This is a genomic window from Accumulibacter sp. (assembly GCF_023806635.1).
GTDB lineage: Bacteria > Pseudomonadota > Gammaproteobacteria > Burkholderiales > Rhodocyclaceae > Accumulibacter.
This window is the reverse complement of record NZ_JAMTDQ010000093.1, coordinates 1-56,092: the sequence shown is the minus strand read 5'-3', so window position 1 is coordinate 56,092 and position 56,092 is coordinate 1. Positions and strand designations below refer to the sequence as shown.

Sequence of the window (56,092 nt, the reverse complement as noted above, 5' to 3'; positions counted from 1 at the left end):
ATGGGGGCCGCGATCCGGCGCATGACTTCGGAGCCGGTGCCCGTGCCCCACATGATCGGCAGCAGACCGGCGATGATGGCCCACACGGTCATCATCTTCGGCCGCACGCGCTCGACGGCGCCCTCCATGACCGCGGCGTGGAGGTCGGCCATCGCCACGGGCTGCCCGGCGGACGCCCGCTGCGCGCGGCGTGCCTCGAACGCGTGGTCGAGGTAGATCAGCATCACCACTCCGGTTTCCGCGGCCACGCCCGCCAGCGCGATGAAGCCGACCGCGACGGCCACGCTCATGTTGTAGCCGAGCAGCCACATGAGCCACACCCCGCCGATCAGCGCGAAGGGCACCGAGAGCATCACGATGAGCGTCTCGGTGAGGCGGCGGAAGTTGAGGTAGAGCAGCAGGAAGATGATGCCGAGGGTGAACGGGACGACGAGCTTCATGCGCGCCTTGGCCCGCTCGAGGGACTCGAACTGGCCGGACCACGTCACGTAGTACCCGGGGGCGAACTTGACCTCCCCGCGCACCGCGCGCTGGGCGTCGGCGACGTAGCCGCCGATGTCGCGGCCGCGCATGTCGACGTAGATGTAGACCGAGAGCAGGCCGTTCTCGGTGCGGATCATCGGCGCGCCCTTGGCGAGCTCGACCTTCGCGACCTGTCCGAGGGGCACCTGCGCGCCGTCCATCGTCGGCACCAGCACCTGCGTGGCGATGCGACCCGGGTCGTCGCGCAGGTCGCGCGGGTAGCGCACGATCACCGCGTAGCGCTCCCGGCCTTCGACGGTCGTGGTGATGGGCTCCCCGCCCAGCGCGGTCGCCACGACCTCCAGCACGTCGTCCACCGTGAGGCCATAGCGGGCGATGCGCGCGCGGTCGGGGGCGATGTTGAGGTAATAGCCGCCGGTCACGCGCTCGGCGTAGGCACTCGTCGTCCCCGGCACGTTGCGCACGACCGCCTCGATCTCGCGCGCGAGCGTCTCCATCTCGGCGAGGTCCTTGCCGAAGACCTTGATGCCGATGGGCGTGCGGATGCCGGTCGAGAGCATGTCGATGCGCGCCTTGATGGGCATGGTCCACGAGTTGGCCACGCCGGGGAACTGCAGGGCGCGGTCCATCTCCGCGATCAGACTGTCGATGTCGATGCCCGGCCGCCACTCGGACTCGGGCTTGAGGTTGATCACGGTCTCGAACATCTCGATGGGCGCGGGGTCGGTTGCCGAATTGGCGCGGCCCGCCTTGCCGATCACCGACCCGACCTCGGGGAAGCCCTTGAGGATGCGATCCTGCGTCTGCAGGAGCTCGGTGGCCTTGGTGACCGACATCCCCGGCAGTGCCGTGGGCATGTAGAAGAGGGTGCCCTCGTTGAGCGTCGGCATGAACTCGGTGCCCAGTCGCGCCATCGGCCACGCGGTGAGCGCCAGCGCCGCCACGGCGAGCGCGATGGTCAGCGGGCACCAGCGCAGCACCGCCGTGATGACCGGGCGGTAGATCCAGATGAGGAAGCGGTTCACCGGGTTCTTCGACTCGGGCAGGATGCGGCCGCGGATGAAGAGCAGCATCAGCACGGGGACCAGCGTCACCGAGAGCAGCGCCGCGCCGGCCATGGCGAACGTCTTGGTGTAGGCGAGCGGCTGGAAGAGCCGCCCCTCCTGCGCCTCCAGGGTGAACACGGGCAGGAACGACACGGTGATGATGAGCAGGCTGAAGAACAGCGCCGGGCCCACCTCCTGGCAGGCGGTCACCATCGCGTCGAAGCGCGATCCCCCGGGCGGCAGGCGCTCGAGGTGCTTGTGCGCGTTCTCGATCATCACGATGGCGGCGTCCACCATCGCGCCGATGGCGATCGCGATGCCGCCCAGGCTCATGATGTTGGAGTTGATGCCCAGCGCGTGCATGCAGATGAAGGCGATGAGCACGCCCACCGGCAGCATCAGGATCGCCACCAGCGCGCTCCTCACGTGCAGCAGGAACACGATGCACACCAGCGCGACGATCACGGCTTCCTCGAGCAGCGTGTTCTTGAGCGTGTCGATCGCGCGGCGGATGAGCTCGGAGCGGTCGTAGACGGTCTTCAATTCGACGCCCGCGGGCAGGCCGCTCGCGACCTCGGCCATCTTGGCCTTGACGTTGTCGATGACCGCAAGGGCGTTCTGCCTGTAGCGCGCGACCGCGATGCCCGAGACGACCTCGCCGTGCCCGTCGAGCTCGGCAATGCCCCGGCGCTCGTCGGGGCCGAGCTCGATGCGCGCGACGTCGCGCAGCAGCACGGGCGTGCCGCCCTCGCTCTTGACGACGATCTCGGAGAGGTCGGTGATGCCGCGCAGGTAGCCCTGGCCGCGCACCATGTACTCGGTCTCGGCGAGTTCCACGGTGCGGCCGCCGACGTCGCGGTTGCTCGCGCGGATCGCGGCGACGACTTTCATCAGCGGGATGCCGTAGCTCTGCAGCCGGCGCGGGTCCACCGTCACCTGGTATTGCTGTACGAAGCCGCCGACGGTGGCGACCTCCGCCACGCCCGGCGCCTTGGCGATCTGATAGCGCAGGAACCAGTCCTGCAGGCTCCTCAACTCGGCGAGCGTACGCTCCTTGCCGACGACCGCGTACTGGTATACCCACCCCACCCCGGTCGCGTCGGGCCCCAGCGTCGGGGCGACCCCCGGCGGCAGGCGCCCCGCCACCGAGTTCAGGTACTCGAGCACCCGCGAGCGGGCCCAGTAGATGTCCGTGCCGTCCTCGAAAATGACGTAGACGAACGACGCGCCGAAAAACGAGAAGCCGCGGACCACGCGCGATTTCGGCACCGACAGCATGGCGGTGGCGAGCGGGTAGGTGACCTGGTCCTCGACGACCTGCGGCGCCTGCCCCGGGAAGTCCGTGTAGACGATCACCTGCACGTCCGAGAGGTCGGGCAGGGCGTCGAGCGGCGTGCGCGCCATCGCGTACAGGCCGGCGGCCACCGTGAACGCGGTGGCGATGAGAATCAGCAACGGGTTGCGGGCCGACCATTCGATCAGGCGGCTGAGCATCTCAGTGGCCCTTGTGTGCGGCCACCGCGCGCGGCGCGATGCGGGTGACGGTCCAGTTGCCCTGTCCCTCCTCGCGGAAGTCGAACTCGACCTCCTGGCCCGGCTTGAGCGCCTTCAGCGCGCCCTTGTCCTGCATCGCGAAGTCCATCGTCATGGCGGGCCAGCTGAGGCTCGGCACAGGATCGTGGCGCAGCGAGACGGTGCCAGCGGAGAGGTCGATCGACCGCACGGCGCCCGTGGCGGAGTGAGTGGCCCGCGGCGGCGCGGTGAAGCCGGCCAGCGCTGCGCGCAGGTTGCTCTCCGAGTCGATGAGGAAGTTGCCGCCGACCACCACGCGCTCGCCGTCCTTCACGCCCTTTACGATCTCGACGTAGTCGTCGCCGCGTGCGCCCAGCTCGACGTCGCGCGGCTCGAAGCGCCCCTCGCCCGACTGGACCAGCACCACGCGCCGGCTGCCGCTGTCGATCACCGCCGCGGCCGGCACCGCGAGCACGCGGCCGCGGCCGCCCGCGGCGAGCTCCACGCTCGAGTACATCGCCGGCTTCAGCACGCCGCCGGGGTTGGCGAGCTCGAGACGCACCTGCGCGGTGCGCGTCTGCGCGTTGAGGGTGGGGTAGACGAAGGCCACGGTGGCGTCGAAATCGCGGCCCGGGAGCGCGGTCACCTGCACGCGCGCCTTCTGGCCGACGCGGACCGCGCCGAGCTCGCGCTCGGGCACCTCGGCGATCACCCACACGGCGCCGAGATCGCCGACGCGGAAGAGCATTTCGCCGGGCATGAAGCGCATGCCCTGCACGGCGGGCTTCTCCAGCACCAGGCCGCCCACCGGCGAGCGCAGGGTGAGCGTGCGCCGCACCGTGCCCTCGCGGCGCAGCCGCTCGAGGTCCGCCTCGCTGATGTCCCAGTTCTTCAGCCGCGCGAGGGCGCCCTCCTGGAGGCGCTTCAGCGTGTCGCCGGTTTCGGCGCCCGCCGCGGCCGAACCGCGCAGCGCGATGAGGTACTCCTGCTGCGCGGTGACGAGGTCGGGGCTGTAGACCTCCATCAGCGGGTCGCCGGCGCGCACGCCCTGGCCGGTGGCGTTGACGTAGAGCTTCTCGATCCAGCCCTCGAACTTCGGCGTCACCGCGTACACGCGCCGCTCGTTCAACTCGACCCGGCCGGCCACGCGCAGCGTCTGGCCGAGCTCGCGCGGCGCAGCCGCCTCGGTGCGCACGCCGGTCATCTGGATCTTCTCGGGCGAGAGCCCCACGCCGCCGCCGGCCTTGTCCTCGCCCTCGTAGACGGGAATGTAATCCATGCCCATCGAGTCCTTCTTGGGCACGGGTGAGGTGTCGGGCAGCCCCATGGGGTTGCGGTAGTAGAGGACCTTGCGCTCGCCGGCGGCGGGGGCCGCCGCGGCCGCGTCGGTTTTGGCGGGAAGCATCGCCTGCTGGCGGGCGCCCCACCAGTAGCCGATCGCCGCAGCGACCAGGATGGCCAGCGCGACGGCGGCGATGCGTGCGCTCTTCACAGTTCTTTCCCCCTGTCGTGGTCGAGGCCCAGCGCGTCCGCGGCGAGCCGCCCGGTGAGGAAGTCGATCTCGGTCTGCGCCTTGTGGTAGCCGGCGAGCGCGGTGAGCCGGGCCAGCTCGTAGTTGAAGACGGCCATCTGGCTGTCGAGCAGCGTCATGAACTCGACTCGCCCGACCTGGTAGGCGGAGAGCGTGGATTCGAGGGTAAGGCGGGCCTGCGGCAGGATTTCCCGATCGTAAAGAGCGAGCGAGCGCGCGAGCTGGGTCGCCGTGGCGTGCTGATGGTGCAGCCGCATGCGGATCTCGTCCTGCTGGGCCTCCAGCATGGCCTGTGCCTGCTCGCGCAGGGCGCGCGCCTCGGCGATGCGCGGATCGACCTTGGTCTCGCGCCAGATCGGCAGGTTCATCGCGACCGTCAGCGTGATCATGTCGTCGCGCTTCATGCCGAGCGGGTCGGGATTGCGGGCGCCGTAGGCGACCTTCACGTCGAAGTCGGGCAGGCCGTCCCTGCGCGCCAGTTCGATGGCACGCTCGTTCTTCGCCAGCAGGCTGTGCAGCGCGCGCAGCTGCGGGCGCTGCGCGAAGGCGCGCTCGCGCAGCCCGGCGAGCGGGGGCGGCGCGGCGGCTGGCGGCGGAAGCTGCGCGCTGCGACCGAGCGGCGCGCCACGCAGCACGAGCACGCGCCCGACCTCGCCCTCGGCCATCGAACGGTCCCGCTGCATGCGCAGGAGCTCGTCCAGCATGCGGCTGAGCTGGGTCTGCGCCCGCAGGACGTCGGCCTGAGCCCCCTGGCCGACTCCGTAGCGGCCCTCGGCGCTCCTCACGAGTTTCACGAGGACGGCGCGGTTGCGCTCGATCAGCTGCTCGGACTGCGTGGCGAGCGCGAGGTCGTACCACGACACGAGCAGCTCCCGTACCACCCGGTTCACCGTTTCCTCGTAGCCGTGGTCCACCGCCTCGGCGTCGCGTGCGGCCACCTCCTGCCGCAGCCCGCGCTTGCCCCAGAACGGCAGCCGCTGCCCGAGACCGATCATCTTCATCGTCATGTCCTCCCGGCTGAGCGATAGCGACGGCAGAGGGACGTTGATGAAACCGGCCTCGAGCGTGGGGTCGTCGAAGGCGCCGGCCGGCGCCACCCGGTGCGCCGCAGCCTCCCGCTCGCGGCGGGCGGCCTGGATCTCCGGGTTGCGCTGCAGGGTCTCGGCGACGAGCGGATCGAGGGGCGCGAGCCAGGGTCGATCCGTGGCAGCTGCGGCGGCCGCCGATGCGGGGGCCGGGGCCGCCTGGGCGATCACCACCGGTGGCGCGGCCGGTGGCAGTCCGGGGTCGGCCCAGGCGCTGGGCGGCAGCCCGAGCAGGCCGCCGACGGCAATGATCAGGGACTTGCTCATGGGCAGATCCTTTCGGGACGCGCGACCCGGATGGCGGATCCTGCGCTCAGCGGGCAGGCTCCATCTCCGTGATGACGGTGTTGCCCGAGCGGTCCTCGGCGACGAACTTCGCCTTGTCGCCGACCTTTAGCTTGTCGAGGGCACCGTTGGGAATGACCGCGAAGGTCATCGTCATCGCCGGCATGCCAAGGTTCGCGATCGGGCCGTGCCCGCGTGTCACGGAGCCGGCGGCGCCGTCGATGCGGCGCACTTCGCCGTCCGCCATGGCGGAAACGGGCGCAGCCCTGTCGGACGGCGCGCCGTGGCCGGAGTGGTCGGCCGCGGCTGCGACGGCGGCGGCAGGGGCGGCGAACAGGGCAGCGGCGAGCAGCAGGGAGAGGCGGGTCTGGATGGGTCGTACTCCTTTCTCGATCGGTCAGGGGCGCCCGTGGAGAGGGTAGGCGTTGGTGCGGCGGTCCGCTGTCCGCTGCACTTCACTCTGGCGGACAAGGCATCCAACGGCAGCGACCCGAGTATAGGGTCCGTCAGCAAACAGCGTCAATGTCGAACCCGGCCCCGAAAACGTCGTCCATGGAGCGCCTCGCTCCTCAGCCCCGGCAACCCGCCAGCGGTCGCCCGCCTCTTCGGCGCCAACGGCTGATCCTTGCAGCCGCTTTCCGGCGTCGTCTCCCGACGCATGATCGTGCAGGATTCCCCGTCCCGCCACGCCAGGAATCCCAATCGGCTCTACCAGCCGCTCGCCGCATGCAGAACACGCACGCGGGTCACGCCGCCGGGAAGGCCAGACGACCATTTCCCTCATCGCAGCGGTCCCGCGCCGCCAGGCGAGTCATTCCCCAGCCGCCACGGCGCACCGCGCAATCGCCGGCGCCGCGCACGGCAGCGCCTTCAGTCGATGCCGGATTCCTCGTAGATTTCTTCGAAAGTCAATGCAAGCCGCACGCTGTCGAGATGGACGAGTTCATCCTGCGCCGGAATCTCGAGCACCATTTCGCCGTCTTCCTCCTGACGATAGATGTCGACCCGCCGGCTGGCGCTGTCCACCAGCACGTACTCGAGACGCCCCGGCAGTTGCGCGTACGCCAGCAGCTTCTCCCGACGGTCGATGGTTTCCGTGCTCGCCGAGAGAACTTCGACGATCAACGAAGGGGCCGTCAAATAGTCCCTCGGACTGGCCGGCGACAGGTCTGCCGCCTGGCACGTCACGACGACATCCGGATAGTAATAGCTGCGCGCGCCCTCGACGCGCACTTTCATGTCGGCTATGAACGCACGGCACGGGCGGCCGCGCAAGTGCGTTCGCAGGCGCGCCGCAATGTTCAGGGCAATCGTGTTGTGAGCCTTGCTGCCGCCGGCCATGGCGAAAAGCTGTCCGGCGACATACTCATGCCGCACCACCGCCTCGCGCTCGGCGCGCAGATAGTCGCTCTCGGTCCAACGGATCACTCTGCCGTGCTGCATCGCGAGATCCTCCCTGCGCCATGAAGGCTCCATACTGGCAGCGCACTCCGCCTTGTACAGAGATCCGCTCGCTGAGGCGCGCGAAGAACGGCGAACGCCGCGTAATCGCCCCGAGCCAGACTCAGCAGGCGCCGCGCTTCTTCAATGAAGGGCGTCATGCAGCACCTTGCCGTCGACGCGCGCCTCATGGAGGACCGTTCCCGGAACCTGGCTGCGTCGCTCGAATTCGGCCAGGGGATAGAGCAACAGATCGACGCCCACGCCGGGCGCGATCCGGCCCAGCGCGCCGCGCAGGCGCAGGTATTCTGCCGCCTTGTCCGGCAGTTCCTTCTCGATGACCATCAGGTCCAGGTCGGAATCCTCGGTGGCAATACCCCGCGCATGGGAGCCGAACAGGATGACCCGACTTGGCGAACTGGCGGCAGCGACCAATCGCCGGGCAGCCGCCAGGATGTCCTGCATGTCGATCATGGCGCCACTCTCTCCATCAACCGGGTACGTCGGTCCGGTGTCCGCTGCACTTCACCCGTGCGGACAGGGAATCCAACGGCAGCGGCCAGAGTATAGGGTTCGTCAGCAAACAGCGTCAATGTCGAACCTGGCCCCGAAAACGCGTCATTGACGCGGGTTGACGAAGGCTCATATACTCGTTCCGGTACCGTTGGATTTCTCGTCCTTCGCTTGGCGGTGGAACGTGCCGTGCGGCACAAAATCACCCCGAGCCTTGAAGGCTGTCGCTGCATTGAAGCTGGGGACCTGCCGGCACCACGGTTGAACTCAGAGAGCTGAACCACCGAAGGGAGCTTGGCGTGCGCAACGACAGGGGTTGGACCAGGTCATTCACCGCCGGCGGGGTGGCCGCGATGCTTCTCGTTCTTGCTTCCTGCAATCTGGTGGCATTGCACAGGGACCTGACGGCGGGCGCGGCGGCCGGGGGCGTTGCCGGCAAGGTGTTTCATGACGAGAGCGAAGACTCCGCCATTGTGGTTGTCGGATTGCGGGAAGATGGCGACACGTGGATCGCAGAGAACCATGTGCACCTAGCGACCCGGCATGACTTTCTCATGCGGCTCGTTGTCGGCAAGCGTTACGTCATCGTGGCCTTCGCGGACCGGAACCACAATCTCCGCTTGGACGATGACGAGCCTGCAGTGGCCTCGCCGAACACCGTCATCGTGGCGCGGGGGTGGACGGGGATAGCCAAGATCAACCTCACGCTCATGCGGACCGGCCGTGTCGATCACGCGATCGCCTCCGAGCTGCGGGCACTGGCAAAGATTGAACGCCAGGAGCTTCCGGTTTGGGTCGGCGAGGTGACGGACCTGGACGACGAACGGCTCTCGGCCACGAGTGGGCGCATGGGACTGTGGCAGCCATTCGAGTTTCTGACCAATGTCGGCATTGGCATCTTTATGCTCGCGCCGTATGACCCGAATCGGGTACCTGTGCTGTTTGTCAGCGGTGCTGGTGGCAACCCGTGGGAGTGGCGCGCCCTGATCGAAGCGCTTGACCATTCGCTCTACCAACCCTGGGTGTTCGTCTATCCGTCCGGACAGCGGCTCGCAAACTCCGTCGCGGTAATGGAGCGCTGCGTCACGGCAATGCAGCGGGAGTACGGCTTCGACCGCCTCTACGTGACCGCGCACAGCATGGGTGGCCTGCTCGCGCGCGACTTCATCCAGCGCTACGGTGGCCCGGTGCCGGTATTCGTGTCAATGGTCACTCCGTGGCGGGGCCACCGAGCGGCGGCCATGGGCGTCGCTCGCTCGCCTGTGGTCGTTCCGTCATGGGTCGATATGCAAACCGAGAGCGAGTTCCAGCGGGCGATGTTCGCCAGGCCGCTCCCTGCTGCAACCGCGCATTACCTGCTCTATGCTCAAACCGACCCCGCGCAGCCCTTCGAAAGGGCAACCGACGGCACCATCGCCGTGTCGAGCCAACTGCACGCCGACGCGGTTCGCGACGCGAGGGAGGTCCTCGGCTTCACCGAGACCCACACATCCATTCTCAACAGTCCTGTCGTGATTGCCACTTACCGGCGTATCCTGGAGATGCAGGCCAGTGCTCAGTGACTGCTGCACTGCTCACGATCGTGCTGCAGGTCGTGCCCCGGGTGCTTGCCACCGCGCTGAAACGCTGTTCGCGATGGCGTGAGATGCCCAATCATGTGGACGGCGATGCAGGCCCAAGTCATCCATGCCGGCCTGACCGTGGACATCTGCGCAATGGAACAACGCGTCCATACCGGCGCCATCCTTTCGGCGGATCTGCAACTCGTTGCTCGGACCCTGCCGTATGAAGCCGCGCTCGCTGAACCTGCCGCTGGTGGCGAACTGCCCGGGGGGGGGGGGGCGGCGGCGCCCAGCCGGGCCTCCATCGCTTTCGGCACGGGCTTCCTGCGCTCTGGTCGGGCGCCGCGGGCAACTCGAATGGCCGCCCCCCGGGAACCCTTCGACGCAGCGTTCAAGGTGCTAGGAAAGCCTCGCACGCGATCGCACCAGAGATCCTGAAAGCCGCGACAGCTTCTGCACGCACGGCACGTCAGCCGCCCACCCAGCGCTCACTGGCCGCCAGCCGGCCGCGATCTGACCGCGCCAACGGCGAAAGCGGAGGGTTGTCCGGCGAACGGGCCCGATTCGGCAGGGTCATGCGTCACGGCTGTCCTTGTTTCCTTGAAGAAGAGTCGCGTGAATCCTAAGATGTAGCATAGAATATTAGCCACGATCCGACCGGGGGGGTTGAAGAATGCAAGCGACAATTGTTCGAGTTCTTGCCATGATCGCTTTGCTGATCGTTCCTCTGTTCGCCCAGGCGCGTCAGTCCGTCCCGATCGTCGATTACCCCGACAACGCGGTGCTGACCAGTAGTGGAAAGGCTTTGACGGTCGAACAGGTCAGGCAGGCCATCACTGCGGCAGCACAGTCGCATAGCTGGCAGGTATCCGGCGCGCCAAACGGCGGTGGCCTGCAAGCCGTACTCAATGTGCGCGGCAAACACACTGTTGTCGTCGCCATCACCTATTCACCGCAGACATATTCGATCGTGTATCACGACAGCACGAACATGAACTATTCGCATGATCCGAACACGCACGTCCGTATCATCCACCCCTACTACAACCGCTGGGTCGCGGAGCTGCGCGATGCGATCCGGATGGAGCTGAACAGGCTCTAGGTCGTCTGCCACATTTTGGCAGCACCGCCGAGCGCAGCCATGATCTCTTGGGATGTTCCCATCGTACGCTGGGTCCAATGGCCAGGCATCGGGGCGGCTGAGCTCGGCTTCATCGAGCCGCTTCTGCGCCGCCGGCTGTCGTCACTGGCGCGCGGGGCGCTGCACGTGGCCAATGCGTGCGCGCAGGGCTGCCCCTCGGCAACCTTCGTCTTCGCCTCTCGCCACGGGGAACTGACGCGAACCGTCGAGCTGCTGCGCAGCCTGGCGCACGATGAGGAGCTGTCGCCAACCTTGTTCAGCCTTTCGGTGCTGAATGCGGCAGCCGGCATCTTCTCCATCGCCCGCGGCGACCGAGCGCCGGCTACGGCCATTGCGGCCGGAGTCGAGAGCTTCGGCTACGGCCTCCTCGAGGCGCACCTGCGTGCCCGGAAGAGCCCGGCGAAACCACTTGTCTACGTGTACGCCGACGCCCCAGCGCCCGACCCGATCGGCCCGCAGTCCGGTGATCCCCAAGCGGTCTTTGCCCTTGGCCTGCTGATCCAAGGGGATGCCAGCTCTCGTCTGCATACCGCGTTCCGTCCGGGCACCATGGTCGGAACTCCAGCGACCCTGCAGGCCAACGCCTGCCTGCGGGCGCTCGAACGAGGCTCGGCTGACTGGACCAGCGATCGGCACCACTGGTGCTGGAATCTGCGATGAAGGAGGCAGGGCGCCTCTGGCGCAGTCTCGTCGCCGTACTCTGCTTCGTTGCCTTCGCTGTCGGCGGCACGCTGATGTCGGCCCTGCTGATGCCGTTGCTGATGAGCTTGCCCGATCCGGCGGTCAAGTGTCGCACGCGGGCCCGCTGCGTAATTGGCTTCTGCTTTCGGTTATTGATAAGGGCGCTCGTCGGTAGCGGCTCCATGCGTCTGGTGACCCGGGAGTCCGGGCGCCTCGCCCTGGCGCGCGGCACGCTGGTAGTGGCCAATCACCCGACCTACTGCGACGTCGTCGTCCTCATTTCTCTCATGCCGCAGGCCAACTGCGTCGTCAAGGCTGCTCTCTGGCGAAACCCCTTCTGCTGGGGCATCGTCCGTGCCGCCGGTTACATCAGCAATGCCTCACCAGAGGGCGTGATCGAAGCCTGTGCGGAAGCACTGCGTCAGGGCGAGACACTGCTGCTTTTTCCCGAAGGCACACGCACGACGCCAGGCCAGGTGCCTCGCTTCCAGCGCGGAGCCGCTCATGTGGCCCTGAGAAGCGGTGCCACCATACTGCCGGTTCTGATCGGCTGTGATCCGCCCACATTGACCAAGCATTCCCCTTGGTGGCTTGCCCCGGAACACCCCTTCACGTTCTGCGTGGACGTTGGCGAACAGCTGGCAACGGTGAAGGAAGAAGCAGCAATGGCGGCAACGCCAGCCATCCGTGCGCGGCACTTGACCAACGCCCTTCAAGACCATTTTTCCCGTGAACTACGACGCCATGGATACGCTTGAACAGGACATCAAGATCCTCATCATCGAGGTACTGAACCTCGAGGACATAAGCGGGGAGGATATCGCTAGCGATATGCCCCTGTTCGGCGAAGGCCTGGGCCTTGATTCCATCGACGCGCTGGAACTCGGCATTGCAATGAAGAAGACGTACGGCATCGAACTCGAAGCCGGTGATGGCCGTATCCGTGAACACTTCCGCAACGTCCTATCGCTTGCCGCGCTCGTGCGGCACCAGGGAAAAGGCAGCCTGACCCACACACCTTGAGGAGAGAAACGCCATGAGCGACCAGGAAATCCTCGACAAGCTCCGGACCATCCTGCATGACGCCTTCGAAATCGAAGCGACCCGTGTCACACCGGAAACGCAGTTGTTTGCCGACTTGGATCTCGACAGCATCGACGCTGTCGACCTCGCGATCCAGTTGCAGAAGCTCACTGGCAAGCGTATTCAGCCACAGGACTTCAAGGACATCCGGTCGGTCGCCGACGTCGTTGCTGCCGTACGCCGCCTGATGGCGGCCTAGCCGGGCGGGATCGGACAGCGATGAAGAACCTGTCGAATGGATTGGCGGTGGGTTTCGCACTCACCTACCCATTGGCCGTCTATGTCGGCCTACAGCATTTCGAACCGAGGATCTTCGGTGCGCTGCTCGGCGCCTTGCTGCTGCTGCGGAGATGGCAATCGGTGCGCAGTTGCGCGGCCAGACTGAAGTCGAGCGAACGTCTCTCCGCCGCGCTCGTCGGCGCCTACACGCTCACAATCGTCGCCAGCAACAACGAACTCCTGCTCCTGCTGTACCCCGTCGTCGTCAGTCTCGCGCTGCTGTCGGTCTTTGGCCGCAGCCTGCTGAATCCACCAACGGTGATCGAACGTATTGCCCGCCTCTCCGAGCCCGACCTGCCTCCCTGGGGCGTGCTCCATACCCGCCGGGTCACGCAGGTGTGGTGTGCGTTCTTCGTCTTCAACGCCGCCGTTTCGCTCGCCACCACGTTCGCCTCGCGCGAGGTCTGGCTGCTATACAACGGTTTTGTCGCCTATCTGCTGATGGGGGTGCTCTTTGCCTGTGAATGGCTGGTACGCGTTCGTGTCCGCCGCCGGGCGGCCTGAGGAAAGATGAGCTTCTCACTTGATGCCCTCAATCCGTCGGACAGTCGGGTCGTCGCAGTTGACGGCGCGCGCCGTGTCAGCTGGCGTGAGTTACGCGCTGCCGTCGCGGCACAGCGTGGCGCGCAGAGTGTGCCGTCGGGAGGCCGCCGCCGCGTCCTGTTGCGGGGCGCCTCCCCGATAGATTTCACTTCGGAACTGCTCGCCGCACTGGCCGAAAACCACGTTGCAGTCATCCCGCCGAACTTCCAGCCACAAACGCTGGGCGCCCTCGCCGCACTGCCGTCGCCTGTTGATGTGCCACCGCGGACGATCGAGCTGTACACCTCGGGCAGCAGCGGCGAGCCGAAGTGCGTGCCGAAGGCGGTGTGCCAGCTCGAAGCCGAATGCCGCACGCTGGAAGGCTGCTGGGGCAAACTGGCCCAAGGCGTGACCGTCCTTGCCACAACGCCGCACCACCACATCTATGGCCTGCTGTTTCGCTTGCTCTGGCCGCTGCTCTCCGGCCGTCCCTTCGACAACGCGACGATTTCCGAGCCGACCGCTTTCGCCGAGCGGCTGCGCGCGACAGAGGCGGCCCTTCTCGTCTCGTCGCCGGCACAACTGTCACGGCTGCACCAACTGCTTGACCTCGCCGCGCTGCCGCACAAGCCCGCACTGGTGTTCTCCTCCGGTGGGCCGCTGGACGCCGAAACAGCCGATAGCTACCGGCGCGCTTGGGGCTCTGCGCCGACCGAGGTCTATGGCAGCACCGAAAGCGGCGGGATCGCCTGGCGCCGGCAGGACTACGGTCTGCACTGGACGCCGCTACCGCAAGTGCAGGTGGCAGTGGACGGGGATGGCGCCTTGCTTGTCCGTTCGCCCTTCCTCCCCGACGACGAGCCACTGCGCATGCAGGATACCGTCGAGCTCAAGGCAGACGGCACCTTCGTCTTGCGCGGTCGGCTCGACCGGATCGTCAAGATCGAGGAGAAGCGGTTGTCGCTTCCCGAGATGGAAGCATGGCTCACCGGACATCCGGGCGTGGCCGCCGCTGCGGTAGCCCCACTGGCGGTTTCCGGTCGCACAGTGGTCGGCGCGGTCATTGTCGCCACTGCCGCCGCAACGCAGCGCCGGGTGCTGATCGATGCTCTCCGCCAGCACTTGGGGCAGCGCTTTGAACCCGTACTGCTGCCTCGGCGATGGCGCTTCGTCGAAGCGCTACCCTACAGCGAGCGCGGCAAACTCGCGCTCAACGACGTCGCCAGATTGTTGGAGGCTGCGCCGTGTGCCTGATGCCGCATGTCCGGCAGGTGTGGATCGACGATACATCGGCGACGCTGCAACTGACGGTCGAGCCGTCACTGGACTATTTCCCCGGACACTTTCCTGACCACCCGATCCTGCCCGGCATCGTGCAGGTCGACTGGGTAATCCGGCTCGCGCGCCAGCATCTGGGCATTCGCTGCACCGGTTTCTCAGCACTGCGCGCGCTGAAGTTCTCCGCGCCCATCCTGCCGGGAACCAAGCTGTCACTGCAGATCGACTGGTTGCCGGAAAGGCAGCGCCTTGATTTCGCTTATCGGGAAGAAAGGCGCCCGATGTCGTCGGGCCAGATTTTTTTTGCCAGCGGAGCCGCAGCATGAGCTTCGTCCCTGGCATCGTCATTCCAATCTATAACCACAAGCAAACGATCGCCGCAGTGGTTGCCCGGTTGTCGGACTACGAGGTGCCGATCTTCATCGTCGATGATGGCTCGGACGAAGCGACGCAGGAGACTCTCGCCGCTGTCTCCGCCAGCCAACCACTCGCACGCCTCTCTCGTCTGCGGGAAAACGTTGGCAAGGGTGCTGCTGTCATGCACGGCCTGCGCGAAGCCTTTGCGGCAGGTTGTACGCATGCGTTGCAGGTGGATGCCGACGGCCAGCACGACCTCTCCGACGTGCCGCGCTTTCTCGAGCAGAGTCGCATCCGGCCCGACGCCGTCGTTGCTGGCTGCGCATGCTACGACGAGTCGGCACCGGCCAGCCGGCGCTACGGCCGCTGCGTGACCCATTTCTGGGTATGGGTGGAAACGCTCTCTTTCGCGATCGGCGACTCGATGTGCGGTTTCCGCGTTTACCCGCTTGCACCGACCGTTGCACTGATCGAACGTCATCGACTACCGACGCGCATGACGTTCGACACCGAGATCATCGTCCGTCTTTTCTGGATGGGACTGCCTGTCGTCAACCTGGCTACGCGGGTCGTCTACCCGCAGGGTGGCCTGTCGCACTTCCGCATGTGGCGAGACAATCTGGGCATCTCGTGGATGCACACCCGGCTTTGCGCCGGAATGGTGGGCCGCCTGCCCCTGCTGCTGTGGCGCAAGCGCTGCCCACCCCGCTTCAGCGCGCTGCATTGGTCGCGGCATCGCGAGCGCGGAAGTTCGGTCGGCCTGCGCTTGACTGTCGTCAGTTACCGCCTGTTCGGCGACCGGTTTGCACGCGCGCTGCTGCGCCCAATCGTCGCTTGGTTCCTTCTGAGTGGTGGAACGGCACGAGATGCCTCGCTCGATTATCTGCGCCGCCTGCAGGCGACCCGTTCCGATACCCCGGCGCCGACTTGGATCAACGCCTACCGCCACATGCTGGCCTTTGCCAATGCCAACCTCGACAAGCTGGCAGCGTGGACCGGGCATGTCGCGCCCGCCAGCATCTCCTTCGAAAACCAGGATGCCTTCGAGGAACTGCTCGCCTCGGGCCGTGGTGCGGTGCTGCTCGGTGCTCATTTCGGCAATCTCGAAATGATGCGCGCGCTGGCCCATCTCAATGGCATCGCCCGGGTCAACGCCGTCGTCTACACGGACCATGCCCGACGCTTCAACGCGGCACTGGCTTCGGTCGCCCCTGGCTTCGAGCTCAACCTTCTCCAAGTCAGCAGCCTCGGGCCGGAGACCGCCATCCTGTTGCGCGAGAAGATCGACCGTGGCGAGCTGTTGGTCATCGTCGGTGACCGCACGCCGTCCGCCGACAATGGACGTGTGGTCAGCGTCGAGTTTCTAGGCACGCCGGCCCGCTTCCCGCAGGGACCGTTCATCCTCGCTGCTCTGCTCGAATGCCCGGTATACCTGTTCGTCTGCTTTCGCGAGGCTGACGGCCACCGCGTTCACTTCGAGCCCTTCGCCGAACGTATCGACTTGCCGCGCGGCAAACGCGAGGCCGCGATCGCCACGCACGCGCAGCGCTATGCCGACCGTCTCGTCGAACTGTGCCGCCGAACGCCGTTCCAGTGGTTCAATTTTTTTGATTTCTGGGCCAACACGGAATCCGGCCCACGGCATTGACCAGGACATCAAGCATGCCATTCCGCCTCGCCCCCGTCGCGTTTGCCAGCCTGCTCGACGGCACCGCTGAGCGTCCACGCGACGACCACATCAAGTTGCGGAGCGGCGAGACAGAGCATACCGGCGCCGCAGCCGGGGTGAGGGCCCGCGTGGCATTCAGGGGCGCGGTCGTCAAGCTGCATTGATCGGGCTGTCGTCGTTTACTACCAACGAGGGAGAGTGTCATGATTCGAAGAAATCCAGTTCTGCTCGCGGCGACATTCGCCGTCATTGGCAGCCTACCGGCTGCCCAAGGCAGCGATTTCGCGGCGAGCATCGAGATGGTTCGTGTCCCGGAAGGCTGTTATGCGATGGGCAACACCGGCTACGAAACGCACGAGCTTCCCGTCCATGAGGTGTGTGTGGACAGTTTCGAAATCGGCAAGTACGAAATTACCCAGGCGCAATGGAAAGCCGTGATGGGCACGAATGCCTCGAAGTTCGACACCTGCGGCGCTACCTGCCCGGTCGATCAGGTGTCATGGTTGCAGGCACAGGAATTCATTCGAAAGCTCAACGCCCAAGGGCGCGGAGGATTTCGCCTGCCGACTGAGGCAGAGTGGGAATATGCCTGCAGGAGCGGCGGTAAGCAGGAAACCTGGCCGGGCGGGGTATCGGCGGATCAGGTTTTCGACATCGCCTGGTTCAACAAGGCAAGCGCCGGCGAGCGCACGCATCCGGTTGGCACGAAGAAGCCGAACGGGCTTGGCATCCACGACATGGCCGGCAATGTCTGGGAATGGGTGCAGGACAAGTTCGTCTCGCCCTATCCCGTCTCGCCGAAGCAGAATCCGCGGATCGAAACAGGCGGGGAGGAGAAGCGCGTCATGCGTGGCGGCTCCTGGGCCCAGAAGGTCAACTACGTCCGCTGTGGCATTCGCTCCCGTTACGAGCCAGAGTTCGTAGACGCTGTGGGCCGTGTCGGGTTCCGCGTCGTCCGCGACATGGAACGTTGATGCACGGAGTACGACGGGTGATGCTTCGTCGTCAGCACCGACTGCAGAGTGGGGCGTCGATGCCAGGAGTCTCTTGATTGATCGCTCCACCCTGCACATGAAGACAGGCCTGAATGCGTCGGCACAGTCGTGCCGTATCGTCGGTGACGACGCCCTTTCCGTACTCGACGTGGTTGATATCGCGGCCTGCCGTTCCACCGTCGCGCTCTCCGACGATGCCCGCTTCACGCGTCGCATCAATGCCGGCGCAGAATTTCTGGAACGTCTGCTCGCCGACGGTGGCACCGTTTACGGAGTCACCACCGGATATGGCGAATCCTGCACCGTCGTCGTTCCGGCGGATCTCGTCGCCGAACTGCCGCTCCATCTGACGCGCTATCACGGCTGCGGCCTTGGCGAGCATCTGCCGCCGGAGGCCGTGCGTGCCGTGCTCGTCGCCCGCCTCGTCTCGCTCGCGCGGGGCGCCTCGGGCGTTCGCCACGTCCTGCTGCAACGGCTGGTCGACCTGCTCAATCACGACCTGCTGCCGTGTATTCCGGCCGAAGGCTCGGTTGGTGCCAGTGGAGACCTGACACCACTTTCCTACTTGGCAGCCACACTGATCGGCGAACGCGCGGCACTGTACCGCGGGAAACTCACGACGGCGACCGAGGCTTGGGAAGATCTCGGTATCGCCCCGTTGAAGCTGGCGCCGAAGGAGGGGCTGGCGATCATGAACGGCACCTCCGTGATGACGGGCCTGGCCTGCCTCGCGGTCGCCCGCGCCGAGTACCTGACTCGACTCTGCTGCCGCATCACGGCACTCGCTTCGCAGGCGATCCGCGGCAACGCCGAGCACTTCGATCCACGGCTTTTTGCCGTCAAGCCGCACGCCGGCCAGATGGAGGCTGCGCGCTGGATTTGGGAAGACCTCGGCGGCACCTCGGCTACCAGTAATGCCGAAGGCGTGCGCCTGCAGGACCGCTATTCGATCCGCTGCGCGCCGCATGTCATCGGCGTGGCCCGAGACGCGCTGTCGTGGATACGTCGAGACGTCGAGAACGAGCTGAACAGCGCCAACGACAACCCGATCATCGATGGTGAGGCCGGTTGGGTGCTGCACGGAGGCCATTTCTATGGCGGTCACGTCGCCTTCGCGATGGACGCTCTCAAGACCGCTGTCGCAAACCTCGCCGACCTGATGGACCGCCAGCTCGCGCTGCTGGTCGACAACCGTTACAACCACGGCCTGCCACAGAACCTCTCCGGCACGGTTGGCCCGCGAGCGGCGATCAACCACGGTTTCAAGGCGGTGCAGATCGGCACTTCGGCGTGGACGGCAGAGGCGCTGAAGCTGACCATGCCGGCTTCGGTCTTCTCACGCTCGACCGAGTGCCACAATCAGGACAAGGTCAGCCTGGGCACCATCGCTGCTCGCGACTGCCTGCGCATCCTCGAGTTGACCGAGCAGGTCTTTGCCGCGCTGGTGCTGGCTACGGTACAGGCGGTGGAACTGCGCTTTCGCGGCGAGACGCCGGTGCTGACGGCAGCCTGCGCGGCTTTCGTCGAGGCTGTGCGTGTTCATAGCGAATTCCTCGACGAGGATCGCCCGCTGGACGGCGATTTGCTCTGCACTGTCGAACTGATCCGCAGCCAGTACTGGAGCCTTTATGCCTGAACTCGCCGCCGAGGTGACGATCGATGTGCCGTTTCACGATATTGACATTATGGAAGTCGCCTGGCACGGCCACTACGTCAAGTATTTCGAACTGGCGCGCTGCGCCCTGCTGCGGAAGATCGGCTATGACCACCCGCAGATGCGCGAGTCCGGTTACGTCTGGCCGGTGGTCGAGTGCTACCTGAAGTACGTGCGCCCGGCCCGCTACAACCAACGCCTGTCGATCCGCACCGTTTTGCGCGAATACGAGAACCGCCTGCGCTTCGACTACGAGATTCGCGATGCGGCAAGCGGCGTGCGGCTGACCAGGGGATACACGGTACAGGTCGCCGTGGACAGCAACAGCGGCGAACTGCAGTTCGCCTCGCCCGACTGCCTGATTGCCTGCGTGGAGACGACATGCACCGCCAGATGACGGCCTGTGTTGTCATGGTACTGACGCTGCCATTCGCTGCGCTGGCCGGGCCGACAACCGCCGAACTGGCGGCACGCATGGCACAACGGCTCGAACAGGCACCGGTGCTGCGCGCCGAGTTCATCCAGGAAAAGCGGATGGCGGCGTTCCGGAAGCCGCTACAGACGCGCGGCCAGCTGACGGTGGCGCGCGACCGCGGGGTCATCTGGCAGATCGACGCCCCGCTCAAGGTGGCCTACGTGCTTGCCGATGATCGCGTAGTCGAGATCGGCGAGGACGAAGTGGCACAAGTCCGAACGGCGCGCGACATTCCCGGTCTGGCGCAGGTTGGCACACTGTTCCGAGCGCTGCTCGGCGCGCGGATCGACATCCTTGCGGATCTGTTCGCCGTCACGCCGGAGGGAACGCTCGACGCCTGGCGCCTGACGCTTACCCCAAGACCTGGCCCGATCGCGCAGGCGATACGCGAGATCCGCATGAACGGCGGTCGTCACGTCGAGCACATCCGCATCGAGGAAACCAACGGCGACAGCGCGACTCTGGTTTTCCGCAACTTCCGAGAGGATCGCGAGCTGCTGCCAGCCGAGCGCGTGCGTTTCGGGCTGCACTGATGGGTTCGCGGCAACTGGTGGCGCTCGCCTGGCTGACGCTCGTGCTGGTCGCTGCCATCTACGTCGGACAGCGTTTCGCAGATGCGACACCACTCGAAACCGACCTGCTCGCCCTGTTGCCACCGACCGAGAAGAGCGACACCGCCGAAGCAGCAGTCAGGGCCTTGAGTGAACAGCTTGGCAACCGCGCGCTTTTCTTCGTCGGCCACGCCGACCCCGATCAGGCGCGTCGTGCGGCACGCGGCTTTGCCGCCCGACTGGAAGCCTCTGGCGCATTCAAGCGGGTGACCACCGCCGCACCCCCGGTTGACCAGCTTGCTCTGAGCAATACCTACCTGCCGCACCGTGCCGGGCTCCTCGCTCCGGGTGACCGCGATGCGCTTTCCGCTTCCTCGTTTGCCGCCGAGACCACGCTGCAGCGTCGTCTGCATCAGCCGTTCCAGACGGGCATTGCCACCGATCCGATGTACGATCCCTTCGGTCTCCTGCAGCGCTGGCTGACGCAGCTGCCGTTCGTGAGAACACAACTGATGCCCAGTGACGGGATGCTCACCGTGCGCGATGCGCAGGCGACCTGGGTGTTCGTCATGGCCGAACCCATTGGCAGCGCTTTCGCTGCCACTACACAGGCTTCGGTGATTGCCGCCGTCGCCAACGCAGAGGCGGCGCTTCGCGCCGAAACCGCAACGGCATCTCTGCTGCGTACTGGCGCGGTTTTCTACGGCGATGCCGCGCGCAGGAGTGCCCAGCGCGAGGTTGACATGATCGGTGGTGGTTCGCTCGTCGGCGCCCTCGTCATGATGTGGCTTCTCTTCCGCTCGCTACAGCCACTGGCTCTCAGCCTGGTTACCGTCGCCTGCGGTATCGTCTGCGCCACCGCCGCCGTACTTGCCACCCACGATCGGATTCATCTGATCACCCTCGTCTTCGGCGCCAGCCTGATCGGCGAAGCGGTCGACTACGCCATCCAGTTCTTTGCCGCCCGCCTCGACGCCGGCACCAGCTGGCAGGCGGAGCGGGGCCTCACCCGCCTGCTGCCGGGGCTTGCCGTGGCCCTCGCCACCAGCCTCATCGGCTACGGTGCGCTGACGCTGACGCCCTTCCCGGCGATCAGCCAGATCGGTCTGTTCGCGTTTGCCGGCTTGGCAGCCGCCTGGCTTTCGGTCGTTCTTCTGCTGCCACTGTTGGCACGGGCGCCGGGGACGCATGACGGCAGCGACGTTCGCCTGCCGCAGCGCCTGCTGCGCGCCTGGCAGGACCACGCCACGCCCGGCGGTGTCATCGCGCTCGTCGTCGCGCTGGTGTCCGCCTCCATACCCGGCTGGTTGCATCTCACCACGGACGATGACGTGCGCCAGCTCGTCGTCCGGCCCGCGAGTTTGGTCGAGCAGGAAGAGGGGATTCGCGTTCTCGTCGGCACTCCCGGCGGCAGCAGGTTCTTCCTCGTCGAGGGCGCCGACGACGAGGAGGCATTGCGCCGCGAGGAAGCGTTGACGGCTCGCCTGCGCACACGTGTCGGACAGGGGCTCGCCGGGTACACGGCGATATCCGGCTTCGTCCCCTCGGCTGCCACGCAGGCTGCCGGGCGGGCACTGCTGCAACGCGCCTTGCCTGCTGACAAGGTCGCACCGTTGTTCGACGAGGCGGGCCTGCAGAACAAGGCTGCAGAGGCGTGGCGCGATATGCTGGGTAGCGACGCCGCGCTGACACTGCGGGAATGGCTCGAAACGCCGCTGGCGCAACCGTTCAGGTCCCAGGTTGTCCCCACCACGAGCGGAACGGCATTGATCGTCATCCTGAGCGGTGACGATGCCAACCTCGATCTGGGGTCTCTCGCCGCGGATCTGCCGGGTGTCAGCGCGATCGACAAGGCAGCCAGCGTTTCCGCACTCCTTGCCGAGTATCGCCGTCTCGCCACACTCTGGTTGCCGTTCGCCGGACTGATCGTCTTCACGGTGCTGGCCTGGCGCTATGGTCTGTGCCAGGGCGCGGCGATCCTGCTGCCGACGTTGGCAGCAATCGGCATAGGTCTCGGCCTCTACGGTGCCGCCGGGGTATCGTTGACCCTCTTTTCTTTGATGGCGCTGATGCTGGTTCTTGGTTCCGGCGTAAACTACGCGATCTTCATCGTCGAGGCCGGCGTATGCGCCCCAGCCTCCTTTGCTGGCGTGCTGGTATCGGCGACAACGACGTTGCTGGCATTCGGCCTGCTGGGGCTGTCCAGCATGCCGGCACTTCATCAGTTTGGCCTGTTGCTGTTGGTCGGAATCAGTATCGCGGTGTTGTTCGCGCCAATGGCGCTGACGTTGGGCAGAGCGCGTCGGTGATCCCGAGCCCAGCCGCATCTTGCACACTCTGCGCCGCGCTGCTGGCCATCGCGTGCGCCCCTGCGAGCGAATCCTGCACACGTCTTCCGGGCAACGGCCGCTACTGCCTGCTCGCTGGCTCCTGGCCAGAATACGTGACCGAACAGGCAAGCATGGTGACACTGAAGGACAAGAAGCTGCGGATCATTTCGCGCATTTCATCGGGCGAGTCCGGCGTACGCTTCGCCGGGCTCAGCCCGCTTGGACAGACGCTGTTCCAGGTTTCCTGGGAAGATTCCGTCCTGCATCTGGAGCCGCCGACGATCTTCGAAGGCCGTCTCGATCCGGCACTGATACCAGCGCTGCTGCAGATCGCCACCTGGCCGGCGGAGCGTATCCGGGATGGGCTGTCGAACGGCCTCGTACTGCTGGAACAACCGGGTCGCCGGGTCATCCGCGGCAACAACGGCGATATACTGATCGTTTCCTGGGAGGGGAACGAATGGCCGTATCAACGGCTGTGCTTCGAAGCGCCTGCCCTGAATCTGACCATCGACAGTCGCCTTCTGGAGGACTTGCAATGAGCAGTCGGTTTGCCCTGTCGCGCCCCGGTCTGGTCAGCGCACTTGGTGCTGGTGCGGAGGCCGCGTGCGCGCGCCTGTTTGCCGGCGACACGTCGGGCATGATCGTGGAATCGGGTTGGCTTGGCGGTGCCGCGACCGCGCGCGTCGGCAAGTTTGGCGGCGCCTTGCGGCCCCTGCCGGATGACGACTGGCATCGTCGCCACGCCAGCCGCAACAACCAGTTGCTCCTCGCAGCATTCGCCCAGATCGAAGACGATTTCCGCGCCGTCTTCGAGTACTTCGCTGTCGATCGAATCGGTGTCGTACTCGGTACCAGCACCTCGGGCGTAGCCGAGGGCGAAGCGGCCTTCGCCACCCACACCCGCGACGGCTGTTTGCCCGACAGCTTTGCCTACGAGCAGATGGAGATCGGTGACCCCGCCGTCTTTCTTGCCCGACATCTGGGTATTGACGGTCCGGCCTACACCGTGTCGACGGCCTGCACCTCGGGCGGCAAGGCGCTCGCGTCGGCGCGTCTGCTGATTGAAGCCGGGTTCTGTGACGCCGTCGTTACCGGTGGCGTCGACAGCCTTTGCCGGCTGACGGTCGGCGGTTTCACGGCGCTCGAATCGACCACTACTGAAATCTGCCAGCCGCTGTCACGGAACCGGCGCGGCATCAACATCGGCGAAGGCGCGGCACTGTTTCTGATGACTGCGGGTACCGGCCCGGTCACACTTCTGGGTATCGGTGAGTCGAGTGATGCCCACCACATCTCGGCGCCTGAACCGGAAGGCCGGGGTGCCGAGGCGGCGATGCGCGCAGCGCTGGCCGACGCCGGCCTTGCGCCGACAGACATCGGCTACCTGAACCTACATGCCACAGCAACACCGAAGAACGATGCGATGGAAAGTCTGGCAGTCGCTCGCGTCTTTCCCGATGGCGTGCCCGTGAGCGGTACCAAGCCGATGACCGGCCACACCCTCGGTGCCGCCGGCGCGCTTGAGGCCGCCATCTGCTGGTTGGCGCTGACCGACCCCGCTGGCCGCCTGCCACCGCATGTCTGGGATGGCCATTCTGACCCCGATCTGCCGCGCCTCGATACGGTCGCCCCCGGTCGTTGCTTCGCGGCGGGGCGCCGCGTCGCCATGAGCAACTCGTTCGCCTTTGGCGGCAACAATCTGAGCCTGATTCTCGGGGTCTCCGGGTGAGCGCCCTCGTGCCTATCGAGGATCTGTTGCCGCACCGCGGCAGCATGCTGTTGCTGACGGGCATGCTGGAGGCCGACGCCGAGTCTGCGACCTGCGAGGCCATGCCCGATGCAAAGGCTTGGTACGCCGAAAGCGATGGGACGATGCCAGCATGGATCGGCATCGAACTGATGGCGCAGACGATCGCTGTGCACGTCGCGCTGATCGCGCGTCGTGCCGGCAGGCGGCCAAGGCCGGGCGTGCTGCTTGGTACGCGCGCCTACCGGGCCGGGGCCGACCGCTTTCCCGTCGGACAGCCGCTGCAGATCACAGCTCGCTCCACCCACCGCGACGCTACCGGTCTCGGCGCCTATGACTGCACGCTGGCCGATGACCGTGGCACGGTGCTCGCCATGGCGGCGATCACCGTCTACGAACCCGAGGACTTCGCACAATTCCTCGCCGGACAAGGACATGGGGAAGCACAGTAATGGAGATTCGACGCGTTCTGGTCACCGGTTCCAGCCGGGGCATCGGCAAGGCGATAGCACAGCGACTCGCGGCCTCCGGTTTCACCGTCGGCGTGCATTGCCGCAGCCGGCGCGACGAGGCCGAAGCGGTCGCCGAGTCGATCCGCATGGCGGGCGGCAAAGCCAGCGTGCTTCAGTTCGACGTGTGCAACCGTGCTGCGACGCGCGCTGCACTCGAAGCCGATCTCGCCACGAACGGAAGCTGCTGGGGGATCGTTGTCAATGCCGGTGTGACTCGCGACAACGCGTTTCCCGCGCTCAGCGACGAGGACTGGGACGTGGTCATCGATACCGGCCTGAACGGCTTCTACAATGTCGTTCATCCGCTTGTGATGCCGATGGTGCGCGCGAAGCGGGGCGGGCGCATCGTCACGCTGGCCTCGGTTTCGGGAGTCATCGGCAACCGTGGTCAGGTCAACTACAGTGCCGCGAAGGGCGGGCTGATTGCCGCCTCGAAGGCCTTGGCGCTCGAACTGGCCAGCCGGCGCATCACGGTCAATTGCGTCGCGCCGGGTTTGGTCGATAGCGAGATGCTGGCCGGCCTGCCGATGGATGGACTGTTGAAGCTGATTCCGCTTGGGCGCGTCGGCAAACCCGAGGAAATCGCCGCGACGGTGGACTTCCTGATGTCGGAAGGCGCAGCCTACATCACGCGGCAGGTGATCGGAGTGAACGGAGGCTTGGCGTGAACGGTGGGCTGAGACGTGTCGTCGTCACCGGTATGGCGGGTATCACCGGGCTCGGCGACAACTGGGAAACCATCGAAGCCAATCTGCGTACTGGCCGCAGCGCTGTGCGCCACATTCCCGAATGGGCTGAAATCGAAGGGCTGAACACGCACCTCGGAGCGCCTGTCGAGTTCGTGCCGCCGGCGCACTATCCACGCAAGGCGATCCGTTCGATGGGGCGTGTCTCGCTGTTGGCCGTGCGTGCGACAGAGATGGCGCTGGTGCACGCGGGTTTGCTGGGTGACCGTGTCGTTTCCAGCGGCGACATGGGTATCGCCTACGGTTCGTCGTTCGGCAGCATCGACCCGGTTCGGGGCTTTGGCAAGATGCTTGACCAGCACAGCATGGCCGATCTCAACGCCACCTCGTACATCCAGATGATGCCGCACACGACGGCGGTCAACGCCGCGCTGCACTTCGGTCTGCAAGGGCGAGTCATTCCGACCTCGAGCGCGTGCACCTCGGGCAGCCAGTCGATCGGTTACGCCTATGAGGCCATCCGCTTTGGCAAGCAAACGGTCATGCTCGCTGGCGGAGCCGAGGAGCTGTCGGCCGCCTCCGCCGCGGTCTTCGACCTGCTGTTTGCCACCAGCACGAAGAACCACGCACCTTCTCTCACACCGCGCCCCTTCGACAGGGATCGCGACGGCCTGGTGGTTGGCGAGGGCGCGGCGACGCTGGTGCTCGAGGAATACGAGCATGCCCGCGCCCGCGGTGCGAAGATTCTCATCGAGGTCATCGGGTTCGGCACCAATACGGATGGCTCACACGTCACGCAGCCCGAAGCTGAGACCATGGCGACGGCGATGCGTCTGGCGCTCGCCGATGCTGGCCTGCCCGCCGCAACCATCGGCTACGTCAGCGCCCACGGCACGGCCACCGACCGGGGTGACGTCGCCGAGAGTCGTGCGACGAACGAAGTGCTCGGCAACGCAGTACCAATCAGTTCGATGAAGAGCTACCTTGGACACACGCTCGGTGCCTGCGGCGCCATCGAAGCATGGTGGGCAATCGAGATGATGAACCGGCGCTGGTTCGCCCCCACGCTGAACCTCGACACCCCCGATCCGGCCTGCGCGCCACTGCGGCACGTCGTCGGCAGCGGATTGACGCTCGAGACGCAATACGTGATGAGCAACAATTTCGCCTTCGGGGGCATCAACACCTCTCTGATCTTCTCGATGCCTTGAAAGCCGCATCATGTACACACGTACGGTGTTCGCGTCAAGCTGGTGCCGATGCGACTGCAGGCCCGTGTAGGGACCGCACGGGCCATGCTGCTCGTTCTGACGGAAACACCCACGCCCGCACGCGCGCCTCGGGCACTGACGAATCCGGCGGCAGGGCTTTTGGTTGCTCCCGGCGTCCCGGAGACTGCTCCTGGGCTCAGCCGAGGGCGATGACGAAATGAAGCGTCGCGTCGTCGTCACCGGCCTTGGCATCGTCTCTTGCATCGGCAACGAACTCGACACCGTTGCCCATGCGTTGCGCCACTCGTGTAGCGGCATCCGGCACATGCCAGAGTATGCCGCGCTGGGTCTGGCCAGCCAAGTCGCGGGCATCCCCGATCTAGTTGGCGAAGCGGCCATCCCACGCAAGCTGAGACGCTATATGGCCGACGCCGGGGTATATGCCTGGCATGCCATGCGCAAGGCCATCGACGACGCAGGAATCCGCCCCGACGAGATTCGTGACCCGCGCACGGCGTTGATCGTCGGTTCCGGCGTCGGCTCGCCCTACCGCCATGACGAGGCGCTGGCCATCTTCCGTCAGCGCGGTTTGGAGAAGCTGCCGCCGTATTACGTGCCGCAGGTGATGGGCAGCACGACCTCGGGAACTCTGGTGCAGGCTTTCGGGGTCGGCGGGCCGAGCTACTCGGTCACCGCCGCCTGCGCCTCGTCGGCACACTGCATCGGCAACGGATACCAGATGGTCCGTCATGGCATCGTCGACCGAGCCTTCGTCGGCGGTGCCGAGGAAGTGTGTTGGACCTCGGCCGTGCTTTTTGACGCGATGGGCGCGCTTTCGACGCGACGCAACGATGACCCAGGAACGGCCTCGCGCCCGTTCGACCGTGACCGTGACGGTTTCGTCATCGCGGGCGGCGCAGCGGTGCTGTTGCTTGAAGCGGAGCAGTTCGCCCGTCGGCGAGGCGCTCGAGTTTACGGCGAGATCGCTGGTTACGGCGCAGCCAGCGACAGCGCCGACATGGTGCAACCGAACGCCGACGGTGTTGCACGCGCCATGCGTGCGGCACTCGCTGAAGCCGGCGGACTTTCCGTTGACTATATCAATCCGCACGCCACCTCGACACCGAGCGGTGATGCGGCTGAGCTTGATGCGATCCGTGCCGTATTCGGCGAGAGCATTCCGGTGCTTTCGGCGACCAAGGGTCTGACCGGCCACTCGATCGGTGCCATCAGCGCTCAGGAAGCAATCTTCTGCCTGCTGATGATGCGAGATGGTTTCGTCGCTGCCTCAGCCAACCTGAAGGCCCCCGACGATGGATACGATGCCTTGCCCATCGCCCGTCGGACTACCGTACAGCCGATCGACACCGCCCTTTCGTCCAGCATCGGTTTCGGTGGCAGCAACGCGGTGCTGATCTTCCGCAAGGTATAGAGGAGGCCTCGGGATTTCGGACAGCAGGATAAGTGGAAGCTTTGCCCCATCGAACGGCTGCGGTAGCGGCCCCAAGAAGAGCAAGAGCATGACGAGAAGGACGAGGCGGAACCACACGCCGGCATTCAAGGCGCAGGTGGCGCTGGCGGCGTTGAAGAGCGACAAGACGCTGGCCGAGCTGTCGCAGCAGCACGACATGCACCCGAATCAAATCACGGACTGGAAGCGGCCGATGGCGGAGCAGCTCAACGGGCTGTGGTCAAGATCCGGATAAGTGCCTGCTCGATGACGGCCATTCGGGAGACGGGCAGATGCACGCCGTGGTCGACGAGACGGCCGTCGATGCGCCGGTGCTCAGGGCCAGGAACCCCGCAACGACTGCTCATCAGGCGAAGGCGACGGACAGCCCGGCGGTGGCCAAGTCGCGGGAGCGAATGGCAGGCGGTCGCGCCAAGCGTCTCTACCGGGATCGAGATCGCGCCGGCCCTTCACCGCCTGCCGGAGTTTGCAGCGAGAACTCCTGGCTGATCCCCGCAGCCGCCTTGCAGGCGGCCGTTTCGACGTATAATCAGAGCCGTTTCGGGTGCCTTGCCTCGTGGTCACGGGGCGGGTGAAACGGGAAGCCGGTGCACGGCGGCGTCGCCAACGACGCCAGTCCATTCCGGCGCAGCCCCCGCTGCTGTAAGCCTGACGACTCCGCAATCCGCCACTGTGCCCAGGCACGGGAAGGCGCGGGGAAGGTCGACGGCGAGCCAGAAGACCGGCCCGAAACCGGATGGCAACATTCCCCGGGGTGGCGGGAAGGCGTCGCTGGTCGCGCGCAGTGCGAGTCCAGGCCACCTCCCACCGATCGGAACCCGTTGCCGCGCTTCGGCCAGCCGTCGCAGGGAGGAGCACGATGCACATCATGGAAGGATTTCTGCCGCTCGAGCACGCCGTCGGCTGGACACTGGCGTCGGCGCCGTTCGTCGTCCTCGGCGTGCGCTCGCTGCGCCGGCGACTGCACGAGCAACCGGAACAGCGGATGCTGCTCGGCGTCGCCGCTGCCTTCTCCTTCGTCCTCTCGGCGCTCAAGTTGCCCTCGGTGACCGGCAGTTGCTCGCACCCGACCGGCGTCGGCCTCGGCGCGCTGCTCTTCGGGCCGACGGCGATGGTGCCGGTCGGCCTCGTCGTCCTCGTCTTCCAGGCGCTGCTGCTGGCGCACGGCGGACTGACGACGCTCGGCGCCAACCTCTTCTCGATGGCGATCGTCGGTTCCTTCGTCGCCGCCGGGCTGTTCCGCGCCGGTCGCCGGCTGCACCTGCCGCTCGCCGCCTGCGTCTTCGTCGCCACCTGCTTTGCCGACCTCGCGACCTACGTCACGACCTCGCTGCAGCTCGCCTGGGCCTTTCCCGATCCGGTCGGCGGCTTCGCCGCCTCGTTCGCCAAGTTCGCCGGCATCTTCGCCATCACGCAGATTCCGCTGGCGATCAGCGAGGGCCTGCTGAGCGTGCTGGTGGTCAGGGCGCTGCTGCGCTTCAACGGCGACGAGCTGAAGGGCATGCCGCTGTTTGCCGGTCGCGAGGTGCGGGCATGAAGCGCACGAACTGGTTCTTGATCGCCGCCGTGCTGCTCCTGACGGTGGCGCCCCTGTGGCTCGTGCCGCGGCCGGCCGCCGGCCCGGACGGCCAGCCGGGCGAGATCTTTGCCGGTGCCGACAGCGTGGCGCAGAAGGCGATCGAGGAGATCGCCCCGGGTTACCAGCCGTGGTTCGCGCCGCTGCTCGAACCGGCGAGCGGCGAGATCGCCTCGCTGCTCTTCGCCCTGCAGGCCGCCATCGGCGCCGGCATCATCGGCTATTGGCTGGGGGCGTCGGTGACGCGCGAGAAGATGCGGCGGGCAGCCGGGCCGGAAGGCCGCGACCGTGCTGATTGAGCAGGCGGCCTACGGCAACCGCTGGCGACGCGTCAGCCCGACGGCGAAGGCCAGCCTGGCGCTGGCCGGCCTGCTGGCGGCATTCGTCGCCGCGACGCCGGCGACAGCGGCCGCAGTCGCCCTGCTGCTGGCTCTGGTGACGATCGTCGGCGCCGGTGTCGCGACCGGCCTCTACCTGCGGGTGGCAGCGCCGGCAGTCGCCTTTCTCGGCTTCGGCAGCCTGTCGCTGCTCGTCGCCGTCGGCACCGATGCCACCGGCCAACTCGCCTGGGGACTGGCGCCCGATGCGGCGCCACGCATCGCCGCCGTCGCCGGTCGCTCGCTGGCCTCGCTGGCGGCCTTGCTGCTGCTCGTGCTGACGACGCCCCTGCCCGACCTGATCGGCCTGCTGCGCCGCCTGCACGTGCCGGACGTGCTGCTCGACCTGATGGTGCTCTGCTACCGCATGCTCTTCGTCCTCGCGGCGGCCGTGCACGACACGCTGACCGCACAGTCCGCCCGCCTCGGCTACGCTTCACTGCGCCACGGCCGCCGCTCGCTCGGCCTGCTGGTCGGCAACCTCGCGCTGCAGATCTGGCAGCGCGCGCGGGCGCTGAACCAGGCGGCGCTGGCGCGCAATGGCGGTGGGTCGCTGCGCTTCCTGGCACCGGATTTCGCCAACGCCCGCCGCGACACGCTGCTCGCCGCCGGCGTGGGCAGCGCGCTGGTCCTGCTGGCTGGCCTCGCCTGATGGCCGGCGAACTGCTGCTCGAGGTGCACGCCGTCGGCCATGTCTATGCCGACGGCAGCCACGGGCTCGCCGACTGTTCGCTGGCCATCCGCCGCGGCAGCCGCAATGCGCTGCTCGGCGCCAACGGCTCCGGCAAGACGACGCTGCTGCTGCACCTCAACGGCCTGCTGCAACCTTCGACGGGCTGCATCCGCATCGACGGCAGGGCGCTCGACTACAGCCGTGGCGGGCTGGCGGCGCTGCGCCGGCGGGTCGGCCTGGTATTCCAGAACCCGGACCGCCAGCTCTTCTCGGCCAACGTCTTCGAGGACGTGTCGTTCGGGCCGCTCAACCTCGGCCTCGACGAAGCCGACGTACGCGAACGGGTGGCACAGGCCCTGGCGGCGGTCGGCATGGGCGGGCAGGCCGAACGACCGGTGCATCACCTGAGCTTCGGCCAGAAGAAGCGCGTCTGCATCGCCGGCGTGCTCGCCATGCAGCCCGATCTGCTGCTGCTCGACGAGCCGATGGCCGGCCTCGACCCAGGCATGCAGGCCGATCTGCTGCGCGTGCTCGATGACCTCTCGGCGCGCGGCATCAGCATCGTTCTCGCCACGCACGACGTCGATTTCGCCTACCGCTGGGCCGACGACATCCATCTCCTGGCCGCCGGCCGCTGCACCGCCTCGTTCGCTGCGGCGGAACTGCCGCAGCAGGCCGCTGCCCTGCACGCCGCCGGCCAGCCGCTGCCGGCGGTCGTCGCCCTGCACCGCCTGCTGGTCGCGCGCGGCGTGCTGCCGGCTGGCCCCGTCCCCTGTGGCATGCCGCAGTTGCTGGCGCTGCTCGCCGCGCCGCCGGCAGGGGAAGAGGGCATGGAAGACACGCCACGCGTCCGGCAATGGAGTGCCGCCTGATGGCCGGCAAGGTGTGGTTCGTCGGCGCCGGCCCGGGCGACCCCGACCTGATCACGGTCAAGGGCCGCAATCTGCTGGCGGCAGCCGGCGCCATCCTCTACGCCGGCTCGCTGGTCGACGAGGCGGCGACCCGCTTCGCCGCCGCCGGCTGCACGATCCGCGATTCGAAGGACATGACGCTCCCGGAGATGACCGACTGGCTGCTCGACCAGGTGGCGCGGCACGCCACCGTCGTCCGCCTGCAGACCGGCGACCCCGGCCTCTACGGCGCGCTGATCGAGATGACGCGGCCGCTGACCGCCGCCGGCATCGACTGGGCGGTCGTCCCCGGCGTCTCGTCGGCGCTGGCGGCGGCGGCCGCCGCCGGCGAGACGCTGACGCTGCCCGAAGTGACGCAGACCGTGATCCTGACGCGCGTCGCCGGGCGCACGCCGATGCCGGCCGGCGAAGAGCTCGCGGCACTCGCGGCGCACCGGACGACGCTCTGCATCTTCCTCTCGATCACCCTGCTGCACCGCGTGCAGGAGGCTCTGCGCGCCGCCGGCTGGGCCGAGGACGCGCCGATCCTGGTGGTGCAGAAGGCGAGCTGGCCGGGCGAGGAGAAGATCGTCCGCGGCACCCTCGCCGACATCAAGCGAAAATGCCAGGCGGAACGGATCGCCGCGCAGGCGATGATCATCGCCTCGCCGACGCTGGGTGCCGCCGACTGGCCCGAGCTCGCCCGCTCGAAGCTCTACGATCCATCCTTCTCCCACCGCTTCCGCAAAGCCAGCGAGGCCAAGCCATGATATCGGACACCAGCATCCTGCTCGTCGGCCACGGTTCGCGCAACCGCGACGGCAACCGGGAAACGCTGCATTTCGCCGCGCAGTGGCGCGAACAGCATCCCGACTGGCGGATCGAGGTGTGCTTCATCGAACACGCCGACGTGCTGCTCGACGAAGGGCTCGACCGCGCCGCCCGCGACACGCGGCGCGTCCTCCTCATCCCCTTCATCCTCAATGCCGCCGGCCACGTCAAGATGGAACTGCCGGCGGCGCTCGAGCGCGCCCGCTTGCGTCATCCAGCGGTCGAGTTCGCCGTCACGCCGCATCTCGGCATGGGGCGGCCGCTGTTCACGGTCCTGCAGGCGCAGCTCGAGCGGCTGATGAAGCAGCTGGCGGTGCCCGATCCACGCAGCACCGGCGTCATCCTGCTCGGCCGCGGCTCGTCGGACGCGGGCGCCAACGGCGAGCTGGCGAAGATGGCGCGCTGGATTTTCGAGGCCAACGAGCACGAGCTCGTCGACCTGGCCTTCACCGGCATCACCTGGCCGCGACTCGAGACCGCCGTGCAGCGCCAGGCGCGCCTTGGGATGATGCAGATCTGCATCGTCCCGGTCTACCTGTTCACCGGCGTGCTGATCGAGCGCATCAGGGAGCAGGTCGAACGCCTGCAGCGGCAGTACCCGCAGATCGCCTTCGCCCTCGGCACGCATTTCGGTTTCGACCGCGGCATCTTCGCGCTGCTCGACGCCCGCGTCGAGGACCAGGGAATGCCGGAATGCCGCATGCTCGAATGCGATGGCTGCAAGTATCGCGAGCTCGCCGAGGACGGCCACCTGCCCGACCACAGCCACACCGCGACCGGCGGCGGCCAGCACGAGCATGATCATGGACAGCCCGCGGCGCACGCGCATCATCACGGCTGTTCCCACAAACCCGCCTGAAGACCCGGAGACGCCATGACCAACGACGCCATCACCGAACAGCTCACCGCCGCCGGCCGCGCCATCGAGCACGATTCCTTCGCCATCATCGACGCCGAGGTCGGCCCGCACGGCTACAGCGCGGAGCAGTGGCCGCTGGTGCGGCGAATGATCCACGCCAGCGCCGACTTCGAGTTCAACGGCCTCGCCGCCTTCCATCCCGATGCCATGCGCGCCGGCCTCGACGCCATCCTCAACGGCCCGCGGGCGCTCGTCGCCGACGTCGAGATGATCTGTGTCGGCCTCTCGGCGCCCCGCCTGCAACACTTCGGACTGAGCCCGCGGCATTACATTTCCGACGCCGACGTCATCGAGCGGGCGCGGGCCGAGAACAGCACCCGCGCCGTGCAGGCGATGCGCAAGGCGTGGCGGCTCGGCGAACTCGACGGCGCCATCGTCGCCATCGGCAACGCGCCGACGGCGCTGATCGAGGTCGTGCGGCTGATTCGCGAGCACGACATGCGGCCGACTCTGGTCATCGGCATGCCGGTCGGTTTCGTCTCGGCGGCCGAGTCGAAGGATCTCCTGCGGACGCTGGACGAAGTGCCGTGGATCACGGTCAAGGGACGCAAGGGTGGGTCGACGCTGGTCGTCGCCGCCATCCATGCGCTGCTCTCGCTCGCCGAGGCGACGCAGCGACGACGGGCGGCATGAGCGAAAAGGTCCGCAAGGGCGACACCCGGCGCACGCGCGGCAACCGGACCGGCTTCACCACCGGCGCCTGCTCGGCGGCGGCGGCGCGCGCGGCGACCTGCGGACTGCTCACCGGCGAAGTGCCGGCGAGCATCGCCTGCCGGCTGCCGAACGGCCGCGAGGTGATCTTCGCCGTCATCGACGGTCGCGTCGAGGGTGAAGGCAACGCCCGCGTCGCCCATGCCGCGGTAGTCAAGGACGCCGGCGACGACCCGGACGCAACGCACGGCGCCCACCTCACCGCCGACGTCCGCCGGCTGCCGCGGCGCGCCGGCGAGATCACCCTGTGCGGCGGGCCCGGCGTCGGCGTCGTCACGCGCGAGGGGCTCGGCCTGGCGGTCGGCGGACCGGCGATCAACCCGGTACCGCAGCGCAACATCCGCGACAACGTGCGCGCCGTCGCTGCCGACCTCCTGGCGATCGATGGCATCGAGGTGCGCATCTCGGTGCCCGGCGGCGAGGAGATGGCGAAGAAGACGCTCAACGCCCGCCTGGGGATCCTCGACGGCGTCTCGATCCTCGGCACCACGGGCATCGTCCGGCCGTACTCGACCGCCGCCTTTCGCGCCAGCGTCGTGCAGGCGATCGATGTCGCCGCCGCGCAGGGGCAGAGCAGCGTCGTCCTCACCACCGGCGGCCGCAGCGAGAAGTTCGCCATGCGCCAGTTGCCCGGGCTCGACGAGGCCTGCTTCGTGCAGATGGGCGATTTCGTCAAGGCCGCCTTCGCCACCGCGATCAAGCGTCACATGCGCCAGGTGTATGTCGGCGCGATGGTCGGCAAGCTGACCAAGATGAGCCAGGGGCTGGCGGTCACCCACGCCTGGCGGGCCGAGGTGGACCGCGAGATCCTGGCCGATGCGGCACGCGCCGTCGCCGCGCCGGGCGAGCTGATCGCCGCCATCCGGGCCGCCGAAACGGCCCGTTTCGCCGCCGAGAAGCTCGCCGTCCTCGGACTGACGGTTCCCTTCCACCGTGAGCTGGCGGACCGCGCCATGCGGAGCCTCAAGCGGCAGTACCCGGGCGACTACCGGCTGTCGATCCTGGTCTGCGACTTCGAGGGCCGCTTCATCTGCCGTGTCGATGAACCCGCAACCCCCTGAGCCGGCGCCGCAGCCGACCTGCACCGTCGTCGGCATCCTCGACGACGGCTGGCACGGCCTCGCCGGCAGCGCGCGCGACTGCCTGCGCGCTGCCGCGCTGGTGATCGGCGTCGAGCGGACGCTGCAGCTCGTGCGATCGGAACTGGCAGCGAGCTGCGAGCTGCGCCCGCTCGACGGTGCGCTGGCGCTGTGCCCGGGCTGGATTCGCGACGCCCTTGCCGCCGGCCGCAGCGTCGCCGTGCTGGCGACCGGCGATCCGCTCTGCCACGGCATCGGCAGCAGCCTGATCGACCGTCTGTCCGGACTGCCGGTCGCCGTGCTGCCGGCGCCGTCGACGCTGCAGATCGCCTGCGCGCGCTTCGGCAAGGCCTGGCAGGACGTGACGATCGCTTCGTGCCACAGCCAGGATGCCGGCGAATGGACCGTCGGCGCGACCCCGGCGCATGGCCTCTACCCGGTGCTGCGGGCGATCGCCCTGCACCGCCGCGTCTTCGTCTTCACCAGCCCGGCCAACGACCCGGCGCGGCTGGCGCGCGCACTGCTCGCCGCCGGCCATGGCGACACCCTGCGCCTGTCGGTCGCCAGCCGCCTGCTGCTGCCGGACGAGAAGCTGCATCCGCGGCTTTCGGCGGCGACAGCGGCGACGATGCACTTCGCCGAGCCGAGCGTCGTCCTCGTCGAGCGCGACGAGCTGCCGGCAGAACCGGCGTTCGGCCGCGAGGACGACGAGTACCTGCAGCGGACACCGGCGAGCGGGCTGATCACCCGGCTCGAGGTGCGCGCCGTCTCGCTGGCCAAGCTGCGCCTGACGGCAGCGGCGACCGTCTGGGACATCGGCGCCGGCTCGGGCGCGGTCGGTCTCGAATGCGCGCGACTGGCGCCACACGGCCACGTCTGGGCGATCGAGAAGAATGCCGCCGACGCCGCCATCGCGCGCGCCAATGCCGCCCGCCTGGGCGTCGGCAACTACACGCTGATCGAGGGCCGGGCGCCCGCCGGCCTCGACGACTGGCCCGACCCCGACGCCGTCTTCATCGGCGGTTCCGGCGGCGAACTCGGCGAGCTGATCGACCTCGTCCTCGACCGCCTGCGAGCGGGCGGACGGCTGGTGATGAACTTCGTCACCCTCGAGAACCTGGCCACGGCGACCGGCAGGCTGCAGGCTGCCGGCGCCGACTGGCAGGTCGTCCAGCTGCAGGCGAACCGCAGCCAGCCGATCCTCGACCTGCACCGGCTGGCGGCGCAGAACCCGGTCTGGATCGTCACCACCCGCAAACCTGGAAAGGACACGACATGAGCGCGACACCCCGCTTCGGCAAGCTGATCGGCGCCTCGCTCGGCCCCGGCGACCCCGGGATGATCACCCGCCGCGCCTGGGCGGCGTTGCAGTCCGATGCCCGCTGGCTATACCCGGTGAAGAAGGCCGAGGAGTCTTCCTACGCGCTGGCGATCGTCGAGCGCGGCGGCCTCGCGATCCCGGCCGATGCCGAGCAGCTCGTCTTCCCGATGACGCGCGACCCGGAGATCCTTGGCAAGGCCTGGGCCCGCGCCGCCGTGCGCACCGTCGAACTGCTCGCCGAGGGCCGCGACCTCCTGTTCCTCGTCGAGGGCGACGCGTCGACCTTCTCGACCTTCGGCCACCTCGCGCGCGTCGTCCGCGAACTGGCGCCGCAGGTTGCGGTGGAGACGATTCCCGGCGTCTCGTCGTTCGCCGCCGCCGCCGCAGCGACCGGCACGACGCTCGCCGAGGAGGACGAGACCTTCGCCATCATTCCCGCCGCCTACGGCGTCGAGCTCATCGACCACCTGCTCGACGAGTTCGACACGCTGGCGCTGCTCAAGGTCAAGCCGCTGCTCGACGAGATCATCGAACTGCTCGCGCGGCGCGACCTGCTCGCCACCTCGTGCTTCATCGAGAAGGTCGGTTCGCCCGAAGAGCGCGTCGTCCGCGACCTCGCCAGCCTCCATGGCAGCAAGGCCAACTACCTGTCGCTGCTCCTGGTGCAGAACCCGAAACGCCAGCGCGGCGAACTGCGACGCGGCTGCCGCAGCCGCCGGGAGGCGGCCGAGGTGGCCGCCGGCGGCAACTGATGGCCGCCAGCCGGATCCCGTCGCGATGAGGATCGCCGTCGTCGCCATCACGCGCCACGGCATCGCGCTCGCCGGCCGCGTCGTCGCCGCCCTCCCCGGTGCTCAGCTCTTCGCCCCCGACAGGTTCCGCGCCGAGGCCGAGAACGCCGCCGCCGGCGCCGCGCACTGCTATGCGGGCAAGGTCGGCGACCAGGTGCCGGCGCTCTTCGCCGCGTTCGACGGCATCGTCGCCATCGTCTCGCTCGGCGCCGTCGTCCGCCTGATCGCGCCGCACCTCAAGGGCAAGGAGACCGACCCGGCGATCGTCGTCGTCGACGAGGCCGGCCGATTCGCGATTCCCGTCCTCTCCGGCCATCTCGGCGGCGCCAACGCGCTCGCCGGCCACCTCGCCACGGCGCTCGGCGCGACTGCCGTGCTGACCACCGCCTCGGACGCCCGCGCGACGATCGCCGTCGACCTGCTCGGCCGCGAACTGGGCTGGACGCTCGCGGCGAGCCACGGCGAACTGGTCCACTGCAGCGCGGCGATGGTCAACGACGAGCCGGTGGCGCTGGTCCAGGAAACGGGCAGCGCCGACTGGTGGGCCGGGCATGCCAATGGCCGCGACGGACCCCTGCCGGCCAACGTGCGGCGCTTCGCCCGGATCGAGGATGTCGCCATCGACGACTTCGCCGCCGTCCTCTGGATCAGCCGGCGCGCCATGCCGGCCGCGCTCGCCGCGCGCCTCGCCGGCCGCTGCGTCACCTACCGTCCGCCGGCATGACGACGATGCCGGCGAAGACGGCGCCGCGACTGGCGCTCGGCCTCGGTTGCGACCGCGGCACCCCGGCGGCGACCATCGCGCAGGCGATCGCCGAAGCCCTCGCCGCCTGCGGCGGCGCAGTCGCCGACGTGCGCGTCGTCGCCTCGATCGACCTCAAGGCCGACGAGGCCGGACTGGCGACGGTGGCGCGCGCCAACGGCTGGACGATCGTCTTCCACCCGGCGAGCGAACTCGCCGCCGTCGCCGTTCCCAACCCGTCGGAGACCGTCCGCCGCCACACCGGTACGCCATCGGTATCGGAAGCGGCGGCACTGCTCGCCGCCGGCGCCGACAGCCGCCACCTGCTCATCGAAAAGCACAAGCTGCGCGGCGCCGACGGACGCCACGCCACCGTCTCCATCGCCAGGATCCCCGCATGACGCCAGAACCCCTCCGCGAAACCACCGTCCAGACCGGCAAGATCATGCTCGTCGGCCTCGGCCCGGGCAGCCTCGACCACCTGACCGCGCGCGCGCGCGCGGCGATCGCCGAAGCCGACACGGTGATCGGCTACAGCACCTACATCCGCCTCGTCGCCGACCTGCTGGCGGGCAAGGAGGTGATCCGCAAATCGATGACCGAAGAACTCGATCGCGCCATCGAAGCGCTCGACCGCGCCCGCCAGGGCCGCAAGGTGGCGATCGTCTCGTCCGGCGACGCCGGCGTCTACGGCATGGCCGGCCCGACCTTCGAAGTGCTCTTCGACGCCGGCTGGACACCGGAGTCGGCGATCGAGGTCGAGATCGTCCCCGGCGCCTCGGCGCTCAACACCTGCGCCGCGCTCGTCGGCGCGCCGCTGACGCACGATTTCTGCGCCATCTCGCTCTCCGACCTGCTCACCCCCTGGCCGACGATCGCCCGCCGCCTCGACGCCGTCGCCGGCGCCGACTTCGTCGTCGCGCTGTACAACCCGAAGAGCGGGCGGCGGACGCGGCAGATCGCCGAGGCGCAGCGCATCTTCCTGCGTCACCGCGACCCGCGGACTCCGGTGGCGATCGTCAAGTCGGCCTACCGGCCGAAGCAGCGGGTCGAGTTCAGCACGCTCGAGCGGCTGGTCGATGCCGACATCGGCATGCTGACGACGGTGCTGATCGGCAACTCGAGCACCTTCGTCCGCGACGGGCTGATGGTGACGCCGCGCGGTTACGACAACAAGTACGCCGTCGCCGACGGCGAGCGCGCCACGCGCGGCGGCGAGCAGGCCGGCCGCTCGCTGTCGACCGGGCTCGACGGCTGGATCGCGACGATCCAGCAGAGCGGCCGCTCGGCCGCCGATCTGGCGCGCGAATACCGCCTGCCGGCCGATTACATCCAGTCGGTGCTCGACACGCCGCTGGAAACTGCGGAAGACTGAGAGGTTGTGAAGAAATCGTCGCGAGCAGGCCGAGATGCCAGGCGCGAGCGAGCGAACGACGAGACATATCAGATGGATGGGCGAGGAGTGAGCGAGTGAGCAACGCCGCAGATCGGTCGCGCAGCAGATTTATTCACCAATGGTCCAGGCATGATCCGTGGAATCCTCCTGTGCACCGTCGCCGGAATGGAGGCAAACCACGAGCGGAAATGCCGGGCAGGTGGAATTTCCGCCCATAGGGACAGCCGACAGCCAACCGCCCCTTTGGGCTTTGCGCAACGGAGTGCGCGACAGCATGGACAGACTTCATCACATGCAGGTACTGGTGGCCGTGGTTGATGCCAACGGCTTCGCCGGCGCGGCGCGCAAGCTGAACCTCTCACCATCGGCGGTGACGCGAGCCATCAACGAACTCGAACGGCAACTGGGCGTTCGTCTGCTGGCGCGCAGCACGCGCATTGTCCGGGTGACTGACGCCGGCGCACGCTATGCCGATGACTGTCGGCGCATTCTGGCCGAGGTCGCCGAAGCGGACGAATCGGTGGGCGGCACGCACAGGGCACTGCGCGGGCGCCTGACGCTGACGGCACCGGTACTGTTCGGTGCCCAGTTCGTCACCCCCATCGTCAGCGAATACCTGTTGCGTTATCCCGAGGTCAGCGCCGTCTGTCTGTTTCTCGATCGTGTGATCAACATGCTCGACGAAGGCGTCGATGTCGCGGTGCGCATCGGCGAACTGGCCGATTCCTCGCTGCAGGCCTTGCCGGTTGGACGCGTGCGCCGGGTCATTTGCGCGGCCCCGGCCTATCTTCACCAGTGCGGCGAGCCGCGTACGCCCGATGATCTGCTCGGCCACCGGATCGTCTCGGCGGCGGGCGTCACGCCGACGCCGGAATGGCGACTGATCGAGGACGGTTCGCCACGCGTGGTCAAGCTGCAGGCGCGGATGACCACCACCAGCAACGACTCGGCGGTGGCGGCCGCCTTGGGCGGTTTGGGCCTGACCCGTCTGCTCTCCTACCAGGTCGCTGAACACTTGCGCAGCGGCCGGCTGCAAGCCGTGCTCAGCGACTTCGAGCCACCCGCGCTGCCCGTGCACGTGCTGCACCGCGAGGGACGGCATGCCTCAAAGAGGGTACGCGCGTTTCTTGATCTGGCGGTCGAACGTTTGCGGGCGGATCCGGCGCTGAACTGAGAGGCTGTGAAAAAATACCTGAAACGGAGCAATATGCTAATAAACGTCTCAATAAAACAACCGGTTACGGCACCATCGGTGCCCGATCTTCTATCTTTTCACAACCTCTGCGTCGGCGCGCGCTTGCGGCCTGAACCCAGTCGGTGAGCCGACGGTTTGTGGCTGCCCGGGCGCCTTGGTTCTGTATTGGACGCTCTCCGGGCCATGGTTCACGCGCCGGGACCACAGTCCAGGCAATGCTCGACGGGCGGCGGCCCCATGCGCAGGGCGCGCTGCAGCCCGCGCAGCGCCGTTCGCAGACCCTCCTCGATGACCGGGTGGTAAAAGGGACTGTCGAGCATCTCCTGTACGCTGTCGCCTCGCTGCACCGACCAGGCGAGCATATGCCCCAGATGCTCCGCCGCCGGACCGAGCATTTCGGCACCCAGCAGTCGACCACTGCACCGCTCGGCGTAGAGATGCAGGGCCCCCCGATTCTTCAGCATGACGCGGCTGCGCCCTTGATCCTCGAACGAGACCGCACCGACGGCAAAGTCCACCCCCGAGCGCAGCAACTGCGCGTGGCTCCGCCCGGCGAGCATGATCTGCGGATCGGAGAACACCACCGACAGCGGGGCGCGACGCGGGCGCACGCGCACGTCGGGGAAGCGGCCGGCGTTGTCACCGGCGATACGGCCCTCGTCCGCCGCCTCGTGCAGGATCTCCCGCTCATGCGTCGCATCGCCGGCGATGAAGACGTGGCTGTCGGCAATCTGGCCGGTACTGGGATCGAAGAGGGGCACGCCGCGCGTGTCCAGCGGCAGTCCGCCATGCTGCAGGTCCAGTGCGTGCAGATTCGGACGGCGGCCGCTCGCCGCCAGTATCCACTCGTAACGCTGCTCAACGCCCGGATCCTCGTCACCGACGCGAACGGCGACCTCGTTGCCGACACGCCGCAGGTGCAAGTCGGACGCACCCAGGCGCAGCGGCAGTTCCTGCGCGAAGAGCTTGCGCGCCTCGGCCTGCAGGACGGGGTCGGTGAGCGGACCGACGCGCTCGCTGCGACCGTAGAGACCGACGCGCACGCCCAATCGATGCAAGGCCTGCGCCAACTCCAGGGCAATCACCCCGGTACCGAGCACGGCGACGGACTGCGGCAGCGATTGCCAGGCAAAGACGTCGTCGTTGACGATCAGCCGGTCGCCGGCGGCCTCGCGCCAATCTGCCGGCACGTTCGGGTGCGAGCCGGTGGCGATGACGATGCGTCCCGCCGTGACGCGCGTGTGCTCGCCCACCTGCAACGTGTGGCGGTCAAGAAAACGGGCGTGGCCGCGCAGGCGATGCTCGGCCGGCCAATGTTCCACCGCCTCGGTGACGAAGCCGACAAAGCGGTCGCGCTCGTCACGAACGCGCTGCATGACGGCGGCGCCATCGATGCGCAGCGAATCGACGACGACGCCGAAGGCATCGGCGTGCCTTGCCACATGTGCCGCCTCGGCGGCGGCAATCAGCAGTTTGCTGGGCATGCAACCGACCCGTGCGCAGGTCGTCCCGTACGGCCCTCCCTCGATCACCACGACGCTGCGGGTGTGCGCCAGCGCGGCGCGGTACGCGGACATTCCGGCAGTGCCGGCGCCGATGATGGCAACATCAACTTCCAGTGTATTCACGGACAAGCCCCTTTTCGTCGAATCAGTCCTTGCCGATGCCCGCCGCCGGCGATGGACGGGCAGCGACACGTTACAGGTCCAGCACCAGGCCCGCCGCATTGCCGGCACCCGCTGCCGGCACCGAGCAGCAAGTCAGAATCTCGTCGGTCCCCAGGGCGACGGCCGGCAGCGACGTGTAGCTGACCTGGCCGGCGAGTATCCGGGTCTTGCAGGTGCCGCACGAGCCGCCCCGGCAACTGAATTCCGGCGTCAGCCCGCGCGCTTCCGCCAGCTCGAGCAGGCTGCCGCCACCCGGTTGCCAGCGGGCCTCCTTGGCCGACCGCGCAAACACGACCGCGACGGAAGTTTCGGCTGCCGGCAGGGTGGGTCGGGGGTTTTCCGTGACTGCTTCCGTCACCCTTCGGCGCAGCGACGAGGGGCCAAACTGCTCGACGTGGATTCGCTCGTCGGCAATCTGCATCGCCCGCAAGCCGTCGTACAGGTCCTGGGCGAGCGCCGCCGGACCGCAGAGGTAGAAATCGAAATCGTCGAAGGGCAGGATGGCCTTCAGCAAGGGCAGGTCGATGCGGCCGTGAACGTCATGGTCGCTGCCGAGAACGGCAGCCGGTTCAGGCTGGCTCAGAATGCGCACTGCGTCAACCGCACCATCGGCACGCTCGACCAGTTCCTGCAGTTCGCCGTCGAAGGGCCGCTCGGCCAGGGTGCGCGACGCATGCACGAAGAATGTCCGGCGCACGCGGCGGGTACGCACGCCTTCGTACACCACCTCGCGCAGCATGGCAAGCATGGGGGTGATTCCCACCCCTGCCGAGAGGAGGACGAGCGGGCGGCGTTCATGCGCAGCCACGACGAAATCGCCCAGCGGCGCACGCGCCTCGATTTCATCGCCGACGGCGACGTGCTCATGCAGGAACCGCGAAACCCGTCCTGCGCGTTTGACGCTGATGCGGTAGTAGCCATCCGACGGCGCCACCGACAGGGTGTAGGTGCGAATGAGCGGGGCAGCTCCCGGAGCGACGGCCAGCCGGATGGGCAGGTGCTGCCCGGCCCTGAAGAGCGGCAATCCGGCGCCGTCGGCGGCTTCGAGATGGAAGGACTTGATGGTCGCGCTTTCGTTGATGATGCCTGCAATGCGAAAACGCCGCCACTGGTTGCGCAGCGCTTCTGCCTGCTGGCGAGCCAGAGCCTCTTCCCACGATCCAGTCATCAAGCAGTTGGGCGAGATTTCCTCAAGCCGCCAGCGCAGTTTCAGCACGCGGCGACGGCGCACCGCCTTGTCGACATGCAAACGCCAGAGCCGCTCGGCGCCCCGGAAACTGCCCACTTCGTCACCGGCCAGGACGAGTTCGGTACGACCGGCAAGCTGCAACAGATCGCCGGTGGCGAAGTCGATGAAGAGCAGGCCTGCCCGCGGATTGACCTGCAGATTGCCGAGCGTGTTGAAATGCAGGTTGCCGGCGAAATCGGGGATGGTCAGCACATCGGCGTCGACACGGACGAAGCCGGGCTTGCCACCGCGATGCGAGGCGTCGACCTGCCGCCTGCCTGCATCCCCATCCGGATCCACATAGCTGGCGACGAAAAAGGTATCGGCAGCCCGGATCATGGCGCTCGCCTCGGCGTCGAGTGTCGACAGGAGTTCGCTGCGACCACTGAAAGGCTCGGCGGGATCACCGGCAAAGCTGAAGTTCCTTGCCTGGATGTATTGTGGGCAGTTGCCGAAGGCATGCTCGACCTGCAGCGTCAGTTGGCGGTCGTCGCATGCGACCACCCTGCCATTGACGCGATTGCGGCGGCGCGTCTGCAGCTCGATGCCGAGCACGCCGATACCGTCGCCCGGCCGCAACGCGTCGCCTGCGGGATCCCCCTGGCCGGGAAGGGCGTTGATCTGCAGGTGCCGCGCGTCGGGTGACTGCGCCAGGCCGGCGCGCGCCTCGACGAGCGTCGCCCAGGGATCGCCCGCCTGGTCGACGGCGGCGATCACCAGGAACGGTAGCTGCCGGTAGAAGGTGCGATGCTGCTCCGGCATGAAGTCGCGGATGACCTGGCGACCAAAGACCTCCATGCGTTCGGCGACACCGACGCTCTGTTGCAACTCGCGCTCGCCGCGGTGCCAGGGGGAAGTGGTTGCAGCGCTCATTCTTGCCAGCTCCCGGTGCCGGTGATCACGCTGCCAGTCCGACGGCGGTCTTCTGCATGCCGACAAAGCCGGGCATGCCCTCGATTCTCGCCAGCCAGTCGCGCGCCTTCGGGTAGTCGTCCAGGGACACGTTGCCCTCGGGCGCATGCGCGAGGTAGGTATAGGCAGCGACATCGGCGATGGTCATCCCGTCACCGACGAGGAAGGGGTGCCGCGACAGCTCGCTCTCGATGACGCCCAGGACGGCGTGCGCAAGGGCAATCGCTGCGTCCGCATCCTTCTTCGCTCCGAAGACCGTCACCAGACGCGCCACCGCCGGCCCGAAGGCAATCTGACCGGCGGCCACGGACAGCCACCTTTGCACCGTGGCTTCGCCGACGGCGTCGCTCGGCAGCCAGTGTTCACCTCCGTACTGGCGTGCCAGGTAGACGAGAATCGCGTTGGAATCGGCAACGATCGTTCCGTTGTCGTCGATCACGGGGACCTGGCCGAACGGGTTCAGGGCCAGGAACTCGGGCTCCTTGTGCGCTCCCTTCATCAGGTCGACGTCGACGAGTTGCGTCGGCAGAGCGAGCAGTGACAGCATCAGTTGGACGCGATGGGCGTGGCCGGACAAGGGATGACGATACAGTTTGATGGCGGTGGCGGGGGTGGCCGACATGATGATTCTCCAGAGAGTGGGGGACGAGGTGACGACGCGGGGCAGTTTCCGGGAGGCCCATGCGAGCGCCGGTCACGGGTAGACATGGTCGGCGCGAAATCGTCTGAGGGGAATCGTCGTACGGCGCAAATCACCATTCCAGTTTCTGCAATGATCCGGCAAGCCGTGTACGCCTCGGCCCTTGGCGCGGTCGTCCCGAGCTGCGCGCCGGGCATGCGCCAGGCGGGGAGTGGCTGCCGCATGCCCTTGCTGCACGCCGGCGCACTTGCACAGCCCGCCATCGCCGAGCGTATCCGCCCTACTCCTCGCAAGCGTCGAGTCCTGACATCCCTGATGGAATGGCGCATTCAAACCGCATGGCATGGATACTCGATCGCTACCCCTGTCGGGAAACGCCCGCTTCCCAGCGGCGCCTCACAAGAGGCGCGCAGACTGCCCCTGCGCCGCCAGCAGCGCAACCGCCTTCCTGTCGAAGGAGATGAAGGTTTGTCCGCCAAGCCAGTTCCCTTCGTAGGCAATGACGCCATCGGCGAAATCGCCACCTGCTTCGAGCATCGACAGGCCTGCTTCCACGGCTGGCCTGTTCGTTTCGACGTTTGCCGTGGCCAGCAAGGCGCGGATTGCGGCGGCGGCATCCGACGGCTGGAAGCCATAGACCCGGCGCAGCACCCACACGAATTCGCACAAACACGGCAACGCGACGGCGATCAATTCGGCGTCGGTCAACAGCTTGGCGGCCATGCCTCCTTGCTCGGGATCGTCGCACACGACCGCTCGAACCAGGATGTTCGTATCGACAGTGACCTTCATTCCATGCCCGCCCAGCCTTGCGCCGCCGCCTCGCTGATTTCTTCGACGGTGGCGACTTTCCGCGTCCGACCCGCGAGCAATCCGACGAAGCCATCGATCGTTGCGGCAGGCCGGGCCGCCTTGAGGAGACCTCGACCATCCGGCAGCAAGTCCAGTTCGATCTTGTCTCCCGGCTTGATGCCGAGGTGTTGCAGCACCTCTTTCCGGAAAGTCACCTGCCCCCTTGCAGTAACAGTCAGCGTGGTCATGGTACAACCCTCTTGGCTCAACGATACCGCCAGAATAATGCAGGTCCGCATTATCAGCAACCGGCATCGCGAGATGGCGGCCCGTGGGGCGATTGACAACGGTGCAGCTGGCGAGCCCCCTGCCAGACTCCCCACCGACTGTTGCACGGCGCCATGCGCTCGCCGCGGCGCCCCGGCATGCGATAATCGCGCCCCGGCGGTCTGCGTTACCGCCATCGTTCGCGCCGGCGAGTCGTCGGCCAGCAGCAACACCGTAAGTCGCGAGGGCTTCCGCCTCGTGGCGGTTGATGAAATCGGGAGAGATCGATCGAAACTGCAGCGCCCCCGTCGCGCGGCACTGTCGTGTCGTCCGTACGGCACGGCGCCGCGCCCCGCCGCGGCTTGCTCGTGCTGTTCGCCTGTCTGCTCGTGGGGGCGGCCGGCGCCGCCGAGCTGAGCGCCGTCACCGCGCACCCACCACCGGCTGCCGCCGGGACGCCGCTCGACCGCATGCTCGCCGGGCTCGCCGGCCGCCCGGTGCTGATCAACTTCTGGGCCTCCTGGTGCGAACCGTGTCGCGAGGAGCTGCCGGCGCTGCAACAGCTCGGCAACCACTGGCGCGGGCAGCGGCTGGCGGTGGTCACGGTCGCCGTCGCCGACCAGCGGGCACGCGTCGACGAGTTCCTCGCCGCCCACGTCATCGAACTGCCGGTGATCGACGACCGCGAGCAACAGATCAGCCGTGCCTGGGGTGTCCGCCTGCTGCCGACGACCCTCGTCCTCGACCACCGCCACCGCATCCGCCTGCGCGGCCAGGGTGCCATCGACTGGGAATCGGCGGCCGTCGGCGAGCGGCTGCGCGGCGTCCTCGAGCGAACGCGGCGATGAAGCCACGCACGCGCGAACGGCAGCTGCGCAAACGCCACCTTCCCGAGCGCGGCCTCCCGCTTCGCCGCAACCTCCCCGCCGGCGGTCGCCGTCCGCCGGCACGGCCAATTTTCCGCTTGCCCACTCAGGAGCCCCACCATGGATCGACGTGATTTCCTCCGCAGCGCCACCCTCTTCGGCGTCGCCGGCGCCGCCGTCTGGCGCCCGGCGCGCGCCACCGCGACCGCCTTCTTCGACCCCAACCCGGCAAACGGCTGGCGCGTGTTCGAAGTCACCCTGCGCGTCGAGGTCGCCCGTCCCGGCAGCGCGACGCGCGTCTGGCTGCCGCTGCCCTCGCTCGACGAGGCGACCTGGATCACACCGATGGGCAATCTCTGGCAGGGCAACGCGGCGAGCATGCAGATCGAGCGCGATCCGGTCTACGGCGCGCAGATGCTCGTCGCCACCTGGAACGCCGACACCACCGCGCCCGTCGTCGAAGTCACCAGCCGCATCGCCGCCCGCGACCGGGCGACCGACTTCAGCCGCCCCGGCCCGGTACCGGCGCTCGACAAGGCAGCGCTGAAACGCTACACGGGGCCGACCGACCTGCTGCCAACCGACGGCATCGTCCGCCGGACGGCGAACGAGATCACCGGCGGCGCGCGCAGCGATCTGGACAAGGCTCGCGCCATCTACGAATGGGTCGTCGACCACACGGCGCGCAACCCGAAGACCCGCGGCTGCGGCGTCGGCGACATCCGCGCGATGCTCGAGAGCGGTGACCTCTCCGGCAAGTGCGCCGACCTCAACGCGCTCTACGTCGGCCTCGCGCGCGCCGCCGGGCTGCCGGCACGCGACGTCTACGGCATCCGGGTCGCCGATTCGCGCTTCGGTTACAGGAGCCTCGGCAAGTCGGGCGAGATCAGCAAGGCGCAGCACTGCCGGGCCGAGGTCTGGCTTGCCGGCTTCGGCTGGGTACCGGTCGATCCGGCCGACGTGCGCAAGGTGGTGCTCGAGGAAAAACCGGGGCTGAAGCTGCAGGACGACGTCGTCGTCGCCGTGCGCGACCGGCTGTTCGGCAGCTGGGAGATGAACTGGCTGGCGTACAACACCGCCCATGACCTCAGCCTGCCCGGTTCCAGCGGCCCGAAGATCCCGTTCCTGATGTATCCGCAGGGCGAGAACGCCGCCGGCCGCTTCGACAGCCTCGACCCGGAGAGCTTCCGCTACCGCATCAGCTCGCGCGAGGTGAGTGCCTGAAGCTCCGCCGGGCCGGCGTCGCCAACCGCGCGCGTCTGGCGAACGGCGCTGCGCTGCCAACGCCGGCGAAAACCTCCCGGGCGCTGCCGCGATGGGACGCGAGCAGCCCGCCCAGCGCCGGCAGCGCGAGGCGCGGTTCACTACTTGCCAGCGCGCGGAAGGCGATCACCTGCGCCTCCCCTGCCACAGGTCGTCGTGCGCGTCGCGCGCCACGCGGCGCAGGCAGCGCTCGCGCAGGCGGCAGACGCTGTAGCCCAGAGGATGGATGCGGCGGGCGGCGGCGTCCAGGCCGGTGCGCTGCAGGGTTGCGCCATAGGCCTCCCACTACGCCTGGGCAATGCGGCATGCGCGGCCGATCTCCTCCGGCAGCGTGAAGCCGCGGGGGACGTCGTAGCCCTTGGCCGCGTGGCCGCTCGCCTGGCCGTGTGCGGCCTTCTCCAGCAGGTCGGGCAGCAGCAGCGCGCCTTCGAGGCGCAGCGTGTCGAAGCCGAGCCAAGCCCCGCTCCTTGTGCTCACGACAGGTCAGCGGGCCACGGCACGAGCCCGCTCGCTCGGGCACCGCGCCAGAGTTCGCGATCATAGGTGGCGACGGTGACGGGGTCGCCGAGTGCCTCCTGCCAGCGCAGCGCGCTGGCCAGATGCACCGCGTCGTAGCCGCGCAGGCCCTGCTGCCAGGCGACCGAGGCTGCGCGCGCGACCACGGCCTCATTGACGTCGAGGCGGATCAGGTCGGGCCAGTCCGCCTCGAAATCCGCCAGTCCAGCGGCTGCGGCCCCAGGTGTCGCAAACCCGACGCGCACCGCCTTGGCCAGCGCGGCGGCGACCTCCGCCCGGCTGATGAGCGCGGTCGACACGCTGTGGGCGCCATCGATCAAGGCGGCGACCTCGGCCGAGCCCGCCTCAGCCACGTACCGCTTCACCAAGGCGCTCGCGTCGAGATAGAGGATCACTCGCGATCCTCGATGAGGAGCTCGGCGACGCTCTTGCCTGCCGGGATCAGGACTGTAGGCTTGCGGGGCATCAGCCGCCGACCGCTCCACTGGATCTGTTTGGCGGCGCGCAGCGCGGCGATCTGCCCTTCGTGGTCCTGCCCGATCGCCACCAGGCGTCCGACAGGTACCCCGCGGTCGGTGATGACCACCGACTCGCCACCGCGGGCGAGGCGCAGGTAATGGCTCAAGCGGCTCTTCAGCTCGCGGATGCTGACCACGGGTTGCGTCATGCCTGAATCTCCTGCGGGACGGGGGATGTAGTCACATCATACGCCTATGAGACTACTCGGCCCACAGCGCGTTGGGCAGCGGCACGTACGCGCCGAGCACGTCCACCGGCAGGCTGGCGCTGCCGTGATGGGTCGACGCCGGCGTGAAGCTCATGCTGCACTCGCCATCGCGCGGATACTCGCGAGGACGCGCACCAGCTCGTCGACCTGTCCCGAAGTGAACATCCCGTCTGGGCCGCACGGCGTCAGATCGGTAAACGGGGATTCGTAGAGCCGCGCCGCGTCCATCATGCCGTGTTCGGTGAGATGGTCCACGACCAGGTTTACGAATTCGATCTGGTTGGCGCCGAGAGACTTGCCGTCGAGAAACCCGGCCAGGGCCTCCTTTGCCGCCTGGCGATCGAGGCCGATCAGTGAGCGCACAAGGAGCCCGAGCCCTTCGGACTCCTCGGCGGCGCGCTGGATCTCCTCCGCGCCGCCGACGCCGCTCTCGGCAAGCATTCGCTGAAGCTCAGCGAGATCGGAGGTGGTCAACGGCCTGTTCATCCTCAACTTGTGAATCGCGATGTGGTCCTGGTGCGCGCGCAGGAAGGCCTGAGCCTTGGCGCGGAACTTCGCGTAGTCGGTGCCCTCGCCGAAACCGGGCAGCTCGACCGCAGTCTCGCCGCCCATCTCGTCCTCGAAGTCGGTGTAGATGGGCTTGCGCTTGCTCCGCTCGATAAGCTTGATCAGATCACGCAGGCGCCGGCGCATCGCCTCGAGCATCGGGACGGTCACGTCCTGCCACCACTCGTCGGTCTGCACGTCCTGGATCAGCGCCATCTGGTTGAGCACCATCGGAATCGCCGACTTCTCTTCCAGCAGACCGGCGAGCTCCTTGACCTGATCGCGCAGGCGGGCGAAGCCCGGCTCCGACCGCAGCATCGCGAGCTGCAGGTTGAGTACCAGCAGATCGAAACGCTTCGCCTCCTCGTTCTCCGGGTCGAGTTCCGATGGCAGGCCCGCGACCTGGTGCGACAGATCCAGGAGCGCCTCCGACGACAGCACTTTCCACGCCTCGGCCTTGGCATACTGCTCGACGATGCGCCGCCGCGGCCGTACGACGAAGTTGTCGAGGTTCATCGCGGCCACTTCCCTGTGCAGCAACGCTGCGACCTGCGCGCGCACCTCGCCCTCCGATGCCGGGTGCCCATGCGGAGGCGCCCGTGTCTCGCGCGCCGTCTGGCGGTCGGCTTCGGCCAACTTCTTGTCCAGCTCACCGACCAGCTCCAGCCGGGCATCGAACAGCCGCTTGCCCAGCGATTCACCCAGCGCTCCCTCGGTGGCGGGGATGTTCTGGCTGAAGTACTCCAGGTTCTGGCAGTAGTCGAAGACGCAGAAGTACTCCTTGTGATTGCCCGGCCCGAACAGGTCCGCGCAGAGGCGCGTGCCCCGACCGAGCATCTGCCAGAACTTGGTCTTCGAGCGCACGAGCTTGAAGAAGACCAGGTTCACGACCTCGGGAATGTCGATGCCGGTGTCGAGCATGTCCACCGAGATGGCGATGTGCGGCGCCTTGTCCTTGGCCGAGAAGTTGTCGATCAGGCTCTGTGCGTACTCGGTCCTGAACGTGATCACGCGCGCGAACTCGCCCTTGTAGTGCGGGTAGTTGGCGTTGAAGCGCTCCGCGATGAACTCGGCGTGGTGCTGGTTCCTGGCGAACAGGATGGTCTTGCCGAGCCGGTCGCCCCCGGCCACCGTCGAGCCCCGCGTCATCAGATGTTCCAGGACCTTGTCCACCGTGTCCTTGTTGAACAGCCACCTGTTGACCGCCTCGGCCTCCACGCGATTGGGAACGCTGCCGTCGTCGTCCCACTCCAGCGCGTCCCACTGGTCCTTGTCTTCTTCGGACAGCTCGTCGTACCTGATCCCCTCGCGCTGGAACTTCAGCGGCACCGAAACGGCCTTCGGCGGCACGAGGAAGCCGTCGCGTACCGCCTCGTCGAGTCCGTAGGCGTCGGTCGGCACGCCGTTCTCGAGGTCGAACAGGCTGTAGGTATTGCGGTCCACCTCGTCTGTCGGCGTGGCCGTGAGCCCGACCAGCAGCGAGTCGAAGTAGTCGAAGATGGCGCGGTACTTCTGGAACACCGAGCGGTGCGCCTCGTCGATGATCACCAGATCGAAGTGGCCGACCCCGAAGCGTCGCTGGCCATCGCGCGTCTCGTCGATCAGCCCCATCATCGTCGGATAGGTGGAGACGAAGACCCGTCCTTCCGCGTCCTTCTCGGTCACCAGGTTCACCGGCGAGGCATCGGGCAGGTGGTGCTTGAAGGCATTCACCGCCTGGTTCACCAGCGCCACGCGGTCGGCGAGGAACAGCACCCGCTTGACCCAATTGCAGCGCATCAGCAGATCGGCGAGCGCAATGACCGTCCGGGTCTTCCCGGCGCCGGTGGCCATCACCAGCAGCGCGTTGCGGTCGTGGTCGCGTTCGAATGCCTCGGCGATGCGCCGGATGCCGCGCGTCTGGTAATGGCGCTCGACGATGGCAGGATTGATCTCGCCCGCCGCCAGCGGCTTGCGCGTACTGCGCCGCTGGATCGCAAGCTCCAGCTCCGCCTTCTTGTAGAAGCCCTGCACCGCGCGCGGCGGATAACGCGTGTCGTCCCAGAGCCAGTGCTCGTAGCCGTTCGAGTAGAAGATCAGCGGCCGTTGGCCGAACTGGCGCTCCAGGCAGTCCGCGTACAGCCGGGCCTGCTGCTGGCCAACGCGCGCGTCGCGCCGGGTGCGCTTGGCTTCGACGAGCCCGAGCGGCTTGCCGTCGTCGCCCCAGAGCACGTAGTCGACGAAGCCGACGCCTTTCTCGTTGGGCATGCCGCCGACCTCGAACTCCCGCGCAGCTGCGTGACCTGGCGGCTGGTCGAGCGGCCAGCCAGCCTCCTTCAGCAGCAGGTCGATGAAGTACTCGCGGGTCTCGGCCTCGGAGTAGTCGTGCGTGTCGGGCTCCGCCGCCGCGGCCAGCTTGGCCGCCGCCACCTCGGCGCGCAGGCGCTGCAGCTCCTCGTCGAGCGTGCTCTTGTCGGCCAGCAAGGCGGCGAGCTTCTCGTCGCGCTCGCGCAGGCCCGCTTCGAGCTGCTGCAGCTGCTCGGCGGTCTGCCCGCGCACCGGTGTCGCCTTCGGGAGCGCGGACGCGTCGAAGGCCAGGCCAGGTGCCGGTCGCGCCGCGCGGCCGTAGGTCCGGGCGAGCCAGTACGTCACGTGGAACAGCTCGCGAACCGCGACCGTCGCGTCGTCGAGCGGAATCGCCCGATGCCCGTGCACCGCACGGTTGCCCAGCGTGTTGATGATCCGCGCCTTGCTGCACACCGCCTCGCCCGCGGCTTCCTTGAAGCTCGGCTCGTGGATCAGCGCCGACAGGTGGTCCTGGTACGGCAACTTCAGCGAGGCATCGTGCTTGTAGGCCCAGATCACCGCCAGTTCGAGCGCGCGCCGCGCGTAGAAGCAAGCCGTGCGTGGATCGGCGTGCGCGGCCGTCTCGGCCCGCACAGCAGACTCGAAGACTGCCGCCCACTCACCCTGCAGGAAGGCGAACTGGCTCACTGGACTACCCTCCGCGCTGACGCGCTGCGGGGCTGTTCGCCCTTGGGGCGGCCCTTCGGGCTCACGCGGGCTCCTCCAGTTCGGCAGCCAGTTCCTCGACGTACCTGCGATAGCTGAACACGCGGCCACGCTGCCGGTTGGTGACCTCAGCCACGACTCCGATGCGCTCCAGATGCGCCAGCGACTTGTTCACCGTCGCCGGCGTGAGCCGCGTGAACTTGACCAGCGCGGCCGAGGTGGCGATCGGCTGGCGCTGCAGCGCCTGGTGTACCGCCAGCGCCGATGTCGCCGCGCGACCCAGGCCGGCAATGCGGTCGCGATCCGCGTTGACCAGCGCGAGCAACGCATTCGCCGTCGACACGCCCTGCGTCGCGCTGGCCTCGATGCCTTCGGCGAAGAAGTCGAGCCAGCGCTCCCAGTCCCCGCGCAGGCGCACCTCGTTGAGCAGCTCGTAATACAGAGCCCGATGGGTCTTGAAGAACAGGCTGGGATACAGGATCGGCTCGCGCAGCACGCCGTCGGCCACCAGCTGCAGCACGATCAGCAGACGCCCGATGCGCCCGTTGCCGTCGAGAAACGGGTGGATGGTCTCGAACTGCACGTGCACGAGCGCCGCCTTGATCAGCGGCGGCACGGGCTCGGGCTCGTCGTTGAGGAAGCGCTCGAACGACGTCAGGCACTCCGGCAACGCATCGGCCGGCGGCGGAACGAAGGCCGCGTTGCCAGGCCGCGTGCCGCCGATCCAGACCTGCGAGCGGCGCACTTCACCCGGTGTCTTGCCCCGGCCGCGGGGATGCGTCAGCAACACCTCGTGCATCTCGCACAGCAAGCGCGTGCACAGCGGCAACCCGCCGCGCAGCTTCTCGAGGCCGCGTTCAAGCGCCGCCACGCAGCGGCTGACTTCGCGCGCATCCTCCACCGGCACGCCCGGCTGCTCGTCGATCTCGTACAGCAAGAGATCTGCCAGCGAGGACTGCGTGCCTTCGATTTGCGAGGACAGTACCGCCTCCTTGCGCACGAAGCTGTAGAGCAGCAGCGCCGCATTGGGCAACAGCGCGGTGACCGCGTCCAGCCGCCCGAGCGCCAGCAGCGCCGCGTCGAAGCGCCGCCGCAGTGCGGCCGACCACACGATCGGCGGCTCGGGCGGCAGCGGCACGGGCACGAAGGCCTGAAACGGCTCGCTGGCCGTCGTGACGGTGACGTAGCGGCCGGGAGCGGGTCGGTGCATCGGACGGGGAACCTATAACAAGACTCGGCATAATTTTAGGTTAGTATGCGAACGTAAATCAATGGTCAGGCTTGTTGTAGGGTGGAGCGCCCGACCGGGGTCGTCGAATCGGGGCGGAATTGCTCGGAGATTGCAACCAGCGACCCGTCGGTTGCAATCGCGCTGTCGAGAGACGCTTGCAGATCAGATAGTTGCATGGGTCGGGCCATTTGCCGATAGCGAGTGTCACGACAAAGACTCGTCGAGGTTGCAATTCGCCGGATCAGCACCCATTCGCCATGCCGGGCTCGTCGATCACCGGCGTGCAGCCACCAGCTGCGGAAACGCCCTGGCGAACGCGGCCCGCACTTGCGCAAACCGTGCTTCGTCCAACGGCTTGCGTGACACCACGCGGTTCATCACCTGGAGCCCCGACGAGGCAAGAAGTTCGGCGAGCGCTTTCTCCATCGCCGCGACCAGATCGCGCCGTTGGTCGTGCTCCCGCCGGCCCGGCGCCCTGGCCTCCTGCTCGATTGGCCCGAGCGCGATCAGCCGAAACGCACACGACTCGGGCACCGCACCGCGCTGCATGAGATGCCGCCGCAGCATGTTGCTGTTCCTGGCGAAGCCCAGATGCTGGCCCATGCGGTTGAACGGCGACTGTGCGTTTGTCGATGAGCTGTCGCCGGTGCGGCCTACGTAGTACAGCGGCGCCTGACCCGCTGGCATCACCTCCCACACATAGAGCCAGAACCCACGCTGAAGAATGCCGCCCTCGAAGCGAACCTCTTGAACGGCCAGCGGCGCCACATTCGCGATGTTTGATCCGCTCGCCATCTCATGCGCCTCGGTAGACGGAATCCGCGTTCAACTGCGCAGCGAGGTACGGCGTGAAACCCGCCAGCAGGATCGACATGGCCACCATGTCGCGCATATTGACGGCGCACAGGGCACCCGCGGGGTTTCCGCCGTGCCGAATCCCCGGGTAGTCGCAAGCGAACCCGTAGAGATTCTTCAACGACGCCTTGGTCGCACCGTGCGGCCAAGTGGTGACTTGGTTGCAGATACCGCTCAACTCGCCCTCGGTGATGCCAGGCGTCGTTCGCCCGATGGCTTCCAGCAGGCTCACCTGCTTCTGGATGCAGGTCTTGATGCGCCCGTCGGAGCCGTCGTGGCGCAGGTCGCGCACCGCGTTCTCGAAGTCCTTCATCAGCGCATCGAGGTGTGCATCCTGGCTGGCGAGCGCGCGCAGATCGCGCACCAGGCTCGCGAACACGCCGGGTAGCGTCGGGCACAAGGTGCAAGGGCGGCGCAGGTCGTAGCGCAGGCTGAACTTGTCGACGAAGCTCGCGAGCAAGTTGAAGTAGCGATTGGAAAGCTCGTCGCCGGCCAGCTCGTCGAGCGCGGAGTGAGCCGCTTCGAGGAACGCCACGAGAGCACGCTCACCGGCGAAGTCACTCGCGCCTGTCCTCTCGAACGCCTCGCGACTCTGCACCGGGTTGTCGATGATGTCCGCCAGGGCCTCGACCGACGGTTTGTCCTTCAGCGCCCGCGCCAGTTCGCGGCACAGCTCGCAGAAGATGTCCTCGGGGACGCCTTCATGGTCGATCAGCGGCAGCCAGATCTCGCGCCAGGTCTCGGACCACACGCCGATGAACTCGCCGCGCATGGCTACAGCTCTCCCCGGAAGGCACGGTGCTGGAGAGAGGCGAAGAGCTGATCCGAGGCCTGTAGGCAAGCGTCGTGCGTCCGCTTCCAGGCCTCTACTGCGGCAAACCGGTCCGCGAACTGGCGCTGTAACAGAAGGGGCGGCAGCGGGAGGCGAATCCGACTAACGGTCATTGCAGTTGCGGCCGCCCCGGATGATGAAAGAAGATGCGTGTTG

General features: G+C 67.5%; 56 protein-coding genes, 1 pseudogene and 1 riboswitch (1 of these 58 cut by a window edge). Of the genes and pseudogenes, 39 read left to right on the top strand and 18 right to left on the bottom strand.

Going from position 1 to position 56,092, the window contains the following annotated elements:
* The 6 genes from NFW30_RS16535 to NFW30_RS16510 form a co-directional block, all read right to left on the bottom strand.
* Positions 1–3,023: the 5' portion of an efflux RND transporter permease subunit gene (locus NFW30_RS16535; protein WP_295357831.1), read on the bottom strand. It extends 88 nt beyond the left edge of the window; only the first 3,023 of its 3,111 coding nucleotides appear in the window; its start codon is at positions 3,021–3,023; the stop codon falls past the left edge of the window.
* 1 nt (position 3,024) lies between these two features.
* Complete coding sequence (locus NFW30_RS16530; protein WP_295357834.1) at positions 3,025–4,533, bottom strand: efflux RND transporter periplasmic adaptor subunit; 1,509 nt, start codon at positions 4,531–4,533, stop codon at positions 3,025–3,027.
* Positions 4,530–5,924 carry a TolC family protein gene (locus NFW30_RS16525; protein WP_295357837.1) on the bottom strand — a complete coding sequence of 465 codons (1,395 nt, stop codon included), beginning with the start codon at positions 5,922–5,924 and terminating at the stop codon, positions 4,530–4,532. Before NFW30_RS16525 ends, NFW30_RS16530 begins: the two co-directional genes overlap by 4 nt.
* A gap of 46 nt (positions 5,925–5,970) precedes the next feature.
* On the bottom strand, positions 5,971–6,189 hold the full coding sequence (locus tag NFW30_RS16520) for a copper-binding protein (protein ID WP_295357840.1): 219 nt from the start codon (positions 6,187–6,189) through the stop codon (positions 5,971–5,973).
* 623 nt (positions 6,190–6,812) lie between these two features.
* On the bottom strand, positions 6,813–7,385 hold the full coding sequence (locus NFW30_RS16515; protein ID WP_295357842.1) for a Uma2 family endonuclease: 573 nt from the start codon (positions 7,383–7,385) through the stop codon (positions 6,813–6,815).
* A 141-nt stretch (positions 7,386–7,526) separates the two neighbouring features.
* Positions 7,527–7,847, bottom strand: a complete 321-nt coding sequence (locus NFW30_RS16510; RefSeq protein WP_295357846.1) for a nucleotidyltransferase domain-containing protein — start codon at positions 7,845–7,847, stop codon at positions 7,527–7,529.
* Positions 7,848–8,248: 401 nt separating this feature from the next.
* Between NFW30_RS16510 and NFW30_RS16505 the strand changes: the two genes are divergently transcribed.
* From NFW30_RS16505 to NFW30_RS16325, 37 genes and pseudogenes are all read left to right on the top strand, one after another.
* The gene (locus NFW30_RS16505) at positions 8,249–9,457 is read left to right on the top strand and encodes an alpha/beta fold hydrolase (RefSeq protein WP_295357847.1); all 1,209 of its coding nucleotides are present in this window, start codon (positions 8,249–8,251) and stop codon (positions 9,455–9,457) included.
* 703 nt (positions 9,458–10,160) lie between these two features.
* On the top strand, positions 10,161–10,559 hold the full coding sequence (locus NFW30_RS16500) for a hypothetical protein (RefSeq protein WP_295357849.1): 399 nt from the start codon (positions 10,161–10,163) through the stop codon (positions 10,557–10,559).
* A gap of 39 nt (positions 10,560–10,598) precedes the next feature.
* Positions 10,599–11,258, top strand: a complete 660-nt coding sequence (locus tag NFW30_RS16495; RefSeq protein WP_295357852.1) for a beta-ketoacyl synthase chain length factor — start codon at positions 10,599–10,601, stop codon at positions 11,256–11,258.
* Between the two features lie 74 nt (positions 11,259–11,332).
* Positions 11,333–12,037, top strand: a complete 705-nt coding sequence (locus NFW30_RS16490) for a lysophospholipid acyltransferase family protein (protein ID WP_295357854.1) — start codon at positions 11,333–11,335, stop codon at positions 12,035–12,037.
* Positions 12,024–12,302, top strand: a complete 279-nt coding sequence (locus NFW30_RS16485; protein ID WP_295357968.1) for a phosphopantetheine-binding protein — start codon at positions 12,024–12,026, stop codon at positions 12,300–12,302. Before NFW30_RS16490 ends, NFW30_RS16485 begins: the two co-directional genes overlap by 14 nt.
* Positions 12,303–12,315: 13 nt before the next feature.
* Positions 12,316–12,561, top strand: coding sequence for an acyl carrier protein (locus tag NFW30_RS16480; protein WP_295357856.1), 246 nt, complete (start codon positions 12,316–12,318; stop codon positions 12,559–12,561).
* Between the two features lie 20 nt (positions 12,562–12,581).
* On the top strand, positions 12,582–13,145 hold the full coding sequence (locus NFW30_RS16475) for a hypothetical protein (RefSeq protein ID WP_295357859.1): 564 nt from the start codon (positions 12,582–12,584) through the stop codon (positions 13,143–13,145).
* 6 nt (positions 13,146–13,151) lie between these two features.
* Positions 13,152–14,417: an AMP-binding protein gene (locus NFW30_RS16470; RefSeq protein WP_295357862.1), complete on the top strand. Its 1,266-nt coding sequence runs from the start codon at positions 13,152–13,154 to the stop codon at positions 14,415–14,417.
* Complete coding sequence (locus NFW30_RS16465) at positions 14,417–14,767, top strand: hydroxymyristoyl-ACP dehydratase (RefSeq protein ID WP_295357969.1); 351 nt, start codon at positions 14,417–14,419, stop codon at positions 14,765–14,767. Before NFW30_RS16470 ends, NFW30_RS16465 begins: the two co-directional genes overlap by 1 nt.
* Complete coding sequence (locus NFW30_RS16460) at positions 14,764–16,446, top strand: glycosyltransferase family 2 protein (protein WP_295357865.1); 1,683 nt, start codon at positions 14,764–14,766, stop codon at positions 16,444–16,446. Before NFW30_RS16465 ends, NFW30_RS16460 begins: the two co-directional genes overlap by 4 nt.
* A gap of 14 nt (positions 16,447–16,460) precedes the next feature.
* Complete coding sequence (locus NFW30_RS16455) at positions 16,461–16,631, top strand: hypothetical protein (RefSeq protein WP_295357866.1); 171 nt, start codon at positions 16,461–16,463, stop codon at positions 16,629–16,631.
* 39 nt (positions 16,632–16,670) lie between these two features.
* On the top strand, positions 16,671–17,441 hold the full coding sequence (locus tag NFW30_RS16450) for a formylglycine-generating enzyme family protein (RefSeq protein WP_295357869.1): 771 nt from the start codon (positions 16,671–16,673) through the stop codon (positions 17,439–17,441).
* A 97-nt stretch (positions 17,442–17,538) separates the two neighbouring features.
* The gene (locus tag NFW30_RS16445; RefSeq protein ID WP_295357971.1) at positions 17,539–19,098 is read left to right on the top strand and encodes an aromatic amino acid ammonia-lyase; all 1,560 of its coding nucleotides are present in this window, start codon (positions 17,539–17,541) and stop codon (positions 19,096–19,098) included.
* A complete protein-coding gene (locus NFW30_RS16440) occupies positions 19,091–19,513 on the top strand; it encodes a thioesterase family protein (RefSeq protein WP_295357872.1) in 423 nt (140 codons plus the stop codon). Before NFW30_RS16445 ends, NFW30_RS16440 begins: the two co-directional genes overlap by 8 nt.
* Complete coding sequence (locus NFW30_RS16435) at positions 19,498–20,124, top strand: outer membrane lipoprotein carrier protein LolA (protein WP_295357875.1); 627 nt, start codon at positions 19,498–19,500, stop codon at positions 20,122–20,124. Before NFW30_RS16440 ends, NFW30_RS16435 begins: the two co-directional genes overlap by 16 nt.
* On the top strand, positions 20,124–22,451 hold the full coding sequence (locus NFW30_RS16430; RefSeq protein ID WP_295357878.1) for an MMPL family transporter: 2,328 nt from the start codon (positions 20,124–20,126) through the stop codon (positions 22,449–22,451). Before NFW30_RS16435 ends, NFW30_RS16430 begins: the two co-directional genes overlap by 1 nt.
* Positions 22,452–22,603: 152 nt before the next feature.
* Positions 22,604–23,014 (top strand): DUF3261 domain-containing protein, encoded by a 411-nt coding sequence (locus NFW30_RS16425; protein WP_295357880.1) that lies wholly within the window; start codon positions 22,604–22,606, stop codon positions 23,012–23,014.
* On the top strand, positions 23,011–24,204 hold the full coding sequence (locus NFW30_RS16420; RefSeq protein WP_295357883.1) for a beta-ketoacyl-ACP synthase: 1,194 nt from the start codon (positions 23,011–23,013) through the stop codon (positions 24,202–24,204). Before NFW30_RS16425 ends, NFW30_RS16420 begins: the two co-directional genes overlap by 4 nt.
* Positions 24,205–24,212: 8 nt before the next feature.
* On the top strand, positions 24,213–24,674 hold the full coding sequence (locus NFW30_RS16415; RefSeq protein WP_295357886.1) for a beta-hydroxyacyl-ACP dehydratase: 462 nt from the start codon (positions 24,213–24,215) through the stop codon (positions 24,672–24,674).
* Positions 24,674–25,402: a 3-ketoacyl-ACP reductase FabG2 gene (locus NFW30_RS16410; protein ID WP_295357889.1), complete on the top strand. Its 729-nt coding sequence runs from the start codon at positions 24,674–24,676 to the stop codon at positions 25,400–25,402. The genes NFW30_RS16415 and NFW30_RS16410 overlap by 1 nt, the downstream gene beginning before the upstream one ends.
* Before the next feature lie 8 nt (positions 25,403–25,410).
* Complete coding sequence (locus NFW30_RS16405; protein WP_295357974.1) at positions 25,411–26,631, top strand: beta-ketoacyl-ACP synthase; 1,221 nt, start codon at positions 25,411–25,413, stop codon at positions 26,629–26,631.
* Positions 26,632–26,848: 217 nt separating this feature from the next.
* A complete protein-coding gene (locus NFW30_RS16400) occupies positions 26,849–28,063 on the top strand; it encodes a beta-ketoacyl synthase N-terminal-like domain-containing protein (protein ID WP_295357891.1) in 1,215 nt (404 codons plus the stop codon).
* Positions 28,064–28,151: 88 nt separating this feature from the next.
* A pseudogene (locus NFW30_RS16395) lies at positions 28,152–28,289 on the top strand (transposase); the annotation flags it as partial.
* A gap of 338 nt (positions 28,290–28,627) precedes the next feature.
* Positions 28,628–28,847, top strand: a riboswitch (cobalamin riboswitch).
* A gap of 114 nt (positions 28,848–28,961) precedes the next feature.
* On the top strand, positions 28,962–29,639 hold the full coding sequence (locus NFW30_RS16390; RefSeq protein WP_295357894.1) for an energy-coupling factor ABC transporter permease: 678 nt from the start codon (positions 28,962–28,964) through the stop codon (positions 29,637–29,639).
* The gene (locus NFW30_RS16385; protein ID WP_295357896.1) at positions 29,636–29,977 is read left to right on the top strand and encodes an energy-coupling factor ABC transporter substrate-binding protein; all 342 of its coding nucleotides are present in this window, start codon (positions 29,636–29,638) and stop codon (positions 29,975–29,977) included. The genes NFW30_RS16390 and NFW30_RS16385 overlap by 4 nt, the downstream gene beginning before the upstream one ends.
* Positions 29,967–30,707, top strand: coding sequence for a cobalt ECF transporter T component CbiQ (gene cbiQ, locus NFW30_RS16380; protein WP_295357899.1), 741 nt, complete (start codon positions 29,967–29,969; stop codon positions 30,705–30,707). The genes NFW30_RS16385 and cbiQ overlap by 11 nt, the downstream gene beginning before the upstream one ends.
* On the top strand, positions 30,707–31,600 hold the full coding sequence (locus NFW30_RS16375; RefSeq protein WP_295357901.1) for an ABC transporter ATP-binding protein: 894 nt from the start codon (positions 30,707–30,709) through the stop codon (positions 31,598–31,600). Before cbiQ ends, NFW30_RS16375 begins: the two co-directional genes overlap by 1 nt.
* Positions 31,600–32,388: a precorrin-4 C(11)-methyltransferase gene (gene cobM / locus NFW30_RS16370; RefSeq protein WP_295357904.1), complete on the top strand. Its 789-nt coding sequence runs from the start codon at positions 31,600–31,602 to the stop codon at positions 32,386–32,388. Before NFW30_RS16375 ends, cobM begins: the two co-directional genes overlap by 1 nt.
* Positions 32,385–33,308, top strand: a complete 924-nt coding sequence (locus NFW30_RS16365; protein WP_295357906.1) for a sirohydrochlorin chelatase — start codon at positions 32,385–32,387, stop codon at positions 33,306–33,308. The genes cobM and NFW30_RS16365 overlap by 4 nt, the downstream gene beginning before the upstream one ends.
* 15 nt (positions 33,309–33,323) lie before the next feature.
* Positions 33,324–34,001, top strand: coding sequence for a precorrin-8X methylmutase (locus NFW30_RS16360; protein ID WP_295372350.1), 678 nt, complete (start codon positions 33,324–33,326; stop codon positions 33,999–34,001).
* Positions 33,998–35,140 carry a cobalt-precorrin-5B (C(1))-methyltransferase gene (locus NFW30_RS16355; RefSeq protein WP_295357912.1) on the top strand — a complete coding sequence of 381 codons (1,143 nt, stop codon included), beginning with the start codon at positions 33,998–34,000 and terminating at the stop codon, positions 35,138–35,140. Before NFW30_RS16360 ends, NFW30_RS16355 begins: the two co-directional genes overlap by 4 nt.
* Entirely contained in the window at positions 35,121–36,437 is a 1,317-nt protein-coding gene (gene cbiE, locus NFW30_RS16350) for a precorrin-6y C5,15-methyltransferase (decarboxylating) subunit CbiE (protein WP_295357915.1), read from the top strand. Before NFW30_RS16355 ends, cbiE begins: the two co-directional genes overlap by 20 nt.
* On the top strand, positions 36,434–37,231 hold the full coding sequence (cobI, locus tag NFW30_RS16345) for a precorrin-2 C(20)-methyltransferase (protein ID WP_295357917.1): 798 nt from the start codon (positions 36,434–36,436) through the stop codon (positions 37,229–37,231). The genes cbiE and cobI overlap by 4 nt, the downstream gene beginning before the upstream one ends.
* Before the next feature lie 25 nt (positions 37,232–37,256).
* Complete coding sequence (locus NFW30_RS16340; RefSeq protein ID WP_295357921.1) at positions 37,257–37,994, top strand: cobalamin biosynthesis central domain-containing protein; 738 nt, start codon at positions 37,257–37,259, stop codon at positions 37,992–37,994.
* A 5-nt stretch (positions 37,995–37,999) separates the two neighbouring features.
* Positions 38,000–38,413: a cobalamin biosynthesis protein gene (locus NFW30_RS16335; protein ID WP_295357923.1), complete on the top strand. Its 414-nt coding sequence runs from the start codon at positions 38,000–38,002 to the stop codon at positions 38,411–38,413.
* Complete coding sequence (gene cobJ / locus NFW30_RS16330) at positions 38,410–39,387, top strand: precorrin-3B C(17)-methyltransferase (RefSeq protein WP_295357926.1); 978 nt, start codon at positions 38,410–38,412, stop codon at positions 39,385–39,387. Before NFW30_RS16335 ends, cobJ begins: the two co-directional genes overlap by 4 nt.
* A 295-nt stretch (positions 39,388–39,682) precedes the next feature.
* On the top strand, positions 39,683–40,582 hold the full coding sequence (locus NFW30_RS16325; RefSeq protein ID WP_295357929.1) for a LysR family transcriptional regulator: 900 nt from the start codon (positions 39,683–39,685) through the stop codon (positions 40,580–40,582).
* A gap of 209 nt (positions 40,583–40,791) precedes the next feature.
* Here NFW30_RS16325 and NFW30_RS16320 read toward each other — a convergent pair whose 3' ends face one another.
* The 5 genes from NFW30_RS16320 to NFW30_RS16300 form a co-directional block, all read right to left on the bottom strand.
* The gene (locus NFW30_RS16320) at positions 40,792–42,231 is read right to left on the bottom strand and encodes a dihydrolipoyl dehydrogenase (protein ID WP_295357932.1); all 1,440 of its coding nucleotides are present in this window, start codon (positions 42,229–42,231) and stop codon (positions 40,792–40,794) included.
* Positions 42,232–42,301: 70 nt separating this feature from the next.
* Positions 42,302–44,371 carry a pyridoxamine 5'-phosphate oxidase family protein gene (locus NFW30_RS16315; protein WP_295357935.1) on the bottom strand — a complete coding sequence of 690 codons (2,070 nt, stop codon included), beginning with the start codon at positions 44,369–44,371 and terminating at the stop codon, positions 42,302–42,304.
* A gap of 25 nt (positions 44,372–44,396) precedes the next feature.
* Entirely contained in the window at positions 44,397–45,032 is a 636-nt protein-coding gene (locus NFW30_RS16310; RefSeq protein ID WP_295357938.1) for a glutathione S-transferase family protein, read from the bottom strand.
* A gap of 414 nt (positions 45,033–45,446) precedes the next feature.
* Positions 45,447–45,842: a type II toxin-antitoxin system VapC family toxin gene (locus NFW30_RS16305; RefSeq protein ID WP_295357940.1), complete on the bottom strand. Its 396-nt coding sequence runs from the start codon at positions 45,840–45,842 to the stop codon at positions 45,447–45,449.
* A complete protein-coding gene (locus NFW30_RS16300) occupies positions 45,839–46,090 on the bottom strand; it encodes an AbrB/MazE/SpoVT family DNA-binding domain-containing protein (protein ID WP_295357943.1) in 252 nt (83 codons plus the stop codon). The genes NFW30_RS16305 and NFW30_RS16300 overlap by 4 nt, the downstream gene beginning before the upstream one ends.
* 342 nt (positions 46,091–46,432) lie before the next feature.
* Between NFW30_RS16300 and NFW30_RS16295 the strand changes: the two genes are divergently transcribed.
* Complete coding sequence (locus NFW30_RS16295; RefSeq protein WP_295357946.1) at positions 46,433–46,957, top strand: TlpA disulfide reductase family protein; 525 nt, start codon at positions 46,433–46,435, stop codon at positions 46,955–46,957.
* A 138-nt stretch (positions 46,958–47,095) separates the two neighbouring features.
* Positions 47,096–48,199 carry a transglutaminase domain-containing protein gene (locus NFW30_RS16290; RefSeq protein ID WP_295357948.1) on the top strand — a complete coding sequence of 368 codons (1,104 nt, stop codon included), beginning with the start codon at positions 47,096–47,098 and terminating at the stop codon, positions 48,197–48,199.
* A 324-nt stretch (positions 48,200–48,523) separates the two neighbouring features.
* Here the strand turns inward: NFW30_RS16290 and NFW30_RS16285 are convergent, their stop codons facing one another.
* The 7 genes from NFW30_RS16285 to NFW30_RS16255 form a co-directional block, all read right to left on the bottom strand.
* Complete coding sequence (locus tag NFW30_RS16285) at positions 48,524–48,715, bottom strand: hypothetical protein (RefSeq protein WP_295357951.1); 192 nt, start codon at positions 48,713–48,715, stop codon at positions 48,524–48,526.
* A complete protein-coding gene (locus NFW30_RS16280; protein WP_295357953.1) occupies positions 48,712–49,149 on the bottom strand; it encodes a type II toxin-antitoxin system VapC family toxin in 438 nt (145 codons plus the stop codon). Before NFW30_RS16280 ends, NFW30_RS16285 begins: the two co-directional genes overlap by 4 nt.
* Complete coding sequence (locus tag NFW30_RS16275; RefSeq protein ID WP_295357955.1) at positions 49,146–49,421, bottom strand: type II toxin-antitoxin system prevent-host-death family antitoxin; 276 nt, start codon at positions 49,419–49,421, stop codon at positions 49,146–49,148. Before NFW30_RS16275 ends, NFW30_RS16280 begins: the two co-directional genes overlap by 4 nt.
* A gap of 150 nt (positions 49,422–49,571) precedes the next feature.
* The gene (locus NFW30_RS16270) at positions 49,572–53,000 is read right to left on the bottom strand and encodes a DEAD/DEAH box helicase family protein (RefSeq protein ID WP_295357957.1); all 3,429 of its coding nucleotides are present in this window, start codon (positions 52,998–53,000) and stop codon (positions 49,572–49,574) included.
* Between the two features lie 61 nt (positions 53,001–53,061).
* On the bottom strand, positions 53,062–54,228 hold the full coding sequence (locus NFW30_RS16265) for a Fic family protein (RefSeq protein ID WP_295357959.1): 1,167 nt from the start codon (positions 54,226–54,228) through the stop codon (positions 53,062–53,064).
* A 294-nt stretch (positions 54,229–54,522) separates the two neighbouring features.
* The gene (locus tag NFW30_RS16260) at positions 54,523–55,044 is read right to left on the bottom strand and encodes a hypothetical protein (protein ID WP_295357962.1); all 522 of its coding nucleotides are present in this window, start codon (positions 55,042–55,044) and stop codon (positions 54,523–54,525) included.
* 1 nt (position 55,045) lies between these two features.
* A complete protein-coding gene (locus NFW30_RS16255) occupies positions 55,046–55,876 on the bottom strand; it encodes a hypothetical protein (protein WP_295357965.1) in 831 nt (276 codons plus the stop codon).
* Positions 55,877–56,092: the final 216 nt, after the last annotated feature.

Excerpts from the sequence above, each read along its gene's own strand:
- NFW30_RS16525 (WP_295357837.1), bottom strand. The coding sequence starts at position 5,924 with ATGAGCAAGTCCCTGATCATTGCCGTCGGCGGCCTGCTCGGGCTGCCG.
- NFW30_RS16520 (WP_295357840.1), bottom strand. The coding sequence starts at position 6,189 with ATGGCGGACGGCGAAGTGCGCCGCATCGACGGCGCCGCCGGCTCCGTG.
- NFW30_RS16515 (WP_295357842.1), bottom strand. The coding sequence starts at position 7,385 with ATGCAGCACGGCAGAGTGATCCGTTGGACCGAGAGCGACTATCTGCGC.
- NFW30_RS16510 (WP_295357846.1), bottom strand. The coding sequence starts at position 7,847 with ATGCAGGACATCCTGGCGGCTGCCCGGCGATTGGTCGCTGCCGCCAGT.
- NFW30_RS16505 (WP_295357847.1), top strand. The coding sequence starts at position 8,249 with ATGCTTCTCGTTCTTGCTTCCTGCAATCTGGTGGCATTGCACAGGGAC.
- NFW30_RS16500 (WP_295357849.1), top strand. The coding sequence starts at position 10,161 with ATGATCGCTTTGCTGATCGTTCCTCTGTTCGCCCAGGCGCGTCAGTCC.
- NFW30_RS16495 (WP_295357852.1), top strand. The coding sequence starts at position 10,599 with ATGATCTCTTGGGATGTTCCCATCGTACGCTGGGTCCAATGGCCAGGC.
- NFW30_RS16490 (WP_295357854.1), top strand. The coding sequence starts at position 11,333 with ATGTCGGCCCTGCTGATGCCGTTGCTGATGAGCTTGCCCGATCCGGCG.
- NFW30_RS16485 (WP_295357968.1), top strand. The coding sequence starts at position 12,024 with ATGGATACGCTTGAACAGGACATCAAGATCCTCATCATCGAGGTACTG.
- NFW30_RS16480 (WP_295357856.1), top strand. The coding sequence starts at position 12,316 with ATGAGCGACCAGGAAATCCTCGACAAGCTCCGGACCATCCTGCATGAC.
- NFW30_RS16475 (WP_295357859.1), top strand. The coding sequence starts at position 12,582 with ATGAAGAACCTGTCGAATGGATTGGCGGTGGGTTTCGCACTCACCTAC.
- NFW30_RS16470 (WP_295357862.1), top strand. The coding sequence starts at position 13,152 with ATGAGCTTCTCACTTGATGCCCTCAATCCGTCGGACAGTCGGGTCGTC.
- NFW30_RS16465 (WP_295357969.1), top strand. The coding sequence starts at position 14,417 with ATGCCGCATGTCCGGCAGGTGTGGATCGACGATACATCGGCGACGCTG.
- NFW30_RS16460 (WP_295357865.1), top strand. The coding sequence starts at position 14,764 with ATGAGCTTCGTCCCTGGCATCGTCATTCCAATCTATAACCACAAGCAA.
- NFW30_RS16455 (WP_295357866.1), top strand. The coding sequence starts at position 16,461 with ATGCCATTCCGCCTCGCCCCCGTCGCGTTTGCCAGCCTGCTCGACGGC.
- NFW30_RS16450 (WP_295357869.1), top strand. The coding sequence starts at position 16,671 with ATGATTCGAAGAAATCCAGTTCTGCTCGCGGCGACATTCGCCGTCATT.
- NFW30_RS16445 (WP_295357971.1), top strand. The coding sequence starts at position 17,539 with ATGAAGACAGGCCTGAATGCGTCGGCACAGTCGTGCCGTATCGTCGGT.
- NFW30_RS16440 (WP_295357872.1), top strand. The coding sequence starts at position 19,091 with ATGCCTGAACTCGCCGCCGAGGTGACGATCGATGTGCCGTTTCACGAT.
- NFW30_RS16435 (WP_295357875.1), top strand. The coding sequence starts at position 19,498 with ATGCACCGCCAGATGACGGCCTGTGTTGTCATGGTACTGACGCTGCCA.
- NFW30_RS16430 (WP_295357878.1), top strand. The coding sequence starts at position 20,124 with ATGGGTTCGCGGCAACTGGTGGCGCTCGCCTGGCTGACGCTCGTGCTG.
- NFW30_RS16425 (WP_295357880.1), top strand. The coding sequence starts at position 22,604 with ATGGTGACACTGAAGGACAAGAAGCTGCGGATCATTTCGCGCATTTCA.
- NFW30_RS16420 (WP_295357883.1), top strand. The coding sequence starts at position 23,011 with ATGAGCAGTCGGTTTGCCCTGTCGCGCCCCGGTCTGGTCAGCGCACTT.
- NFW30_RS16410 (WP_295357889.1), top strand. The coding sequence starts at position 24,674 with ATGGAGATTCGACGCGTTCTGGTCACCGGTTCCAGCCGGGGCATCGGC.
- NFW30_RS16400 (WP_295357891.1), top strand. The coding sequence starts at position 26,849 with ATGAAGCGTCGCGTCGTCGTCACCGGCCTTGGCATCGTCTCTTGCATC.
- NFW30_RS16390 (WP_295357894.1), top strand. The coding sequence starts at position 28,962 with ATGCACATCATGGAAGGATTTCTGCCGCTCGAGCACGCCGTCGGCTGG.
- NFW30_RS16385 (WP_295357896.1), top strand. The coding sequence starts at position 29,636 with ATGAAGCGCACGAACTGGTTCTTGATCGCCGCCGTGCTGCTCCTGACG.
- NFW30_RS16375 (WP_295357901.1), top strand. The coding sequence starts at position 30,707 with ATGGCCGGCGAACTGCTGCTCGAGGTGCACGCCGTCGGCCATGTCTAT.
- cobM (WP_295357904.1), top strand. The coding sequence starts at position 31,600 with ATGGCCGGCAAGGTGTGGTTCGTCGGCGCCGGCCCGGGCGACCCCGAC.
- NFW30_RS16365 (WP_295357906.1), top strand. The coding sequence starts at position 32,385 with ATGATATCGGACACCAGCATCCTGCTCGTCGGCCACGGTTCGCGCAAC.
- NFW30_RS16360 (WP_295372350.1), top strand. The coding sequence starts at position 33,324 with ATGACCAACGACGCCATCACCGAACAGCTCACCGCCGCCGGCCGCGCC.
- NFW30_RS16355 (WP_295357912.1), top strand. The coding sequence starts at position 33,998 with ATGAGCGAAAAGGTCCGCAAGGGCGACACCCGGCGCACGCGCGGCAAC.
- cbiE (WP_295357915.1), top strand. The coding sequence starts at position 35,121 with ATGAACCCGCAACCCCCTGAGCCGGCGCCGCAGCCGACCTGCACCGTC.
- cobI (WP_295357917.1), top strand. The coding sequence starts at position 36,434 with ATGAGCGCGACACCCCGCTTCGGCAAGCTGATCGGCGCCTCGCTCGGC.
- NFW30_RS16340 (WP_295357921.1), top strand. The coding sequence starts at position 37,257 with ATGAGGATCGCCGTCGTCGCCATCACGCGCCACGGCATCGCGCTCGCC.
- NFW30_RS16335 (WP_295357923.1), top strand. The coding sequence starts at position 38,000 with ATGCCGGCGAAGACGGCGCCGCGACTGGCGCTCGGCCTCGGTTGCGAC.
- cobJ (WP_295357926.1), top strand. The coding sequence starts at position 38,410 with ATGACGCCAGAACCCCTCCGCGAAACCACCGTCCAGACCGGCAAGATC.
- NFW30_RS16325 (WP_295357929.1), top strand. The coding sequence starts at position 39,683 with ATGGACAGACTTCATCACATGCAGGTACTGGTGGCCGTGGTTGATGCC.
- NFW30_RS16315 (WP_295357935.1), bottom strand. The coding sequence starts at position 44,371 with ATGAGCGCTGCAACCACTTCCCCCTGGCACCGCGGCGAGCGCGAGTTG.
- NFW30_RS16310 (WP_295357938.1), bottom strand. The coding sequence starts at position 45,032 with ATGTCGGCCACCCCCGCCACCGCCATCAAACTGTATCGTCATCCCTTG.
- NFW30_RS16305 (WP_295357940.1), bottom strand. The coding sequence starts at position 45,842 with ATGAAGGTCACTGTCGATACGAACATCCTGGTTCGAGCGGTCGTGTGC.
- NFW30_RS16300 (WP_295357943.1), bottom strand. The coding sequence starts at position 46,090 with ATGACCACGCTGACTGTTACTGCAAGGGGGCAGGTGACTTTCCGGAAA.
- NFW30_RS16290 (WP_295357948.1), top strand. The coding sequence starts at position 47,096 with ATGGATCGACGTGATTTCCTCCGCAGCGCCACCCTCTTCGGCGTCGCC.
- NFW30_RS16275 (WP_295357955.1), bottom strand. The coding sequence starts at position 49,421 with ATGACGCAACCCGTGGTCAGCATCCGCGAGCTGAAGAGCCGCTTGAGC.
- NFW30_RS16265 (WP_295357959.1), bottom strand. The coding sequence starts at position 54,228 with ATGCACCGACCCGCTCCCGGCCGCTACGTCACCGTCACGACGGCCAGC.
- NFW30_RS16260 (WP_295357962.1), bottom strand. The coding sequence starts at position 55,044 with ATGGCGAGCGGATCAAACATCGCGAATGTGGCGCCGCTGGCCGTTCAA.
- NFW30_RS16255 (WP_295357965.1), bottom strand. The coding sequence starts at position 55,876 with ATGCGCGGCGAGTTCATCGGCGTGTGGTCCGAGACCTGGCGCGAGATC.